Origin of the sequence: Allobosea sp. MMO-172, assembly GCF_037147855.1 — a bacterium.
In the GTDB taxonomy this organism is placed as follows: Bacteria; Pseudomonadota; Alphaproteobacteria; order Rhizobiales; family Beijerinckiaceae; genus Allobosea.
In genome coordinates this window covers 329,726-384,451 of the sequence record NZ_JBBCUM010000004.1, presented here as the reverse complement: position 1 = coordinate 384,451, position 54,726 = coordinate 329,726, and the positions used below count along the sequence as shown (strand labels likewise).

At 66.8% G+C, this 54,726-nt stretch carries 57 protein-coding genes and 1 other RNA gene (1 of these 58 running past the window's edge); 37 read left to right on the top strand and 21 right to left on the bottom strand.

All coding sequences use genetic code 11. The annotated features are described in order from the left end of the window. Both WFK61_RS09050 and WFK61_RS09045 read right to left on the bottom strand, forming a co-directional pair. Positions 1-441, bottom strand: the beginning of a protein-coding gene (locus WFK61_RS09050; protein ID WP_336811191.1) for a Gfo/Idh/MocA family protein. 648 nt of this gene lie to the left of the window's left edge; 441 of the gene's 1,089 nt are visible here — the first part of the coding sequence; it begins with the start codon at positions 439-441; its stop codon lies beyond the left edge, outside the window. Continuing rightward, positions 438-1,292, bottom strand: coding sequence for a sugar phosphate isomerase/epimerase family protein (locus WFK61_RS09045; protein WP_336811190.1), 855 nt, complete (start codon positions 1,290-1,292; stop codon positions 438-440). The genes WFK61_RS09050 and WFK61_RS09045 overlap by 4 nt, the downstream gene beginning before the upstream one ends. Positions 1,293-1,537: 245 nt before the next feature. On the opposite strand from WFK61_RS09045, the gene WFK61_RS09040 reads away from it, so the two are divergent. The 3 genes from WFK61_RS09040 to WFK61_RS09030 all read left to right on the top strand — a co-directional run bounded on the left by WFK61_RS09040 (position 1,538) and on the right by WFK61_RS09030 (position 4,669). Beyond that, positions 1,538-2,230, top strand: coding sequence for a TetR/AcrR family transcriptional regulator (locus WFK61_RS09040; protein WP_336811189.1), 693 nt, complete (start codon positions 1,538-1,540; stop codon positions 2,228-2,230). A gap of 390 nt (positions 2,231-2,620) precedes the next feature. Further along, positions 2,621-2,827 (top strand): hypothetical protein, encoded by a 207-nt coding sequence (locus WFK61_RS09035; RefSeq protein WP_336811188.1) that lies wholly within the window; start codon positions 2,621-2,623, stop codon positions 2,825-2,827. A 252-nt stretch (positions 2,828-3,079) separates the two neighbouring features. Continuing rightward, positions 3,080-4,669: an ABC transporter substrate-binding protein gene (locus tag WFK61_RS09030; protein WP_336811202.1), complete on the top strand. Its 1,590-nt coding sequence runs from the start codon at positions 3,080-3,082 to the stop codon at positions 4,667-4,669. A gap of 112 nt (positions 4,670-4,781) precedes the next feature. Here WFK61_RS09030 and WFK61_RS09025 read toward each other — a convergent pair whose 3' ends face one another. After that, positions 4,782-5,699: a LysR family transcriptional regulator gene (locus WFK61_RS09025; RefSeq protein WP_336811187.1), complete on the bottom strand. Its 918-nt coding sequence runs from the start codon at positions 5,697-5,699 to the stop codon at positions 4,782-4,784. Between the two features lie 148 nt (positions 5,700-5,847). Between WFK61_RS09025 and WFK61_RS09020 the strand changes: the two genes are divergently transcribed. From WFK61_RS09020 to WFK61_RS09005, 4 genes are all read left to right on the top strand, one after another. Beyond that, positions 5,848-7,428 (top strand): ABC transporter substrate-binding protein, encoded by a 1,581-nt coding sequence (locus WFK61_RS09020; RefSeq protein WP_336811186.1) that lies wholly within the window; start codon positions 5,848-5,850, stop codon positions 7,426-7,428. A gap of 64 nt (positions 7,429-7,492) precedes the next feature. Further along, a complete protein-coding gene (locus tag WFK61_RS09015; protein WP_336811185.1) occupies positions 7,493-8,443 on the top strand; it encodes an ABC transporter permease in 951 nt (316 codons plus the stop codon). Then, complete coding sequence (locus WFK61_RS09010) at positions 8,443-9,297, top strand: ABC transporter permease (protein WP_336811184.1); 855 nt, start codon at positions 8,443-8,445, stop codon at positions 9,295-9,297. Before WFK61_RS09015 ends, WFK61_RS09010 begins: the two co-directional genes overlap by 1 nt. 40 nt (positions 9,298-9,337) lie before the next feature. Continuing rightward, positions 9,338-10,000 carry a GDSL-type esterase/lipase family protein gene (locus WFK61_RS09005; protein ID WP_336811183.1) on the top strand — a complete coding sequence of 221 codons (663 nt, stop codon included), beginning with the start codon at positions 9,338-9,340 and terminating at the stop codon, positions 9,998-10,000. Between the two features lie 48 nt (positions 10,001-10,048). On the opposite strand, the gene pgm is transcribed toward WFK61_RS09005, so the two are convergent. From pgm to WFK61_RS08980, 5 genes are all read right to left on the bottom strand, one after another. Next, positions 10,049-11,707 carry a phosphoglucomutase (alpha-D-glucose-1,6-bisphosphate-dependent) gene (gene pgm, locus WFK61_RS09000; RefSeq protein WP_336811182.1) on the bottom strand — a complete coding sequence of 553 codons (1,659 nt, stop codon included), beginning with the start codon at positions 11,705-11,707 and terminating at the stop codon, positions 10,049-10,051. Positions 11,708-11,809: 102 nt separating this feature from the next. Continuing rightward, on the bottom strand, positions 11,810-13,081 hold the full coding sequence (locus WFK61_RS08995; RefSeq protein WP_336811181.1) for an RNA polymerase sigma factor: 1,272 nt from the start codon (positions 13,079-13,081) through the stop codon (positions 11,810-11,812). 62 nt (positions 13,082-13,143) lie between these two features. Further along, the gene (locus tag WFK61_RS08990) at positions 13,144-13,569 is read right to left on the bottom strand and encodes a YciI family protein (RefSeq protein WP_336811180.1); all 426 of its coding nucleotides are present in this window, start codon (positions 13,567-13,569) and stop codon (positions 13,144-13,146) included. Positions 13,570-13,642: 73 nt separating this feature from the next. Then, the gene (locus tag WFK61_RS08985) at positions 13,643-14,065 is read right to left on the bottom strand and encodes a YciI family protein (RefSeq protein WP_336811179.1); all 423 of its coding nucleotides are present in this window, start codon (positions 14,063-14,065) and stop codon (positions 13,643-13,645) included. A 183-nt stretch (positions 14,066-14,248) separates the two neighbouring features. Further along, a complete protein-coding gene (locus WFK61_RS08980; protein WP_336811178.1) occupies positions 14,249-15,589 on the bottom strand; it encodes a dihydroorotase in 1,341 nt (446 codons plus the stop codon). 149 nt (positions 15,590-15,738) lie between these two features. Between WFK61_RS08980 and ygfZ the strand changes: the two genes are divergently transcribed. The 3 genes from ygfZ to WFK61_RS08965 are packed head-to-tail and all read left to right on the top strand — an operon-like array spanning position 15,739 to position 17,908. Then, a complete protein-coding gene (gene ygfZ / locus WFK61_RS08975; protein ID WP_336811177.1) occupies positions 15,739-16,638 on the top strand; it encodes a CAF17-like 4Fe-4S cluster assembly/insertion protein YgfZ in 900 nt (299 codons plus the stop codon). Then, positions 16,635-17,279, top strand: coding sequence for a DNA-3-methyladenine glycosylase I (locus WFK61_RS08970; protein ID WP_336811176.1), 645 nt, complete (start codon positions 16,635-16,637; stop codon positions 17,277-17,279). The genes ygfZ and WFK61_RS08970 overlap by 4 nt, the downstream gene beginning before the upstream one ends. Further along, complete coding sequence (locus WFK61_RS08965) at positions 17,279-17,908, top strand: HD family hydrolase (RefSeq protein ID WP_336811175.1); 630 nt, start codon at positions 17,279-17,281, stop codon at positions 17,906-17,908. The genes WFK61_RS08970 and WFK61_RS08965 overlap by 1 nt, the downstream gene beginning before the upstream one ends. Here the strand turns inward: WFK61_RS08965 and WFK61_RS08960 are convergent. Then, positions 17,883-19,160, bottom strand: a complete 1,278-nt coding sequence (locus WFK61_RS08960; RefSeq protein ID WP_336811174.1) for a TadE/TadG family type IV pilus assembly protein — start codon at positions 19,158-19,160, stop codon at positions 17,883-17,885. The genes WFK61_RS08965 and WFK61_RS08960 overlap by 26 nt on opposite strands. 300 nt (positions 19,161-19,460) lie before the next feature. Here WFK61_RS08960 and aceB point away from each other — a divergent pair, with 300 nt between their 5' ends. Then, positions 19,461-21,068 carry a malate synthase A gene (gene aceB, locus WFK61_RS08955; RefSeq protein ID WP_336811173.1) on the top strand — a complete coding sequence of 536 codons (1,608 nt, stop codon included), beginning with the start codon at positions 19,461-19,463 and terminating at the stop codon, positions 21,066-21,068. Between the two features lie 64 nt (positions 21,069-21,132). Here aceB and WFK61_RS08950 read toward each other — a convergent pair whose 3' ends face one another. From WFK61_RS08950 to WFK61_RS08940, 3 genes are read right to left on the bottom strand one after another with little or no spacing between them, the layout of a single operon-like run. After that, a complete protein-coding gene (locus tag WFK61_RS08950) occupies positions 21,133-21,294 on the bottom strand; it encodes a hypothetical protein (protein WP_336811172.1) in 162 nt (53 codons plus the stop codon). A 49-nt stretch (positions 21,295-21,343) separates the two neighbouring features. Next, the gene (locus tag WFK61_RS08945) at positions 21,344-22,279 is read right to left on the bottom strand and encodes a dihydrodipicolinate synthase family protein (RefSeq protein ID WP_336811171.1); all 936 of its coding nucleotides are present in this window, start codon (positions 22,277-22,279) and stop codon (positions 21,344-21,346) included. A 9-nt stretch (positions 22,280-22,288) separates the two neighbouring features. Further along, positions 22,289-22,501 (bottom strand): hypothetical protein, encoded by a 213-nt coding sequence (locus WFK61_RS08940; protein WP_336811170.1) that lies wholly within the window; start codon positions 22,499-22,501, stop codon positions 22,289-22,291. A gap of 176 nt (positions 22,502-22,677) precedes the next feature. On the opposite strand from WFK61_RS08940, the gene WFK61_RS08935 reads away from it, so the two are divergent. The 8 genes from WFK61_RS08935 (at position 22,678) to WFK61_RS08900 (ending at position 29,496) form a co-directional block, all read left to right on the top strand. Further along, a complete protein-coding gene (locus WFK61_RS08935) occupies positions 22,678-23,721 on the top strand; it encodes a DUF3616 domain-containing protein (RefSeq protein ID WP_336811169.1) in 1,044 nt (347 codons plus the stop codon). 4 nt (positions 23,722-23,725) lie between these two features. Further along, the gene (locus WFK61_RS08930; RefSeq protein ID WP_336811168.1) at positions 23,726-24,286 is read left to right on the top strand and encodes an NUDIX hydrolase; all 561 of its coding nucleotides are present in this window, start codon (positions 23,726-23,728) and stop codon (positions 24,284-24,286) included. A 159-nt stretch (positions 24,287-24,445) separates the two neighbouring features. Next, the gene (locus tag WFK61_RS08925; protein ID WP_336811167.1) at positions 24,446-25,348 is read left to right on the top strand and encodes a hypothetical protein; all 903 of its coding nucleotides are present in this window, start codon (positions 24,446-24,448) and stop codon (positions 25,346-25,348) included. 133 nt (positions 25,349-25,481) lie between these two features. Then, on the top strand, positions 25,482-25,766 hold the full coding sequence (locus tag WFK61_RS08920) for a metal-sensing transcriptional repressor (protein ID WP_336811166.1): 285 nt from the start codon (positions 25,482-25,484) through the stop codon (positions 25,764-25,766). Between the two features lie 25 nt (positions 25,767-25,791). Then, complete coding sequence (locus WFK61_RS08915) at positions 25,792-26,904, top strand: S-(hydroxymethyl)glutathione dehydrogenase/class III alcohol dehydrogenase (protein WP_336811165.1); 1,113 nt, start codon at positions 25,792-25,794, stop codon at positions 26,902-26,904. Positions 26,905-27,114: 210 nt separating this feature from the next. Then, positions 27,115-27,951, top strand: coding sequence for an S-formylglutathione hydrolase (gene fghA / locus WFK61_RS08910; protein ID WP_336811164.1), 837 nt, complete (start codon positions 27,115-27,117; stop codon positions 27,949-27,951). Between the two features lie 78 nt (positions 27,952-28,029). Then, positions 28,030-28,452 (top strand): low affinity iron permease family protein, encoded by a 423-nt coding sequence (locus WFK61_RS08905; protein ID WP_336811163.1) that lies wholly within the window; start codon positions 28,030-28,032, stop codon positions 28,450-28,452. 192 nt (positions 28,453-28,644) lie between these two features. Next, on the top strand, positions 28,645-29,496 hold the full coding sequence (locus WFK61_RS08900) for an outer membrane protein (RefSeq protein ID WP_336811162.1): 852 nt from the start codon (positions 28,645-28,647) through the stop codon (positions 29,494-29,496). Between the two features lie 60 nt (positions 29,497-29,556). Here WFK61_RS08900 and gpmI read toward each other — a convergent pair whose 3' ends face one another. Beyond that, positions 29,557-31,071 carry a 2,3-bisphosphoglycerate-independent phosphoglycerate mutase gene (gene gpmI, locus WFK61_RS08895; RefSeq protein WP_336811161.1) on the bottom strand — a complete coding sequence of 505 codons (1,515 nt, stop codon included), beginning with the start codon at positions 31,069-31,071 and terminating at the stop codon, positions 29,557-29,559. A 104-nt stretch (positions 31,072-31,175) separates the two neighbouring features. Between gpmI and WFK61_RS08890 the strand changes: the two genes are divergently transcribed. The 4 genes from WFK61_RS08890 (at position 31,176) to WFK61_RS08875 (ending at position 36,409) form a co-directional block, all read left to right on the top strand. After that, entirely contained in the window at positions 31,176-31,925 is a 750-nt protein-coding gene (locus WFK61_RS08890; RefSeq protein WP_336811160.1) for a haloacid dehalogenase type II, read from the top strand. A gap of 22 nt (positions 31,926-31,947) precedes the next feature. After that, positions 31,948-32,634 (top strand): glutathione S-transferase family protein, encoded by a 687-nt coding sequence (locus WFK61_RS08885; RefSeq protein WP_336811159.1) that lies wholly within the window; start codon positions 31,948-31,950, stop codon positions 32,632-32,634. Between the two features lie 133 nt (positions 32,635-32,767). After that, positions 32,768-34,441, top strand: coding sequence for a formate--tetrahydrofolate ligase (locus tag WFK61_RS08880; protein ID WP_336811158.1), 1,674 nt, complete (start codon positions 32,768-32,770; stop codon positions 34,439-34,441). Between the two features lie 207 nt (positions 34,442-34,648). Then, positions 34,649-36,409 (top strand): sensor domain-containing diguanylate cyclase, encoded by a 1,761-nt coding sequence (locus WFK61_RS08875; protein WP_336811157.1) that lies wholly within the window; start codon positions 34,649-34,651, stop codon positions 36,407-36,409. 6 nt (positions 36,410-36,415) lie between these two features. Here the strand turns inward: WFK61_RS08875 and WFK61_RS08870 are convergent, their stop codons facing one another. Continuing rightward, on the bottom strand, positions 36,416-37,453 hold the full coding sequence (locus WFK61_RS08870) for an L-idonate 5-dehydrogenase (RefSeq protein WP_336811156.1): 1,038 nt from the start codon (positions 37,451-37,453) through the stop codon (positions 36,416-36,418). A gap of 130 nt (positions 37,454-37,583) precedes the next feature. Here WFK61_RS08870 and WFK61_RS08865 point away from each other — a divergent pair, with 130 nt between their 5' ends. Then, positions 37,584-38,351, top strand: coding sequence for an SDR family oxidoreductase (locus WFK61_RS08865; protein WP_336811155.1), 768 nt, complete (start codon positions 37,584-37,586; stop codon positions 38,349-38,351). Positions 38,352-38,502: 151 nt separating this feature from the next. On the opposite strand, the gene glmM is transcribed toward WFK61_RS08865, so the two are convergent. From glmM to ybgF, 4 genes are all read right to left on the bottom strand, one after another. Next, on the bottom strand, positions 38,503-39,846 hold the full coding sequence (gene glmM / locus WFK61_RS08860; RefSeq protein WP_336811154.1) for a phosphoglucosamine mutase: 1,344 nt from the start codon (positions 39,844-39,846) through the stop codon (positions 38,503-38,505). A 163-nt stretch (positions 39,847-40,009) separates the two neighbouring features. Then, positions 40,010-41,935 carry an ATP-dependent zinc metalloprotease FtsH gene (gene ftsH, locus WFK61_RS08855; RefSeq protein WP_336811153.1) on the bottom strand — a complete coding sequence of 642 codons (1,926 nt, stop codon included), beginning with the start codon at positions 41,933-41,935 and terminating at the stop codon, positions 40,010-40,012. A 111-nt stretch (positions 41,936-42,046) separates the two neighbouring features. Further along, positions 42,047-43,102, bottom strand: a complete 1,056-nt coding sequence (tilS, locus tag WFK61_RS08850) for a tRNA lysidine(34) synthetase TilS (protein WP_336811152.1) — start codon at positions 43,100-43,102, stop codon at positions 42,047-42,049. Next, the gene (gene ybgF, locus WFK61_RS08845) at positions 43,099-44,049 is read right to left on the bottom strand and encodes a tol-pal system protein YbgF (RefSeq protein ID WP_336811151.1); all 951 of its coding nucleotides are present in this window, start codon (positions 44,047-44,049) and stop codon (positions 43,099-43,101) included. Before ybgF ends, tilS begins: the two co-directional genes overlap by 4 nt. Before the next feature lie 174 nt (positions 44,050-44,223). Here ybgF and ssrS point away from each other — a divergent pair. The 4 genes from ssrS (at position 44,224) to WFK61_RS08825 (ending at position 46,703) form a co-directional block, all read left to right on the top strand. After that, a non-coding RNA gene (gene ssrS / locus WFK61_RS08840) (6S RNA) lies at positions 44,224-44,381 on the top strand. 6 nt (positions 44,382-44,387) lie between these two features. Then, a complete protein-coding gene (locus WFK61_RS08835; protein WP_336811150.1) occupies positions 44,388-44,975 on the top strand; it encodes a 5-formyltetrahydrofolate cyclo-ligase in 588 nt (195 codons plus the stop codon). A 55-nt stretch (positions 44,976-45,030) separates the two neighbouring features. Next, positions 45,031-45,855, top strand: coding sequence for a TIGR00282 family metallophosphoesterase (locus tag WFK61_RS08830; protein WP_336811149.1), 825 nt, complete (start codon positions 45,031-45,033; stop codon positions 45,853-45,855). Positions 45,856-45,956: 101 nt separating this feature from the next. After that, positions 45,957-46,703 carry a YebC/PmpR family DNA-binding transcriptional regulator gene (locus WFK61_RS08825; protein WP_336811148.1) on the top strand — a complete coding sequence of 249 codons (747 nt, stop codon included), beginning with the start codon at positions 45,957-45,959 and terminating at the stop codon, positions 46,701-46,703. A 126-nt stretch (positions 46,704-46,829) separates the two neighbouring features. On the opposite strand, the gene WFK61_RS08820 is transcribed toward WFK61_RS08825, so the two are convergent. Next, positions 46,830-47,609 carry a sulfite exporter TauE/SafE family protein gene (locus tag WFK61_RS08820; RefSeq protein ID WP_336811147.1) on the bottom strand — a complete coding sequence of 260 codons (780 nt, stop codon included), beginning with the start codon at positions 47,607-47,609 and terminating at the stop codon, positions 46,830-46,832. A gap of 163 nt (positions 47,610-47,772) precedes the next feature. Between WFK61_RS08820 and ruvC the strand changes: the two genes are divergently transcribed. The 6 genes from ruvC to WFK61_RS08790 all read left to right on the top strand — a co-directional run bounded on the left by ruvC (position 47,773) and on the right by WFK61_RS08790 (position 51,705). Continuing rightward, complete coding sequence (gene ruvC, locus WFK61_RS08815) at positions 47,773-48,285, top strand: crossover junction endodeoxyribonuclease RuvC (RefSeq protein WP_336811146.1); 513 nt, start codon at positions 47,773-47,775, stop codon at positions 48,283-48,285. Positions 48,286-48,451: 166 nt separating this feature from the next. After that, positions 48,452-49,069, top strand: a complete 618-nt coding sequence (gene ruvA / locus WFK61_RS08810) for a Holliday junction branch migration protein RuvA (protein ID WP_336811145.1) — start codon at positions 48,452-48,454, stop codon at positions 49,067-49,069. Further along, on the top strand, positions 49,066-49,557 hold the full coding sequence (locus WFK61_RS08805) for a GNAT family N-acetyltransferase (protein ID WP_336811144.1): 492 nt from the start codon (positions 49,066-49,068) through the stop codon (positions 49,555-49,557). The genes ruvA and WFK61_RS08805 overlap by 4 nt, the downstream gene beginning before the upstream one ends. Continuing rightward, positions 49,554-50,048, top strand: coding sequence for a hypothetical protein (locus tag WFK61_RS08800; RefSeq protein ID WP_336811143.1), 495 nt, complete (start codon positions 49,554-49,556; stop codon positions 50,046-50,048). Before WFK61_RS08805 ends, WFK61_RS08800 begins: the two co-directional genes overlap by 4 nt. 23 nt (positions 50,049-50,071) lie before the next feature. Further along, positions 50,072-51,097, top strand: a complete 1,026-nt coding sequence (ruvB, locus tag WFK61_RS08795; protein ID WP_336811201.1) for a Holliday junction branch migration DNA helicase RuvB — start codon at positions 50,072-50,074, stop codon at positions 51,095-51,097. Between the two features lie 80 nt (positions 51,098-51,177). Next, entirely contained in the window at positions 51,178-51,705 is a 528-nt protein-coding gene (locus WFK61_RS08790; RefSeq protein ID WP_336811142.1) for a YqhG/Tai3 family protein, read from the top strand. A 24-nt stretch (positions 51,706-51,729) separates the two neighbouring features. On the opposite strand, the gene WFK61_RS08785 is transcribed toward WFK61_RS08790, so the two are convergent. After that, a complete protein-coding gene (locus WFK61_RS08785; RefSeq protein ID WP_336811141.1) occupies positions 51,730-52,242 on the bottom strand; it encodes a hypothetical protein in 513 nt (170 codons plus the stop codon). Positions 52,243-52,369: 127 nt separating this feature from the next. On the opposite strand from WFK61_RS08785, the gene ybgC reads away from it, so the two are divergent. The 3 genes from ybgC to WFK61_RS08770 all read left to right on the top strand — a co-directional run bounded on the left by ybgC (position 52,370) and on the right by WFK61_RS08770 (position 54,026). Beyond that, entirely contained in the window at positions 52,370-52,774 is a 405-nt protein-coding gene (gene ybgC / locus WFK61_RS08780) for a tol-pal system-associated acyl-CoA thioesterase (RefSeq protein WP_336811140.1), read from the top strand. A gap of 40 nt (positions 52,775-52,814) precedes the next feature. Next, positions 52,815-53,471 (top strand): TetR/AcrR family transcriptional regulator, encoded by a 657-nt coding sequence (locus WFK61_RS08775; protein WP_336811139.1) that lies wholly within the window; start codon positions 52,815-52,817, stop codon positions 53,469-53,471. A gap of 93 nt (positions 53,472-53,564) precedes the next feature. Beyond that, on the top strand, positions 53,565-54,026 hold the full coding sequence (locus WFK61_RS08770; RefSeq protein ID WP_336811138.1) for a DUF2852 domain-containing protein: 462 nt from the start codon (positions 53,565-53,567) through the stop codon (positions 54,024-54,026). 115 nt (positions 54,027-54,141) lie between these two features. On the opposite strand, the gene WFK61_RS08765 is transcribed toward WFK61_RS08770, so the two are convergent. Beyond that, on the bottom strand, positions 54,142-54,651 hold the full coding sequence (locus WFK61_RS08765; RefSeq protein WP_336811137.1) for a GDSL-type esterase/lipase family protein: 510 nt from the start codon (positions 54,649-54,651) through the stop codon (positions 54,142-54,144). Positions 54,652-54,726 lie beyond the last annotated feature (75 nt).

The following is a 54,726-nucleotide window of genomic DNA, read 5'->3' as shown; positions in this document are numbered from 1 at the left end:
CGAGACGCCGACGAGATTGCCGATCCGGCGCTCGCCCAGCAGCGCGCGCAGCGCCTGAACCTGCCTGTGATGGCGCCGATGGTGCCCGACGAGGGACCGGATACCAGCCTTGCGCAGCTCGGCGATCAGCGCGGACGCCGATTCCAGCGTGTCGGTCACCGGCTTCTCGATCAGGATATGGATGCCACGCCGCGCGCATTCGATGCCGTTTTCGGCATGAAGCTGGTTGGGCGAGGCGATGATCACGGCCTCCGGCCGCGCCTCGTCCAGCATCCGGCGGTAGTCGGCGAAGACGCGCGCGCCCGGATGCTGGGCCGCGACCTGCTCGGCATTGACGTCCGCGATCCCGACAAGGTCGAAATCGGGATGATCGGCGATTTGCGCCAGATGCTTGCGTCCGATCAGCCCCGCGCCGATGACGCCGATTGCGATGTTACTCATGCCTGTGCGGCTCCCTCATCTTGCAGCCCGCTCGCGGCCTTCCCTGCTGCGCCATCCGGAAGGCCGCGAAGCAGGCGCTGCGTCGCTTCGTGGGCGATTGCGATGCGCGAAGAGGCATCGCGCCCACGCATGGGCAGTTCGGCACTGAGCGCGGCATCGGCCGGGAGCGCCTGCAGCAAGGCGCCGAGAGGCAAGCTGCCTTCGCCCGGTGGAAGCCGCCCCTCGCGCGCCTCGTCGATAGCGGCTGCATCGCTGGCGGGCATGGTCGCGGCGGCATCGCAGAGCTGGGCAGCGCGCAGCCAATCCGCGGGAACCGTCTCAAGGTCGGCAGGGCTGCCCCCCGACCGGCTGAGATGCAACGCGTCGACGAGCACGGCCGCATTCGCCGCCCCCGCCTGACGCAGGATCGCCAGAGCCTGCGTCAGGGTTCCGACGGCACGCCAGCGCATGAACTCCAGATCGACGCGCAGGCCGAAGCCACCCGCGAGATCGCAGAAGGCGGCAAAATTGGCTGCCAGCCGCGCGCTCTCGGGATCATCGCCGGATACCGTCACGGCCGCCGCTCCGAGCTCAGCACCGGCTTCGAACATCGGCGCAAAGGACGGGACGTCGATCTCCGGCGTGATCTGCACGAACTCGATCTCGTTCAGGCGCAGACCTTCGGATCTCAAGAGTGCGGCAAGCTCGCGCTGCGCCTGCGTCCCGGCCTTGAGCGGATAGGCGATGCCGCCCGTCAGCGCCGGATGGACGCGCAAGCCGATCGATCGGAAGCCGGCCCTCGCCGCCTCCCTGGCCAGATCCAGCGGAGGCAGCTCCAGCGCCGTCAGATGGGCAAGGCCGAGATCGGTCATCGACGCAGGCCGGGCTGCAGTCGCTTGAGGGACAATCCCCTACCGGGCTGCCCTGCAAGCAACGCGAGGGCGAGCGCCGAAGCTGTTCGAGGACGCATCGAGGCGGTCATGTTTCCTCCCCATTATTAACCTGTGGGATAATTACGAAATAACTACCCAGTGGGTTAATTGATGTCAAGTGGCGTTGAATCGGCTAAGGGAGGTGAGGCGCTCCGGCCTGGGCGCGGAGAATGCTGGGAGAGGGCATGAAGCCAGTCGAGACGAAGGCGCCGGCGCGAAGCGATGACGCGCCCGTTCGCCGGCGTGACCGCGAAAAGACGAAGGGCGAGATCCTGCAGATCGCCTTCGAGGAGTTCGCGGAGAACGGGCTGCTCGGCGCGAATGCCGACGCGATCGCCGCGCGGGCCAACATCACCAAGCGGCTGATCTTCTACTATTTCAACTCAAAGGAAGAGCTCTACAGAGCCGTCCTGGAGATGGCCTACGGCAAGATGCGCGCCGCGGAAGAAGACCTTCATCTCGATGCGCTGGAGCCCGAGGCCGCAATCCGCAGGCTGGCCGAATTCACCTTCGACTTTCACCAAGCCAATCCGGAATTCGTCCGGCTGGTCGCCATCGAGAACATCCATCGCGGCCGCCATATCCAGCGCAGCGAGAAGCTGTCCCAGATGACACGGCCGGTCATCGGCCAGATCGAGCGCATGCTTGCGAAGGGCCGCGATCTCGGGGTGATCCGCTCCGGCATCGACGCGCTCGCGCTCCACGCGACGCTGAACGCCCTGTCGATCTTTTCGGTGGCCAACCGGCATACCTTCGAGGCGCAGTTCCACTGGGATATGTCGTCATCGGAAGCCAAAGCCCGCCGGCGTGCGGAAATCGCCGAGCTGCTCTGGCGCTATGTACGTGACGACGGCGAGGGCCTGGATGGTATGGTTTGACCGGAACCCGAGCGCGTTCCCGCCGCACATTCCGACGTGCTCATGAGCCGGAATCGATGCCCACGACAGACCGAGACAGTTTGAGGCGAGGCAGCAGCGGCGTCCGGCTTTGGGCAGCTTCTCGCGTCCGCACATGGCGCACTTCGCTCAGAAGACCTCGCTGATCGCGCTCAAAGCCATGGCGCTGACCCGCCTGCGCGGACAGTTGCCCCGATCATGCCCCGCCGAAGCGATCCGACCGACATCATGCCGCGCGGCAGGATCGGCGAGCGCAATATAGCGTCCCTCCATTCTCATTTCGGCAATGGTTCGTTCCATAGTTTGAAATAGACGGCAATGCTCAGCTGCCCCAGAGTTAGGTGAAGATCGCCGACGGACCGGGAGCGAAACGTGGCCCAGCGGGTGAAGTTCTTCCTGGCTGCCGACAACGGCCAATGCGCGCATTTCGGTCTCGACCTGCATTTGACTGAAAGGGCTTCGCCCACCTGCACGGCCGCGATCCTGGCTCGGCCCGACTACGCTGCCGTCCATGGCGAGATGAACCAGCGGATCGGGGTGACGTCGCGCGATCCGGCCTCATCGCCACTCACCGTTTGAACCATGCTCAACCGCTTGCCCGGCACGATCGCCATCGATGCGAATGGGCCGATCAGGAGGTCGGCGGCCCCGGTCGGCCGCAAGCCATTTTCCCATCCAGAGGCCGCCGCCTGAAGGCTCTTTCCGGAACTCCGCCGCGACCGGATTTGACCATGCCGGGGAGAGCAAGCGCGGCAAAGCGTTGTCGCTCCAATTGAAAGCAAACAACTCCGGATCAGCCGGAGCGGATAAACGGGAGGAACGATCGTGTTGTTGGAGAAGTTGGCCTTTGCCACCGCGCTGACGCTGGCGGCCTTTACGGTATCGGCACAGGCGCAGGAGCCGCGCCGGGGCGGAACGATCCGCTTCACGGCGCCTTATGGTGCGTCCTTCGTCAGCAATGACAGCCATGTCTCGCTGGGGGTTCAGGACGAGATCTTCAGCTATGCGCTGCACAGCATGCTCTACAAATGGGATGCCAAGAACAGCAAGCCGGAACTCGACCTCGCCAAGAGCGTCGCGGTCTCCGCTGACGGCAAGACCTATACCTACAAGCTGCGTGACGACGCCTTCTTCCATAACAGCCGCAAGATGACCGCCGACGATGTGATCTGGTCCTATACGCGGATCATGGATGGCGCGAAGAACTATCCCGGCGCGCGCTATATCGCCCGCATCGCCGGCGCGACCGATGTGCAGAAGGGGCAGGCCAAGGAGATTTCCGGCCTCAAGAAGATCGACGATTTCACCATCGAGGTGACGCTGACGGACAGGGCCGATCCCGGCTACTTCCTGTTCCAGGGCCAGACCGCGATCATGCCGGCCAAGGAGGCGCAGGCGCCGGACTTCTTCAACAAGCCGATCGGCCTCGGGCCCTTCAAGTTCGTCGAGCACGTTCCCGGCTCGCGCATGGTCTTCGAGCGCTGGGAGAAATACCATCAGCCCGGCAAGCCCTATGCCGACAGGCTGGTGATCTCGCCGATGGGCGAGGCGGCTGCGCGCGATGTCGCCTTCCGCAACAAGGAGATCGACGCCTCGATCCTCGGCTCGGCCCAGTATGTCGCCTACAAGGCCGACCCGAACCTCTCGAAGGGCCTTCTGGAGGTTGCGGAGGTCTTCACCCGCAACATGGCCATGAACCCGTCCTTCAAGCCCTTCTCCGATAAGCGGGTGCGCCAGGCGATCAACCACGCCATCGACAGCGAGCTGATCATCAAGCGTCTCGTCCGCGACAAGGCCTATCGCGCGGTGGGCTGGCTGCCGCTCTCCTCGCCGGCCTTCGACAAGGACGCCAAGCCCTACGCCTACGATCCGGAGAAGGCCAAGAAGCTGCTGACTGAGGCCGGCTATCCTGGTGGCTTCGAGTTCGAATGGACGGCAACGCCGAACGAGAGCTGGGGCATCCCGATCGCCGAAGCGACGATTCCCATGCTCGCCAAGGTCGGCATCAAGGTGAAGGTCAAGCCGGTCGAGACCTCCGCGGTCGGCGGCGTCGTCACCAGCGGCGGTTTCCAGGCCGCGATGTGGTCGAACCCGTCCGGCCCGGATTCCCTGACGGCGTTGAAGTGCTTCCACTCCTCGACGCTGCGCACGTCGTGCAACTACAACACCTTCAAGAACGCGGCCTATGACAAGCTGATCGACGACGCCTCGGCGGAGACCGATCCGGCCAAACAGCTCGAGCTGCTGAAGAAGGCGAACAACTTCCTGCAGGAAGAAGCTCCGGTCTGGTTCTTCAACTACAACAAGGCGGTCATGGCCTATCAGCCCTGGCTGCACGGCCTCCAGCCGAATTCGACCGAGCTTGGGCTGCAGCGCTACGAGAACCTCTGGGTCGACGCCTCCTCGCCCGCGGCGAAGTAAGCCGTCCTGAGCCTATGCCGCCGCGCGACAGTGCGGCGGCATAGGCTTGTCCGCATCGAGCGCCGGAACCGACGCCCAGCGCGGCGAACGGCCGCGACGCCGGCAGGACTGCTCAAGCCGGGAGTTCGCCGTCGAACTCCCCGGCCTGGATCGCGCGCCGGACCTCGGACCGGATCGTGTCGGCGAGGCTGAGAACGATCGGGCTGCTGCGTTTGATCTTCGACACCGCCAGGTGGAAATACAGCGTCATGTCCGGGTCCGTCACGCGCCTCACGGCGAGCCGCGCCGGGTCTCCGCCGGACAGGAGGCTTCGCGGCACGATCGCGGCCGCCCGCCCCTCTTCGATCATCGGGCGCACGGCGAGGAAATCGTCGACCTCGGCATAGATCTTCAAGGGCACGTCATGATCGCGCGCGCAGGCCGCGACGATGCGCCCGAGCGCGTTCTGCCGGCTGTGGACGAACAGGGGCACGGCGGCAGCCTCCCTGAAGGCAATGGTCGGGGCCATTGCGCTTTCGGCCCGCGCGACATGGAACAGGCGCGTCAGCGTCAGGGTCTCGACCAGCGCTCCGGATGCCGGGCGTTCCGAATTGAAGATGCCGATATCGATCTCGTCGCGCGCGACCCATTCCGCGATCTGCAGGCTCGACCCGCCCCGCGCATGCAATTCGACCTCGGGAAAGCGCTGGGTAAAGGCCGAGATGATCGGCGTCGCCAGCGGGATGCTGATCGTGCCGGTCCAGCCGAGGCGGATCGAGCCGCCATGGCCGGCACGCCGGCCGAGCAGGGCCTGCTTGGCAAGGTCGAGCCCGGCGACATGCGGGGCGATCGCGGCTTGGAATGCCGCGCCGTCACGCGTCAGCGAGACGCCGCGTCCGTCGCGATGGAAGAGGCGGGTCGAAAGCTCCTCCTCGAGCAGCCGCAGGTCCCGGCTCAGGGCCGGCTGCGCCACGCCCAGATGCATGGCGGCCTTCATCAGGCTGCCCGTCTCGGCGATGATCAGGAAATTCTTGAGCTGGCGGAGCTTCACGCGGGCCTCACATGCCCCGGATATAACATTATGCTATATCTGAAACACAACTCCGGCCCTATGTCCAAATGAAAGGCTTCGCTAGCTTCGGCAGCAATGACATGTCCGGCGCGTACCGGGCGGCACGGGAAACGTCCGGAGGAAAGCGATGTTGAGAACCGTCATCACGGCCGGGCTGGCCGGGGCGCTCTGTCTTGCGGCGGCGATGGCTCCGGCCCGCGCCGAAACCGTGCTCAGGATCAAGAATACCGGCGACATCAAGCAGCTCGATGCGCTCTTCACCTCGGCCTACCCGGTCCGGGACATGGCCTACCTGATCTACGACACGCTGTTCTCGCTGGATGCCAACTATCGGGCCCAGCCTCAGATGGTCGAGAGCCACCAACTCTCCGCGGACGGCCGGACCTACAGCTTCAAGCTGCGCGACGGCCTGACCTTCCATGACGGCAAGCCCGTCACCAGCGCGGACTGCATCGCCTCCATCGAGCGTTGGATGAAGAAGGACAGCCTCGGCGCCGAGATCGAGAAGCGCCTCGACGGCATGAAGGCGATCGATGCGACATCCTTCGAACTGCGGCTGAAGGAGCCCTTCGCCCGCGTCATCGACGGCTTCGCCCGCATGACCGCCTATCCGCTGTTCATCATGCCGGAACGGCTGGCCAAAACGCCCGCGACGACCGAGCTCAAGGAGTTCGTCGGCTCCGGCCCGTTCAAGCTGCTGCCGGACGAATGGGTGCCGGGCGTGAAGTTCGTGGTCGCGAAACATGCCGGCTACAAGCCGCGCGGCGAGCAGCCGAGCGCTCTCGCCGGCGCCAAGATCGCCGGGGTCGATCGCATCGAGCGCGTCCAGTTCAGCGACGACCTCAGCGCGGTGAACGCGCTGCTCGCCGGCGAGATCGACTACGCCGTCGAGATCCCCTCCGAGATGCTGCCGGTGCTGGAGAAGGACAAATCGATCCAGCTGGCCAAGGCGCCCATCCTCGGCAAGAACTTTCAGGTGGTGATCAACCACACCCAGCCGCCGATGGACAACGTCAAGATCCGGCAGGCGCTGCAATATGCGATCAGCCAGTCTGACTCGATGCAGGCCCTCTTCGGCCCTCGCAAGGATCTCTACCAGCTCTGCCCGGCGCTGTTCATGTGCGGCAGCCCCTACGAGACCGATATCGGCAGCGAGCGCTTCATGAAGCAGGATTTCGAGAAGGCGAAAGCCCTGCTGAAGGAGGCCGGCTACGACGGCACGCCGATCGTCTATCTCCACCCCATGGATTCCAAAGCCCAGCGCGACATCGGCACGGTGATGGTGAATTCGATGCGCAAGGCCGGCTTCACCGTCGACGACGTGCAGATGGACACGGCGACGATGTTCACCCGCCGCACCAACAAGAACCCGCCGAAGCAGGGCGGCTGGAACGTCTTCATCACCGGCTTCGCTGGCGATGCGCTGATCGATCCGCTGACCAATCCCTATGTCACCGGCGCCTGCGAGAAGGCCTTCATCGGCTGGCCCTGCGACAAGCCCCTGCAGGAGCTCTGGCAGAAATTCCTCCTGGCCTCAGACGAAGCCGCGCGCAAGGCGATCGCGGTGGAGATGCAGGCGCGCTCGAACGAGATCGTGACCTATATCCCGCTCGGGCAGTTCAACGACATCTCGGCCTGGCGCAAGCCGGTGTCGGGTTTCGTTCCCGGGCCGATCCTGACCTATTGGAACGTCCGCAAGTCCGACTGAACCATCCTGCTACCGGCTGGCGGGCCGGGGCGAGAGCCCCGGCCCGTGCCTTCAAGGTCCGTCTATGGCGCGCTTCCTGATTTCGCGGCTCCTGGCGACATTGCCCGTCATGCTGACGGTGCTGGTCACCGTGTTCATGCTCCTGCATATCGGTCCGGGCGACCCTGCGGCGGCCATGGCGGGCGACAATGCCAGCGCCGAACAGATCGCGCAGATCCGCCAGCGGCTGCATCTCGACCAGCCTCTGGTCGTCCAGTTCCTGATCTATCTGCGCCAGCTCGCCCAGTTCGACCTCGGCGTATCCGTCTATTCCGGCCGGCCGGTCGCGATGATGATCCTGCAGCGGGCCGAGCCGACCCTGATGCTGGCGCTGACCACCACGCTGATGTCGGTGCTCGTCGCGGTTCCCGCCGGCGTCTTCGCCGCCCGTCGGCTTGGCCTGACGACCGACTATGTCGTGATGGTGCTGTCGGTCGCCGGCTTCTCGATTCCCGTCTTTGTGATCGGCTACGCGCTGATGCAGCTTTTCGCCATCGAGCTCGGCTGGCTGCCGGTGCAGGGCTACCGGCCGCTCGCCAGCGGCCTCTGGAACAGCCTGCGCAGCCTCGTGCTACCGACCGCGGCGCTCACCCTGCTGTTCGCGGCCCTGGTCGCCCGCATTACACGGGCAACGCTGCTCAACGTGCTCTCCGAAGACTATATCCGCACCGCGCGGGCGAAGGGTCTGCCGGAGAACCGCGTGATCGCGACGCATGCGCTGAAGAATATCGGCGTGCCCGTGGTGACGGTGATCGGCACATCCTTCGCGGCCCTGCTCGGGGGCGTCGTAGTGACCGAATCCGTCTTCAACCTCCCAGGCATCGGGCGGCTGACGGTCGATGCCATCCTGTCGCGCGACTATCCGGTCGTGCAGGGCGTGATGCTGGTCTTCGCCTTTGTCCTCGTCGTCGTGAACGTCCTCGTCGATCTCAGCTACGCGCTGTTCGATCCTCGCATCCGGCAGGGCTCCCGCTGATGAGCGCCCTGCCCCTGCCAGCTCGCGCCGGCCGCTCCTTCAAGGCCTCGACGGTCGCGATCACCCTGAGCCTCACCATCGTCGCGGCCATTGCCGCCTGCGCCCTGCTGGCCCCGCCGCTTCTGGGCTACAGCAACGACCTGAATATGGGCGAGGCGTTGCAGCCGCCGGGCGCGGCCCATTGGTTCGGCACGGACAATCTCGGTCGCGACATCTTCGTCCGCACGCTGTCGGGCGCCCGGACCTCGATCATGGTCGGGCTCGGCGTCTCGATGCTGACCCTGGTCGCGGGCGGGCTCATCGGGCTCGTGGCGGGCTATCTGCGGATGGCCGACACGGTGCTGATGCGCATCATGGACGGCCTCATGGCGATCCCCGGCGTGTTGCTGGCGATCGCGCTCGCCTCGCTCCTCGGCGGCGGGCTTGCGACCGTGATGATCGCGATCAGCATTCCCGAAATCCCGCGCACGGCGCGGCTCATGCGCGGCGTGGTGCTCAGCCTGCGCGAGATGCCCTATGTCGATGCGGCCATCGCCAGCGGAGCGGGCACGCCGCGCATCCTGCTGCGGCATGTCCTGCCGAACGCGACGGAGGCCCTGATCGTGCAGGCGACCTTCGTCTGCGCCTCCGCGATCCTCGCCGAGGCCATTCTCAGCTTCATCGGCGTCGGCATCTCGCCTGACCTTCCGAGCTGGGGCAATGTCATGGCCGGCGGCCGGCAGTTCTTCCGCGCCGCGCCATGGGTCATCGCCTTTCCCGGCCTCTTCCTGTCGCTGCTGGTGATCGCGATCAACCTGCTCGGCGACGCGCTGCGCGAGCGCATCGACCCGCGCCTCTCCGGACGGAGAGCCTGATGAAACCCCGCTTGCCGCTCCCGCTCATGAGGCCCGTTCCGTGAACCGGCATCCTTCGACCGATACCCCTGCGGAACAGCTCCTGCCGGCGGAATGGAGCACCACGCGCTACGACGACGACGTGCTCGCGGTCCGCGGGCAGATCATGCGCCGGCGCTTCGCCGGCAAGCCCGTCGTCTTCTTCGGCTCGTCGTCCTTCCGCTACTGGCACCGCATGGCCGAGGATCTGGGCTCCCTCGAGATCGCCAATCTCGGCTTTGGCGGAGCGACCGCCGAGAGCGGCCTGCGTTATTGCGACAGCCTGCTCGGCCTCGTCGAGCCCGGATGCATCCTGCTCTATTTCGGCGAGAACGACATCGCCAATGACGGGCTCGATGCGCGCACGGCCTTCGAAGCGCTGGAGCGGCTGGTCGACCGGCTGAGAGACAGGTTCGGCCCGGTCCCGATCCACCGCCTCTCGATCAAGCACAGCCCCGCGCGCTGGATCTATGCCGGGGAGTTCGATGCCTTCAACGCCATACTCCAGCGAAGCTGCGCGAAGGACGACCCAGGCGGATATGTCGATGTCGGCAGCTGTCTGATCGGAAGGAACGGCCGCCCGATGGGGCGCTACTACGAGGCCGACGGCGTGCACCTGAATGCGTCCGGCTACACGCTCTGGGCCAGTGTCATCGCCGGCATCCTGAAGAATGCCGGCGCGTGATCCGGGCCTGAGATCGACCGGCGCAGAATGCGGCAGCGCCGCTGCGCTTCAGGCAGCGCCTGCCGCCGCGAAGGCCTTTCCGACGATCTGTCGCGCATCCTCCTGGATCGCGGCGAGATGCGCCTCGTCCCGGAAGCTCTCCGCGTAGATCTTGTAGACCTCCTCGGTTCCCGACGGGCGCGCCGCGAACCAGCCATCCGCCGCCGTCACCTTGACGCCGCCGATCGGCGCACCGTTGCCCGGGGCATGGCTCAGGATCGCCGTGATCGGCTGGCCCGCGAGCTCCTTCGTCGCGATCTGCTCGGCCGACAGGTTCTTGAGCACCGCCTTCTGGCTGGCGCTCGCCGGCGCGTCGACGCGGGCGTAGCGGGGCTCGCCGAGCTCCGCCGTCAGCTTGCCGTAGAGCACGCCGGGGTCGCTGCCGGTCTTCGCCGTGATCTCGGCGGCGAGCAGGCCGAGGATGATGCCGTCCTTGTCCGTGGTCCAGGCCGAGCCGTCCATGCGCAGGAAGGAGGCGCCGGCGCTCTCCTCGCCCGCGAAGCCGAAGCTGCCCGAGATCAGCCCGTCGACGAACCATTTGAAGCCGACCGGCACCTCGACGAGCTTCCGCCCGAGCTTGGCCGCGGCGCGGTCGATGATCGCGCTCGACACGGCCGTCTTGCCGATCGCCGCATCCGCGCGCCAGCCCGGCCGGTTGGCGAAGAGATAGGCGCTCGCTGCCGCGAGATAATGGTTCGGGTTCATCAGCCCGCTGCTGCGCGTCACGATACCATGCCGGTCGGCATCGGTATCGTTGGCGAAGGCGACGTCGAAACGGTCGCGCATGCCGATCAGGCTCGCCATCGCATAGGGCGACGAGCAATCCATCCGGATCTTGCCGTCCCAGTCGGCGGTCATGAAGCCGAAGGCCGGATCGACCTCCTTGCTGACGATCGTCGCGTTCAGGCCGTAACGGTCGATGATCGGCTGGTAATAGTCGAGCCCGGCGCCGCCGAGCGGGTCGATGCCGATCACGACGCCGGCCTGCCGGATCGCCTCCATGTCCACGACGCTGGCGAGATCCGAGACATAGCCGGTGATGTAGTCATGCCGGTGGACATGCTCGCTCTTCAGCGCAGTCTCGTAGGGGATGCGCAGAACCCCTGCGAGCTTCTCGGCGAGGAAGGCGTTGGCGCGCTTCTCGATCCAGCCGGTCGCATCGGTATCGGCGGGGCCACCATGCGGGGGGTTGTATTTCAGGCCGCCATCGGCCGGCGGGTTATGCGAGGGCGAGATCACGACGCCGTCGGCGAGCCCGGCCGTCCGGCCGCGATTATGCGTGATGATCGCATGCGAGATCACCGGGGTCGGCGTGAAGCCGAGCTTCTCGTCGATGATCGTGGCGACGCCGTTGGCCGCGAAGACCTCCAGCACCGTCTCGAAGGCGTTGCGCGAGAGCGCATGCGTATCGATGCCGAGGAAGAGCGGGCCGTCGATCCCCTGCTCGCGGCGATAGAGGCAGAGCGCCTGCGCGATGGCGAGGATATGCGCCTCGTTGAACGAGCGCAGCAGAGCCGAGCCGCGATGGCCGGAGGTGCCGAAAGCGACCTGCTGCGAACGCTGCGAAGGATCGGGCTGCTCGTAATAGGCTTTGGTGAGGGCCGCCACGTCGACGAGTTGGCCGGGCTCAAGCCGCTTGCCGGCCAGGGGACTCACGGAATCGCTCATGTAGGCTCTCGTTCTAGGCACGTCAGGACGCGACATCCCTTATAGACGCCGGCATGAACAGAGTTGCAACGGAATGCGACAGGTTCGCGGCACAGGCGCGCATTACGCGCCGGCAGCGCGTTCCTTGGCAGCCCTGTCCTGCATCAGCTGCCGCTCCCGGGCGTTCTGCGTCAGGGCCACCGCGCTGTCGAAGGCGTCTGCCGCCTCCCGATGGCGGCCGAGCTTGGCGAGCAGGTCGCCGCGCACGCCCGGCAGCAGGTGATAGCGTTTGAGCGCCGGTTCGCCGGAGAGCGCCTCGACCAAAGCGAGCCCCGCCGCCGGCCCGTCCGCCATGCTCACCGCCACAGCGCGGTTGAGTTCGACGACCGGCGATGGCGTCACCTGTCCCAGCACCGTGTAGAGCGCGACGATCCGCTTCCAGTCCGTCTCCTCGGCCGTGCGGGCGCGGGCGTGACAGGCCGCCAGCGCCGCCTGCAGCAGATAGGGGCCGGGTGCCGCACCGGCGAGCCGCTGCGCTCGTTCGAGCGCCGCAAGGCCGCGCCCGATCAGGAGCCGGTCCCAACGGGCGCGGTTCTGGTCGAGCAGCAGGATCGGTTCGCCGTCGGCACCGATGCGCGCCCGCAGTCGCGAGGCCTGCAATTCCATCAGCGCGACGAGGCCATGGACCTCGGGCTCGTCAGGCGCCCGCGCCGCCAGGATGCGCCCCAGCCGCAGCGCCTCCTCGCAGAGGCCCGGCCTGACCCAGTCCTCGCCGGCCGTGGCCGAATAGCCCTCGTTGAAGATCAGGTAGACGACCTCCAGCACCGAGGCGAGGCGCTCGCCAAGCTCTGCACCGGCCGGCACCTCATAGGGCACCTTGGCCTCGCTCAGCGTCTTCTTGGCGCGCACGATGCGCTGCGCCATGGTCGGCTCCGGCACCAGAAAGGCGCGTGCGATCTCGTCCGTCGTCAAGCCGCCGAGCAGCCGCAGCGTCAGCGCGATCCGCGCCTCCTTGGGCAGCACGGGGTGGCAGGCCGTGAAGATCAGGCGCAGCAGGTCGTCGCCGACCTCGTCATCGAGCGCCTCGTCGATATCCGGCATCGCCGGTCCTTCATTGTCGATGTCGCGGCCGATCTCGTCCTGCTTGCGCCGGGCCATGATCTCGTGGCGGGCCGTGTCGAGCGCGCGGTGCTTGGCGACCTGCATCAGCCAGGCCGCCGGATTGCGCGGAACGCCCTCTTCGGGCCATTGCTTCAGCGCCGCGACCAGCGCGTCCTGCGCCAGTTCCTCGGCGCGGCCGACATCGCGGGTCAGCCGCGCGAGCCCGGCGATCAGCCGGGGCGCCTCCATGCGCCAGACTGTCTCGATGGTGCGGTGTGCATCGCTGCCCGACATGGAAAGCGATACACACCATCAGCCCATCGGCTGGCAAGGGCCGCTGGCGAGCAGTCGATCGCTCAGCCCTGGCCCTCGGACTCGGCCTTGAGCCGGTCCCACTGCGCCGCGGTCTCCGGCGTGACGATCTCGCCGAAATCGGCCAGCTCGAACAGCGGCCGGATCTCGATCTCGGACGGGCCGGGCATCGGGTTGGGGCAGCGCTTGACCCAGGCGATCGCCTCGTCGAGTGAAGCGCATTCCCAGAGCCAGTAGCCAGCGACCAGCTCCTTGGTCTCGGCGAAGGGCCCGTCGACGACGGCGCGCTTGGCGCCGTCGAACTGGACGCGCGCGCCCTTCGAGCTGGGCTGCAGGCCGTCGCCGCCCTTCATGATGCCGGCTTTCACCAGCTCCTCATTATAGGCCATCATCGCCTCGAGCAGCTCCTGGGTCGGCGGTGCGCCGGCTTCGCTGTCCTGGGTCGCCTTGACCATCACCATGAAACGCATCGGTTTTCTCCTTTGTGAGACGGGGGCGTAGCCTGCACCGTCCGTTGAATTGGATTTGGGATATCGAACCGGCTCAGCCGGCGTGTTTCTCGAATTCGGCGCGCAGGTGTTCTTTCCGTTCGCGCCGCTCCGGCGTTACCATCTCGCCGAACTCTTCCATCTCGAAGACGGGCCTGAGTTCGATCTCGGTGTTGCCGTCGAAGGGCGCACGCTTCAGCCACTCGACAGCCTCGTCGAAGGATTTCACCTGCCAGAGCCAGAAGCCGGCCAGCAGCTCCTTGGTTTCCGCGAAAGGGCCGTCGGTGATCGCCCGCTCGCCGCCCGAGAAGCGCATGCGGATGCCCTTGGAGGTCGGGTGCAAGCCTTCCGCAGCCAGCAGGATACCGGCCTTGATCAGCTCCTCGTTATAGACACCCATCTTCGCGAAGACGTCAGGATCCGGCATCACGCCGGCTTCGCTGTCCTTGCTCGCCTTGACCAGAACCATCACTCGCATCGGCATTCTCCTTGGGTTTGGGAGAACCGGGCGGCTCCGGCGAAAGCCGCCGAAACCCGTTCTCTGACTGCACGTCGAACGGGCGCGACCGGAATCGACAACGCCGGGAATCTTTTTTCGATTTTTTTTGCGAAGCCGCCCGCGCCCTCATCCAGAGCCGAACGCGGGTGGCCTCGATCCAGTTCAGGCGCTGCGCGGCAGCGCCTCCAGGAAGCGCGCCGGCTCGCCCTGCGACGGGGTCGTCAATTCGCCCTCCCACATCACCTTGAGCCCGCGCACGAAGGTGCCGACCGGCCAGCCGGTGACGGTGACGCCGTCATAGGGCGTCCAGCCGCATTTCGAGGCGCTCCACTCCTTAGTGATCGTCTCGCGACGCTTGAGATCGACGATGGTGAAGTCCGCATCGTAGCCGACCGCGATCCGGCCCTTGCCCTCCAGTCCGAAGATGCGCTGCGGCCCGGCGCTGCTGAGATCGACGAAGCGCTCCAGTGTCAGACGGCCGGCGTTCACATGGTCGAGCATGATCGGCACCAGCGTCTGCACGCCCGGCATGCCGGAATGGCTCGCCGGATAGGCATGATGCTTCTCTTCATGGGTATGCGGCGCATGGTCGGAGCCGAGCACGTCGACGATGCCCTGCTCGACGCCCCACCAGATGCGCTGGCGATGGCTGTCGTCGCGGATCGGCGGGTTCATCTGGGCATAGGTGCCGAGTCGCTCGTAGCAATCCGGCGCGACCAGGGTCAGATGGTTCGGCAGCACCTCGACGGTCGCGACGTCCTTATGGTCCTTCAGGAACACCATCTCCTCAGCCGTAGAGATATGCAGGATATGGACGCGCGCGCCGGTTTCGCGGGCGATCCGCACCAGCCGCTTCGTGCAGGTCAGCGCCACCTCCGGCGAACGCCAGACCGGGTGGCTCGACGGATCGCCTTCCACGCGCAGCGGCATGCGCTCGCGCAGCATCATCTCGTCTTCGGAATGGAAGGCGGCGCGCCGGCGCGTGCGCTTCAGGATTTCGGCCACGCCCCTGTCATCCTCGACGAGCAGATCGCCCGTCGAGGACCCCATGAACACCTTGATGCCCGCGGCGCCCGGCAGGCGCTCCAGCTCCGGCACGTCATGGGCGTTCTCATGGGTACCGCCGACCCAGAAGGCGAAGTCGCAATGCATGCGATGGCGCCCACGCCTGATCTTGTCGGCCAAAGCCTCGGGCGTCGTCGTCTGCGGAATGGTGTTCGGCATCTCGAAGACGCAGGTCACGCCACCGAGGGCCGCCGAACGCGAGCCGCTCTCCAGATCCTCCTTGTGGTCGAGGCCGGGTTCGCGGAAATGCACCTGCGAGTCGATTACGCCGGGCAGGATATGCAGGCCGGTGCAATCGACGACCTCTCCGGCCGAAGCCTGCGAAAGATCGCCCAGCGCCATGATCTTGCCGCCGGTGACGCCGACATCGCGCGCGACGCGGCCATCCTGGTTCACCACCGTGCCGCCCTTGAGGATCACGTCGTAGGTCTGGGGCATGGCTGTCTCCGGCGGTTGAGTGAAAGACCGATGCAGCCTACCTATCGGCCAACGCGTCGTCCCGGAAGCCCAAACAGGTTTCGGGTGGCGCCAGCGTCTCCTTTTCGGCTGTCGAGACCTCGACCCGAAACCAGAACTGGAACGGCCTCATGTCCGCCACACGATTGATCGATCGCGGCGTCATCCGCGTCAGCGGCGACGACGCGCGCGACTTCCTGCAGAACCTCGTGACCAACGATCTCGATCCGGTCGTGCCCGGGCAGGCCGGCTACGGCGCGCTGCTGACGCCGCAAGGCAAGATGATCTGCGATTTCTTCGTCCTCGCGCTGGCGCCGGATGATGGCGGCGGCTTCCTGCTCGACACGCCCCTGCTCCAGACCGCAGACCTGATGAAACGCCTGAAGCTCTACAAGCTGCGCGCCAAGGTGGCGCTTGAAGACCTCACCGAGCGCAGTGCGGTCATCGTCTCCGCGGATGGCGCCCCGCTGCCCACTGACGCCGGCTTCGTCTATGACGACCCGCGCCTGCCGGCGCTCGGCCAGCGCGCCATCACCGATGCCGAGGGCGTCGATGTGCTCGTCACCGCCGAGCCGGACGCCTATCACGCCCGCCGCATCGCGCTCAGCGTGCCCGCAGGCGGCCGCGACTTCGCCTATGGCGACACCTTCCCGCATGAGGCGCTGCTCGACCAGCTCGGCGGCGTCTCCTTCAAGAAGGGCTGCTATATCGGCCAGGAGGTCGTCTCCCGCATGCAGCATCGCGGCACGGCCCGCACCCGCGTCGTGCCGGTCGTCTTCGACGAGGGCATCGCGACCGAGACCGGCGCCGAGGCGACAGTCGGCGGCAAGCCGCTCGGCACCATCGGCTCCTCCGCGAACGGCCGTGCGCTCGCCATGCTCCGGCTCGACCGGCTGGCCGATGCGCTCGCCGCGGGCACGGCCCCGCTCGGCGGCGGACTGGCCTTCCACCTCGCGGAGAAGCCCGGCTTCATCCGCTTCCCCTTTCCCGGCGAGGCCGGCTTCGGCGCCGCCGCAGGAGCTGCCCTATGAGCGACACCGTCATCCTCAGCGAGGAGCGCATCGCGATCCAGGGCGCGGACGGCAAATTCCGCTGCCGCTGGCCGGGCACCGAGCCGCTTTACCTCGCCTATCACGACACCGAATGGGGCGTGCCGGAATATGATTCCCGCGCGCTCTGGGAGAAGCTGATCCTCGACGGGTTCCAGGCCGGACTGTCCTGGATCACCATCCTCAGGAAGCGCGACGCCTTCCGCGCCGGCTTCGCCGGTTTCGAGCCGGAGGCGGTTGCCCGCTTCACCGAGGCCGATGTCCAGCGCCTGCTGGCCGACCCCGGCATCATCCGCCATCGCGGCAAGATCGAGGGCACGATCAGGAGCGCGCAGGCCTATCTCAGGATCAGCGAGCGCGAGCCCTTCGCCGATTTCCTCTGGAAACATCTCGACGGCCGCGTGCTGCAGAACAGCTACCGCGCTCAAGGGGAAGTGCCGACACAGACGAAGCTCTCCGAAGCGATCTCGAAGGAGCTGAAAAAGGCCGGCTTCACCTTCTGCGGCCCGACCATCGTCTACGCCTTCATGGAGGCCTGCGGATTGGTCAACGACCACCTGACCGGCTGCTTCCGCTGGAGCGAATGCGCCGCGCTCGCCCGCGACACGCGCCCCGCCGCCTGATGGCTCGCAAGCCCGAACCGCCCCGCGCCTGGCAGCGCATGCTCTCAGGGCGCCGGCTCGACCTGCTCGATCCCTCGCCGCTCGATATCGAGATCGAGGACATCGCCCATGGCCTCGCCCGCGTCGCCCGCTGGAACGGGCAGACGCGTGGCGCCCATTCCTTCTCGGTCGCGCAGCACTCGCTGCTGGTCGAGGCGATTGCCGCCCATCTCAATCCGGACTGGAGCGAGAACTGGCGCCTGATGGCATTGCTGCACGACGCGCCGGAATATGTCATCGGCGACATGATCTCGCCGTTCAAGGTGGTGATGGGCGACGCCTACAAGAGCGTGGAGCTGCGCCTGCTCGCGGCGATCCACCTGCGTTTCGGCCTGCCGGCAGCGACGCCGGCGACTTTGAAGAAGAAGATCAAGGAGGCCGATACCATCGCCGCCTTCTTCGAGGCGACGCGCCTCGCCGGCTTCGAACGCGAGGAGGCCCTGAAATTCTTCGGTCGGCCGCAAGCGCTGCCGACCGAAGTCCTTGCCTGGCTCTATCCCCTCGATACCGAGGCGGCGCAGGCGCGCTTCCTGGCACGCTTCGCCATGCTCGGCGGGACCGAGCTTACTGGGTCAGGCGCACCGCGCTGATCTCGCTGGCGATGGCCTTGAAGATCGGGCTGAGTTCCGAGGCGTTCTTGACGTCGTAATACATGTCCGGCCGGGTCGCGCAGTTCTTCAGCAGGGTCGCATCGCCGTCGATCACGCGGATCGTATAGAGGCTGATCCCGGCATTCTTCACCCCGGTGCAGGCGAGGCTCGTCCGGGCGTCGATCTCGCTGCCGTTCGTCGTGAAGCGGTTCTCGGTATTGTCACCGTCGGTCAGCAGGATCATGTATTTCTTCAGCTGTGGCTCGGTCGGAGGCTTGGCCTGGGTGAAGGGCGCCTCGGTCGATAGCGTGGCCCAGCCCCAGACTGCACCGATCGTGACGTTGGTATTGCCGACCGGCGTCATCGTGTCGATATGGGCATTCAGCGCTGACCAGTTGGATGTCAGCGGCTTGATTTCCGCAAGAGAGCTCTGGCTGCACCAGGTCGCAGGATATTGCTGGGCGTTGGCGGCGTAGGAGCCGGCATCGGTGACGTCGTAGTTCTGGTCGCGGTCGGCGATGCAGCCATGGCTCTGCGCCCAGACGCTCTTGGTCAGCGTCTCCGTGGTGCAGTTATTGCCATACCGATCGCAATTGATCTTCCGCGTCATGCCATAGCGAATCCACGCTTCGTCCTTGAGGCCACGATCAACGCGAACCTGGGTGTTGAACGGCACGATCGAAATCTTGATCTGATCGGCGTCGAGCGCCGCCTCCTGCATGATCTTGATCAGGTCCTTGGAGGCCTGCTTCAGCGCCTCCATCTTCTTGGAGTTCGCCATCGATCCGGTATTATCGAGCACGAGCGCGAGCTCGATCTTGTTGGTTCCCCAAGTCGACTGGCTGACGGATGAGACCGGAAGCTCGGTGGGCCCGAGCACGCGGGAGATGGTGGTCGGCACCTTCGCTTCGGCCGCGATCTTGATCGTCCGCGCCGTGCGGTCGATCGTCACCGTCGCTCCGGTGAACTCACTTTTGACGTCGGACGGCAGATTGTCCTTGATCCAGGCGTCGATGCGGGCACGGATCTCCCCATCCGTCAGCTTCTGGGCGTCACGCGCCGCCATCAGCGCGGCGGAGTCGATCGCCGCATTGAGCGCCTGCCGGGCGTTGCTGGCACGGGAATAGTCGATGGCAACGCCGACGACGCCCATCATGGGCACCAGCGCGAGCCCGAACATCATCAACACGTTGCCGTGCTGATCCCGGCGGAAGCGCCTGATCATCGCAGGCAGGGAGCCGAACTTCATCATGTGCCTCATCCAGGGCCGAATTGCCGCATTCGACCTGGGAAGCGTTGGCCGCCGGAACTTACGAATTGCTGAAACCGATTTGCGGAAGTCGAGCCTATCCGCACATTTTGAATGGAAAGTCGCTGACCTTACGTTACTGCGCGTTCATCACAGCAGATATGCAACTTTTGAGTGCAAAAACAACTTCCCGCCCGGAAGTTGAATAATTTCCAATATTGAACAAGTGATCATCATTTTTTCCGGATTTTGCAAAGAGCGATTTCGCGGAATGATGGCGTCAACCTGATCGGAGGACCATCCATGTCGGACACCCCCACTCTCGCCCTGCCCGCCGGCGTCGTCGTCAAGGGCGCCCTGCAGCCCGGCTTCGAGCAGATACTCACCACCGAGGCCCTTGCCTTCGTCGCCGACCTGCACCGCCGCTTCAACGAGACGCGCAAGCGTCTGCTGACGCTGCGGGCCGAGCGCCAGAAGCGCTTCGATGCCGGCGAGACGCCGGACTTCCTGGCCGAAACCAAGCATATCCGCGAAGGCGACTGGACCGTCGCGCCGATCCCGGCCGACCTCCTCGACCGTCGCGTCGAGATCACCGGTCCGGTCGACCGCAAGATGATCGTCAACGCGCTGAATTCCGGCGCCAAGGTCTTCATGGCCGATTTCGAGGACGCCTCCTCGCCGGTCTGGGCCAATATGATCGAGGGCCAGATCAATCTCCGCGCCCGTTGGGCCGGCAAGATCGACTTCACCGATGCGACGAACGGCAAGGACTACAAGCTCAAGGACAAGCCCGCCGTCCTGATCATCCGTCCGCGCGGCTGGCATCTGCCCGAGCGGCACATCATCATCGACGGAGAGGAGGCCTCGGGCTCGCTGGTCGATTTCGGCCTCTATGTCTTCCACAACGCCAAGGCGGCGCTGGCGGCCGGCTCCGGCCCGTATTTCTATCTGCCGAAGCTGGAGAGCCATCTCGAGGCCCGGCTCTGGAACGACGTCTTCGTCGCCGCCCAGTCGGCGCTCGGCCTGAAGACCGGCACGATCAAGGCGACCGTCCTGATCGAGACCCTGCCCGCCGCCTTCGAGATGGACGAGATCCTCTACGAACTGCGCGAGCACATGGCCGGCCTGAATTGCGGCCGCTGGGACTACATCTTCTCCTTCATCAAGAAGCTCGCCCGCAACAAGGCCTATGTCCTGCCGGACCGTTCGCAGGTCGTGATGTCCAAAGCCTTCCTGCGCGCCTATTCGCTGCTGCTGATCAAAACCTGCCACAAGCGTGGCGCCTTCGCGATGGGCGGCATGGCGGCGCAGATCCCGGTCAAGAACAACCCGGAAGCCAATGCCGCCGCCTTCGCCAAGGTCAAGGCCGACAAGGAGCGCGAGGCCGGCGACGGTCATGACGGCACCTGGGTCGCCCACCCCGACCTCGTCCCGGTCGCGATGGAGGTCTTCAACCGGCTGATGCCGCAGGCCAACCAGCTCGACAAGAAGCGCGATGACGTCTCGATCGGCGCCAAGGACCTGCTGGAGGTCCATCAGGGCACCCGTACCGAGGAAGGCTTCCGCGAAAACATCCGCGTCGGCGTCCAGTATATCGAGGCCTGGCTGCGCGGCCGCGGCGCGGTGCCGATCTACAACATGATGGAGGACGCCGCGACCGCCGAGATCAGCCGCGCCCAGATCTGGCAGTTCTGCCAGTACGGGGTCGACCTCGAAGGCGGGATCAAAGCCGATGCGGCGCTGTTCAAGCGCTGCCTGCCGGAAGAGATGGAGCGCGTGAAGGGCGAGCTCGGCGCTGAGAACTATGGCAACGGCCGCTTCCCCGAGGCGATCGCGCTGTTCGAGACGCTGTCGCTGGCGCCGAACTTCGAGGATTTCCTCACCGTGCCGGCCTACGCCAAGCTGAACTGAACTCGGCTTGGATCAATGACACCGGAAGGGCGTCGCGGCACCGCGGCGCCCTTTCCTTTTGCGGTCACGGCAGATGCCACCAGACCCGCGCGCCGATGAGGATGGCGAGCAGGACGACCGAGCCGAACAGGTGCAGCAGATCGGCCTTCCAGCCGCCGGCCGATGTCCGGGGGACAGACCGGTAGATCGCTTCCCTGCGGCGGCGATAGGTTCCGATTGCGGTCATGGAAACCTCCATATGGTTCGCGGCGGGCGGTGCCGCGCCCGCTCTGGATTCAGAGCCTGCGGGCCGCCGCCACGCCGTTGGCCGCGGCCTTCATGCCGACGAGTGGATGCGGTAGGTCCTCGATGGCGTCGCAAAGCAGGGGCACGCATTCCGGGCGCGGCGGCGCGAGCGGCGCGCGGCAGGCGGCGCCGACCTCCGGATGCAGCATCGACAGCGCGAGCTTGATCAGAACCGGATCGGGCTCGCGCGCCAGCAGGTCGAGCAACGGAACGAGCCGCCGCTGCAGGATCTGCGCCTGCCCGTAGAATTCGGAGCGCGCCGCGCTGTCCAGCCGCGCCAGCCAATGCGGCGCGAGATTGCCGACGCTGGTGATCGCGCCGCAGCCGCCGGCGAGCAGGTAGGACGGGATGGTCTCGGCCGCGCCGGTCAGGCGCATGAAGCGGCGGTCGCGCATGCGGGCGATCCGGTCGCAGCGGACGAGATCGCCGCGCCGCTCCAGGATGCCGACGATGTTCGGCGCCCCTTCCAGCAGCTGCAAGGTCTCCACCGCGATCTCGACACCGCAGCGATCCGGGTCATTGTCGAGGATGATCTCGAGCCCGGTCGCCGCAGCCGCCGCCAAGGCATGGGCCGCAAGCCCCGCCTGCGTCGGCCGGTTGTAATAGGGCATGCGCAGCAGCAGGGCCGAGGCGCCAGCCTTCTCGGCAGCGGCGATCTCGGCCACCGTCCCGGCGGTCGAATAGCTGCCGACGGCGGCGATCACCGGATAATGCCGGCCGGCGATCTGGCGGGCGCCGGCGCAGAGCGCCTCCCGCTCCGATCCGCTCAGCGTCGGGCTTTCGCCTGTCGCGGTGCCGATCACGATGCCGTCGGCGCCCTGCGCGATCTGCCAGAGGATGAGGCGTTCCAGCGCGCCATAGTCGATCGCGTCCTCGTCGAAGGGCGTGACCAGCGCGGTGAACATGCCGTGAAGCCAGTGGTTCATGGCATGGCCTCAGAGCAGCGAGAGCGTCTTGGCGGTCACGCGGACGGCCCGCGCCCGGTGCCCGGTCTCGAAGACGGCATAGCGGAGCGCGGCGCCGCGATCGCAGAAGATGCCGCCGCCACGCCCGTGCGTCTCGACGGCGAGCCAATGCCCTTCGGCGTCACGCCCGACCAGGAACTGGAGCGGGCCGCCGAAGGATCTACGAGGGATACTGAACATCATCCTGTTTCCCGAACGGCCTCAAAGGGCCGCCCGGACAAGCTAGGGACGGCGCCATAGGGGTTCGAGACGAGGCAAGGGGCGGGATCATCAAGATCCCATAGGGATCGCGCCGCCAGCGCTTTGACATCCGCCGGCCCCGCGCGCTCAATCCGCGCCCCTCCTTCCGGATTCGCCTGATGCGGTACCGCCTCTTCGCCACGCTCGTCGTAACCAGCCTGCTCGGCGCCTCACTCACGCAGGCCGCGACGCTCGCGCCGGAGCAGCGCTTCCGGACGCTCGGGGACTTCTCCGCAAAAAAGGCGGGCAAGCCGGCGCGCGATGTCAGCGGCCTCGCCTGCATGCCCGTCGCAAACGGCGCGCAGCGCTGCCTGCTGATCAACGACGAGGGTTCTTTCGCGCAATTCGCCCGCATCGCCGAGAACCGCATCACCCCGGACGCGACCTTGCCGATCATTGGAGCAAATGCCTCGCCCGATACGCTCGGCCAGCCGCCGCAAGGCATCTGCAAGGCGCCCGGCCGCTTCGCCGAGCTTGACGGCGAGGCCGTCGCCTATGCCGATGGCGCCTTCTATGTCGCGGGCTCGCATGGCTGCTCGCGCAAGAAGGGCGAGTTCCGCCTCTCGGCTTTCCATCTCGCCCGGATCAAGGTGGATGCGGAAGGCTCCCCTGCCGGCAAGGTCGAATTGACCTATCGCCTGAGCGACATGCTGCGTGCCGCCGGCCCTGCCGCCCCCTTCTTCGGCCGGGGCCTGATGGACGATAACGGTCTGAACATCGAAGGCATCGCAATCCTCGGCGATACCCTCTGGGCCGGCCTGCGCGCGCCCTCGCTCGGCAATCGCGGCTTCCTCGTCGGCGCCTCGCTCAAAGCGCTGTTCGCGCCGGGCCAAGCGCCCGCGACGGAGGCGCCGCGCGTCTTCGAATTGCCGGCCGGCAGCAACCGCGGCATCCGCGATCTCGCGCCCCTGCCCGACGGCCGCCTGCTTGCCCTGCTCGGCCCGGCACAGGAGCAGGCCCTGCCCTATTCCCTGATGCTGATCGACCCCGCCAAGCCCGATGTCTCGACAGCTCTGGGCGACCTGCCCGGCCGCGGCGACGACAAGGCCGAATCCCTGACCGTGCTCCCGCCGGATGCCAAGGGCCTCGCGGTCCTCATCGGCTATGACGGCCCGAAGAACGGGCATTTCGAATCCTACCGCCTCCCGCTTGAACTGCGCTGACCCCATGGATTTCCGCAACGAACTCACCCGCATCGTCGAGCGCTATCGCGCCGAGGTCGCAGGCCCCTACGAGCACCTCGCCTTGCTACGCTGGCAGATGACCGAGGGCCATGCGCTCGACCGGCGCGACACCTTCCCCGGGCATCTCACCACCAGCGCCTTCGTGCTCTCGCCCGATCACGCGCAGGTCTTGCTGATCGACCATGTCGTGATCGGCCGCTGGCTCCAGCCCGGCGGGCATTGGGAGGAGGCCGCGTACTTCCATCTTTCGGCCGCGCGCGAGGCGATCGAGGAAACCGGCGTACAGGGCCTCATCCTCCACCCTTGGCACCGGGGCGGCGACCTGCCCTTCACCATCGACAGCCACGACGTGCCCGGCAAGCCATCGCGCGGTGAGCCGGCCCATATCCATCACGACCTGCAATATCTCTTCCTCGCCGATCCGGCCCTGCCGCTCGTCGCACAGGTCGAGGAGGTCCACGCCGCCGCCTGGAAACCGATCGAAGCGCTCGCCGGGATCGCGCCGCGCGCACTGGACCGGTTGTCCAGCCTGCCGAAACCCTGACTGTTGCGGCGCAACAACAGCGGGGCGGATTGCGGAAACCACTATGGCTCTTTTATCGCGGCAGGATCAGGCTCCCGACATGGTTCAGTTGAGGATGAAATAGTTATTGCAATTGATTTGCATTAGCGTATCAATCCGAGACCTCCCCGGAGCACACCTATGTCTTCGAAAGCCATCGCTCTCGCCCTGATCGCCGCGGCCCTCTCGGCCCCCGCCATCGCCGCCGACCTTTCCTCCCGCAAGGGCGCGCCCGTTGCGCCGCCTCCCGTCGTTTCCGCCTGTACGGAGAGCGAGGGCATCCCGACCGACGCTTTCGGCTTCACCACGGGCTCCGATGTCGCCGATGTCGGCTCGTTCGGGACCAGCCTGACCTATGGCGGCGGCTTCGGCACGCGCAGCGGCAACTCGAACGGCCATGGCCTGACCCTGCAGGGCTCCTACGGTCTCTTCCCCTGCTTCGAGATCGGCCCCTATGTGCTCGGCAACATCACCAGCGCCTCGGCCGGCGGGGTCAGCGCCGACTCGCGCGCCTTCGGTGCCGGCGTCGAGATGAAGTACAAGCTGCTCGGGCGCGACATGCACGGCCTCGGCCTGACCCTGGTCATCGACCCCAGCCTGAACCGCACCGATCCGGACGGCGCCGGCCGCTTCACCACCTACAATACCGGCATCCGCCTCTTCGCCGACAAGACGCTGATCCCGAACACGCTCTATGCCGGATTGAACATCTCGCACGACCTGACCTGGACCGGGCCGTCGCCCTACCAGCGCTCCTCCACCTTTACCGTCGGCGGCGCGCTCGCCTGGCAGGTGCAGGAAGGCCTCTATCTGAGCGGCGAGGCCCGCCACATGCGCGCCCATAACGAGCTCGGTTTCGGCAACGAGGCGGGCTACGCCACCTTCGTTGGCCCCGGCGTGTTCTGGCAGGCGACAAAGCAGCTCGCGCTGTCCGCGGCCTATAACGTCCAGGTCTCCGGCAAGGCCAAGGGCGAGCCCGGCAATCTCGACCTCACCAATTTCAGCCAGCACCTCGTCAAGGTGAAGCTCGGCTACAGCTTCTGAAGCAACCCTGACGACGCATCGGTGGAAGAGCGGCAGCGGCGACGCTGCCGCTCTTTTCGTTTCCGCTCGCCACCCGCATTGACATACTCCCCCTCAGTACCATAGCGTCGCGGCAACCGGAGCCTCGGCGCCCATGCCTCACACGCCCGAAGAGAAGAAACGCGCCGTCACGCGGCTGCGCCGCATCAGGGGCCAGACCGACGCCCTGATCGCCGCCGTCGAACGTGGCGAGGAATGCGGCGCCCTGCTCCAGCAGCTCGCAGCCCTGCGCGGCGCCGCGACCGGGCTGATGGCCGAGGTGCTGGAAAGCCACTTGCGCGAGACCATGGCCCGCCCGGCCGAGGCTGCACCCGTGGAAGCCGGGAACGACGACGAGATCGCCGCGATCATGCGGGTCATCCGCCCCTATCTGAAATGAACATCCGCAAGGAAGGAAACACCCGATGAAGACCCGCGCCGCCGTCGCCTGGGAAGCCGGCAAGCCCCTCACCATCGAGACGATCGAGATCGGCGGCCCCAAGGCCGGCGAGGTCCTCGTCGAGGTCATGGCGACCGGCATCTGCCACACCGACGCCTACACGCTCTCGGGGCTGGATTCGGAAGGCAAGTTCCCCGCGATCCTCGGCCATGAGGGCGCAGGGATCGTGCGCGAGATCGGCGCCGGCGTGACCAGCCTGAAGCCCGGCGACCACGTCATCCCGCTCTACACGCCGGAATGCCGGAGCTGTAAATCCTGCCTGTCGCGCCGGACCAATCTCTGCACCTCGATCCGCGCGACGCAGGGCCAGGGCGTGATGCCGGACGGTACCTCGCGCTTCTCCTGCGACGGCGGTGAAGTGTTCCACTACATGGGCTGCTCGACCTTCGCGAACTTCACCGTCCTGCCCGAGATCGCGCTCGCCAAGGTCCGCGAGGACGCGCCCTTCGACAAGATCTGCTATATCGGCTGCGGCGTGACCACCGGCATCGGCGCGGTGATCTACACGGCCAAGGTCTGGCCGGGCGCCAATGTCGTCGTCTTCGGGCTCGGCGGCATCGGCCTCAACGTCATCCAGGGCGCCCGCATGGTCGGCGCCGACAAGATCATCGGCGTCGACATCAACCCGGCCAAGCGCGCCATGGCCGAGAAGTTCGGCATGACCGACTTCATCAACCCGGCCGAGATCGGCAACGACAAGGTGGTGCAGGCGATCGTCGACCTGACCGGCGGCGGCGCCGATTTCTCCTTCGACGCCACCGGCAACACCAATGTGATGCGTCAGGCGCTGGAATGCTGCCATCGCGGCTGGGGTGAATCGATCATCATCGGCGTCGCCGAGGCCGGCAAGGAGATCGCGACCCGTCCGTTCCAGCTGGTCACCGGCCGCGTCTGGAAGGGCACCGCCTTCGGCGGCGCGCGCGGGCGCACCGACGTGCCGAAGATCGTCGACTGGTACATGGAGGGCAAGATCAACATCGACGACCTGATCACCCACAAGCTTTCGCTCGACGAGATCAATACCGGCTTCGACCTGATGCACGAGGGCAAGTCGATCAGGAGCGTGGTGGTCTACTGAGGCGCCGCTTTCCCGCCTCATCGATCGGGCACTGAAGCTCCACCTTTGTCATTCCGGGGCAGCGCGGCGCGCTGAACCCGGAACCCACGACGGGGCAAGACGCTTGAATAAGCCGACCGGGCAAAGGCTCACCCGGTCGTGGGTTCCGGGTTCGGCCTCTGGCCGCCCCGGAATGACAAGCGTTGAGCCAAGACATTGAAGGACCCGCCCATGGAACTGCTCTCCTCCTCCAAGGCCTTCGGCGGCTCGCAGCGCGTCTACCGGCATGACAGCGCCGCCTGCGCCTGCCCGATGACCTTCGCGATCTATCTGCCGCATCAGATCGAGGATGGGCCGGTTCCGCTGCTCTGGTACCTTTCGGGCCTGACCTGCACGCACCAGAACGTCATGGACAAGGGCGAGTACCGCGCTGCCGCAGCCGCCAATGGCATCGCCATCATCTGCCCGGATACCAGCCCGCGCGGCGAGGGCGTGCCGGACGAGCCGGAGAACTGGCAGTTCGGCGGCGGCGCCGGCTTCTATCTCGACGCGACGCAGGAGCCCTATGCGAAGAACTACCGCATGGAGACCTATATCCGCGACGAATTGCCCGAGCTGGTCAGCCGGCATTTCCCGGTCGACATGAACCGGCAGGGCATCTTCGGCCACTCCATGGGCGGCCATGGCGCGATCACGCTCGCGCTGAAGAACCCCGACCGCTACCGCTCCGTGTCCGCTTTCGCGCCGATCGCCCAGCCCTCGACGGCCGGCTGGTCGCGGCCGGCCTTCGAGAAGTATCTGGGGCCGGACGAGGCCAAATGGCGCGCCTATGACTCGACCCTGCTGATCGCCGACGGCCACCGCGTCCGCGACCTGCTGATCGACCAGGGCACGGCCGACGGCTTCCTCGAAGAAGGCCTGCGCCCGCAGCTCCTCGATATCGCCTGCGCGGCCGCCGGCATCCCGCTCCAGCTCACGATGCGCGACGGCTACGACCACTCCTACAACTTCATCTCGACCTTCATGGCCCAGCACATCGCCTGGCATGCCGAGCGCCTGACGGCGTAGCGCCACTCCAGCGGGAACGGCCGCCTCCCCCGCCGCGTTGTGAGCAGCACAGCCTCAACCGGCTTCGGGGACCGTGCCATGGCCAAGCGCCGCATGCCGCAGAGCGACCGCTCGTTCTTCACCCGCCTGTCGCAATCGGTCGCGCATTGGGCGGGACGGCCACAGACCTTCATTGGCGCTGCCGCGCTGATCGTGCTCTGGGCGCTCTCCGGCCCCTTCTTCGGCTATAACGACACCTGGCAGCTCGTGGTGAACACCTCGACGACCATCGTCACCTTTCTGATGGTCTTCATCATCCAGAACAGCCAGAACCGCGACACGGCGGCGATGCAGATCAAGCTCGACGAATTGATCTGCCGATTGGAAGGCGCCCGCGAGGAACTGCTCGATCTCGAAGAACTCGACGAGGACAAGCTCGAGGCCATCCGCCGTGAGTTCGAGGCGATGGCGGCGAGAGCTCGCAGGGGCACCGGCGCGGCAACGGACAAGCCGCTCGCGTAGGCAGGCGTTCCTCTGGCCCTTCCCCGCCACCGGAAATAGGCGTGGAAGCATTCCGCTCAAGTCTTCGTTCACGCCCCGGTAAGGTTAGCTTTTAGGGTTAAGTGTCATTTAAGAAATCGCTGCCATGGTCTTCCCGTTGGTAACACGCGCGGGCTGCGTTCATTGCGCCGCGCAAACGCGAAGGACACTGCCATGGGCAGCCTGAAAACTCTCGCGCTGGCGGGCGGCCTGGCCCTCGGCGTTTCCGCCGCGGCGCAGGCCGCGGATCTCGCCTACGCTCCGCCTCCCCCGCCGCCGGAGCCGCTCGGCCTCAAGGGCACGCTTTCGAGCGGCATCTACCTGCGCGGCGATATCGGCGTCGGCATCCAGGAGGTCGGCTCGTACCACCAGGAGCAGGTCGCGCAGGCTTACGGCACGTTCGGCAGCAAGAAATCGGACAACGCCTTCTTCGGCGGCGTCGGCATCGGCTATCGCTTCAACAACTGGTTCCGGTTGGACGGCACCTTCGAATACCGCGGCGCGGGTACGATCCAGGTGACGGATACCGTCTTCAACGCGGGGATCAACGGCTACCAGAACAACACCTACAAGGGCGACCTGACCTCGATGGTCGCTCTGTTCAACGGCTATATCGATCTCGGCACCTGGAACTGCCTGACGCCTTACCTCGGCGCCGGCATCGGCTACGCCACAAACCGGATCACCGGCTTCACGGACGAAGGCATCGTCGGTCCGTCCACGAGCCTCGGCATCGCCAGCACCAGCACCAAATCCGGTGTCGCCTGGGCTCTGATGGCCGGCGTCGGCTATGAAGTGAACAAGAACCTGACGATCGAGGCGGGTTATCGCTACCTCAATCTCGGCGACGCCCAGTCCGGCCGTATCAGCAACGCACGTCTGGACGAAACCTATTCTCCGCTCAAGGCGAAGAACATCGACAGCCACGATTTCCGCATCGGCATACGCTGGAACTTCGGCGACCCGGATTGCTGCGGCAAGCCGGAGCCGGTCGCCTACGCGCCGCCGGTGGTGCGCAAGTATTGATCCGAAGCATCGGGTGAGAACACGAAACGGCGCGGGCCCTCCCCGCGCCGTTTTGCTGTGTCAGCGCAGCAGCGACTGCCCGGTCATCTCGGCCGGCTGCGCCAGCTCCATCAGCGCGAGCAGCGTCGGCGAGATATCGGCGAGGCGCCCGTCGGCAAGCCCCCTGCCCTGTCCACCGACCAGCATCAATGGCACCGGGTTGGTGGTGTGGGCGGTATGCGGCTTGCCCGTCACCGGATCGACCATCAGCTCGGCATTGCCATGGTCGGCTGTGACCAGCAGCGCCCCGCCCTGCCGCGCAATGGCGTCGGCGATGGCGCCCAGGCCGGCATCGACCGTCTCGACCGCCTTGATCGCAGCGGCGAGCACGCCGGTATGACCGACCATGTCGGGATTGGCGAAATTGAGCACGACGAGATCGTAACGCCCTGAATCGATCGCCTCGACCGCCTTGGCGGTAAGTTCCGGCGCCGACATCTCCGGCTGCAGGTCATAGGTCGCGACCTTGGGCGAAGGCGCCATCACCCGGTCCTCGCCCGGATAGGGCGTCTCCTCGCCGCCGTTGAAGAAATAGGTGACGTGCGGATATTTCTCGGTCTCGGCCATGCGGATTTGGCGGCGCCCGGCCTTGGCGACGGTCTCGCCGAGCCCGTTCGCCAGCGTCTGGGCCGCGAACAGCATCGGCATCACCTTGTCGAGCTCGGCGCTGTAGGAGGTCATGCTGACCGCCTTGACCAATACCGGCCGGCGCGGCCGAACGAAGCCTGCGAAATCCGGCTCCAGCACCGCAGCGAGAATCTCGCGGATGCGGTCCGAGCGGAAATTGAAGCTGAGCAAACCGTCGCCATCCTTCATCCCGGCATAATCGCCGATCGCGGCCGGCAGGATGAACTCGTCGGTGACGTTTTGCGCATAGGCTGCAGCGATCGCGGCCTGCGCATCCGGGAAGCGCTCGCCCTCCCCCAGCACCATTGCGCGCCAGGCCTTCTCGACCCGCTCCCAACGATTGTCGCGGTCCATCGCGTAATAGCGCCCGGAAACGCTGGCGATGGAGGCGCCAGCCGGCAGCGCGGCGGCAAAGGATTTCACATATTCGGCCGCTGATTGCGGCGGCGTATCGCGGCCGTCGGTGAAGACATGGACATGCACCTGCACGCCCTGCGCCGTCAGGATGCGCGCGAGCGCGACCGCATGGTCCTGATGGGCATGGACACCGCCGGGCGAGACGAGGCCGATGAGATGGCAGGCGCCGCCGCTCGCCTTCAGCCCCGCGACGAGACCGGTCGCTTCCAGCGCCGTGGCGATCGAGCCGTCGGCGATCGCCTGGTTGATCCGCGGCAGGTCCTGCATCACCACGCGGCCGGCGCCGAGATTGAGATGGCCGACCTCGGAATTGCCCATCTGGCCCGGCGGCAAGCCGACATCGAGCCCGGAGGTGTGCAGGAAGGCATGCGGGTTCGTCGCCCAGAGCCGGTCGAAATTCGGGGTGTTCGCCAGCCTGACGGCGTTGTTCTCTGCTTCCTCGCGCCAGCCCCAGCCATCGAGGATCATCAGCATCACGGGGCGAGGCGGCATCGGCTTGACCTGTCGGCATCTGTGAAAGGTGCTTGTGCGGATACCACGCGCCACGCCGCCGATGCGAGTGTTAAGAAAGCTGCGAACCACCAGGGAGGAGACGCATGTCGATCAAGGCGCTGGTTTTCGATGCCTATGGCACGCTGTTCGATGTCCAGTCGGTCGCGGCCGTCACCGACGCCGCCTTTCCCGGCCATGGCGCGACGATCACCCAGATCTGGCGCCTGAAGCAGCTCGAATACACCTGGCTGCGCGCCCTGATGGACCGCTACGAGGATTTCTGGACCGTCACCCGCGACTCGCTGGAGTTCACGCTGCGGACGCTCGGCCTCGCCTCCTCGCCCGAGCTCGTCGCCAGGATCGCGGCCGCCTATGACGCGCTGCTGCTCTACCCGGAAGCCCGCGCCGCGCTCGAAGGGCTCGCCTCCCACCGCCTCGCCATCTTCTCCAATGGCAGCCCGGACATGCTGAAGCGGCTCGTCGCCCATGCGGGGATTACCGACCTCCTGGAAACCGTGATCAGCGTCGATGAGATCGGCGTCTACAAGCCCGATCCGCGCGGCTACGCCCATGTCGAGAAGCGGCTCGGCCTCGCCCGCGACGAAATCCTCTTCGTCTCCTCGAACGGCTTCGACATCGCCGGCGCCAAGGCCCATGGCTTCCATGTCGCCCGCATCGAGCGCGTACCCGCCGGCAGGCTGCGCGGCGAGCTTGCCGCTGCCGCGACGATCGATCCGGCCTTGATGTTCAAGGCCCTTCGCATGCAGCCGGAGCAGCTCGGTTTCCAGGCGGATGCGACCATTGCCGCGCTGACCGATCTCGTCTCCTATGTCGCCGGACTGCGGCAGGCCTGACGCGCCACGCGAGGAGACCCCGATGATCAAGCTCTACTACCACCCCTCGCCGAACCCGGCGAAGATCGCGCTCTTCCTCGAAGAGGCCGGCCTGCCCTACGAGATGGTGCCGGTCGACACCCGCAAAGGCGACCAGTTCAAGCCGGAGTTCCTCGCGATCAACCCCAACGCCAAGACGCCGGCCCTGACCGATGGCGACGTCACCGTCTTCGATTCCAACGCCATCCTGCTCTATCTCGCCGAGAAGACCGGCCAATTCCTGCCGCAGGACACGCCGAAGGCCCGGGGCGAGATGCTGTCCTGGCTGATGTTCGTCGCGACCGGCATCGGCCCCTATTGCGGCCAGGCCGTGCATTTCAGCCGCTTCGCCCCGGAGAAGCTGCCCTATGCCATCAACCGCTATGCCCGTGAGGCCGAGCGGCACTGGGGTATCGTCAACGACCTGCTGGCCAACCGACGCTACATGCTGGGCGACCGCTACACGCTGGTCGACATGTCGATCTGGGGCTGGGCGACGCGGCTCTCCTTCGCCATCGGCGAGACCTGGCCGGAGATGTTCCCGCATGTGAAGCGCCATCTCGACGAGATCTCGGCCCGTCCGGCGGCGCAGCGCGCCGTCGCGCTGAAAGACCAGTTCGCCTTCAAGGCGGATTTCGACGCGGAAGCGCGGAAGTTCCTGTTCCCGCAGAACGCCCATCTCGCGAGCTGATCGCGGCCCCGCACCGCCTGTGCATCATGCCCGCCCCGCCGGCGAAAGCGCTGGCGGCGGCGGGGTTTTCGGGCCAGTGTCCGCGCGGTTCCGCGCTCGGGAGACGCGGGCAGAATAGCCTCCGAGAGGACGAATGCCGACCGATATCGAGATCGCGCGCGTAGCCACGCTGCAGCCCATCGCCACGATCGCCGCAAAGGCGGGCATCCCCTCCGAGGCCCTCAACCCGTATGGCAAGTACATCGCCAAGATCGACACCCATGCGATCCCCGGCTTCCAGGCGAAGCCGGACGGCAAGCTGATCCTCGTCACCGCGATCAGCCCGACGCCCGCCGGCGAAGGCAAGACCACGACGACCGTCGGCCTCGGCGACGGGCTCTCCCGCATCGGCAAGCGCGCGATGATCGCATTGCGCGAACCTTCGCTCGGTCCGAGCTTCGGCATGAAGGGTGGTGCGGCCGGCGGCGGCTATGCCCAGGTCGTGCCGATGGAGCAGATCAACCTGCACTTCACCGGCGATTTCCACGCGATCACCAGCGCCCATAACCTGCTGGCGGCCATGGTCGACAACCATGTCTACTGGGGCAATGGCCTCGGCCTCGACACGCGCCACATCACCTGGCGGCGCGTCATGGACATGAACGACCGGGCGCTGCGCTCCATCGTCTCCTCGCTGGGCGGTGCCAGCAATGGCTTCCCGCGCGAGGATGGCTTCGACATCACCGTCGCCTCCGAGATCATGGCGATCTTCTGCCTTGCCCGCGACGCCGCCGATCTGGAGGCCCGCCTCGGCCGCATCGTCATCGGCCGCACCCGCGACAAGCGTCTCGTCACCGCCGCCGACATCAAGGCGACCGGGGCGATGAGCGTGCTGCTCAAGGACGCGCTGATGCCGAACCTCGTGCAGACGCTGGAGGGCACGCCCGCCTTCGTCCATGGCGGCCCCTTCGCCAATATCGCCCATGGCTGCAATTCGGTGATCGCGACGAAGGCCGCGCTGAAGCTCGCCGACTATGTCGTGACCGAGGCCGGCTTCGGGGCCGATCTCGGCGCCGAGAAGTTCTTCGACATCAAGTGCCGCAAGGCCGGGCTGAAGCCCGCCGCCGCCGTGGTCGTCGCCACCGTCCGGGCCCTCAAGATGCATGGCGGCGTCGCCAAGGATGCGCTCGGCCGCGAGGACCTGAAGGCGCTGGAAGCGGGGCTCTCCAACCTGACCCGCCACGTCAACAATGTCCGGAAATTCGGCGTGCCGCCGGTCGTCGCGATCAACCATTTCACGACGGATACCGCTGCCGAACACGAATTGATCCGCAATTATTGCCGCAACCATCTCGGCGTCGAGGCGGTGATCTGCCGGCACTGGGCGGAAGGCGGCGCCGGCGCCGAGGAACTCGCCCGCAAGGTCGCGGCACTCGCCGACGAGGGCGAGGCCGATTTCGCCCCGCTCTATCCCGATGCGATGAAGCTGCGGCAGAAGCTGGAGACGGTGGCGCGCGATATCTACGGCGCCGAGGGCGTCAGCGTCGATGCCAAGCTCCAGGCCCGCTTCGCCGAGCTGGAGGAAGCGGGCTTCGGCGACCTGCCGGTCTGCGTCGCCAAGACCCAGTACTCCTTCTCGGCCGACCCGAGCCTGCGCGGCGCGCCCTCCGGCCACATCGTGCCTTTGCGTGAGCTCAGGCTCTCGGCCGGCGCCGGCTTCGTCGTCGCGATCTGCGGGGACATCATGACCATGCCCGGCCTGCCGCGCGAGCCCGCCGCCGAGCGCATCCATATCGACGCGCAGGGGCGCATCGAAGGGCTGTTCTGAAGATCATCATCCCGTGCGCGCTGCAGCGTGAAACGCTGCGGCGCAGACACGGGACCGCGCGACGAGAAGGCGCCTCTTTCTGAAAGCGGTCCCGTGTCTGCGCAGCGGCACGTCGCGCCGCAACGCGCACGGGATGACCGCGGTTTCTTAAAGCTTACGCAACGGATCGCTCTCTACCTTGCGCTATCCCGCAAGGAAGCCGACCCGATGAGCCAGGCCGAAACCGGTCTGCCCCGCACGCATAGCTTGAAGGCCCGGGTCATGGGCTGGACGCTCGCCATCCTGGTGGCGATCGCGATTCCGGCCGGCGCGGCCTTCCTGTGGATCGTCGACGCGACCGTGGTGAAGCTCGGCACGTTGGTCGCCGAGAAGCAGATCCTGTTCGATCGCTATCGCGGGCTGGAAGCGCTGATGCGCGAGGTCTCGCTGGCCGAAACCGTCGCCCGCGCGCCCGCCATCGTCGACTGGGCCGAGAACGAGGACGATCCGGGCAAGGCGGAACGCGGCCTCGCCGAGCTGGAGCATTACCGCCAGTCCTTCCGGGACCGCAGCTATTTCACGGTCCTCGCCGGCTCGGGCAATTACTATTTCAACGACAAGGACAACAGCTACGAGCACGCGCGCAAGCGCTACACGCTGTCGGCCGCCAACCCGCGCGACGGCTGGTACTACAAGACCGCCGCGCTCGGCACGGGCTGCCACCTGAATGTCGACAACGATGACAATCTCCGCGTCACCAAGGTCTGGATCAACTGCATCATCCGCAAGGATGGCCGCGTGCTCGGCATCATCGGCACCGGGCTGGACCTGACGCAGTTCATCCGCGAGGTCGTCGACATCCCGCAGACCGGCGTCCAGAGCATGTTCGTCGACCGCAGCGGCGCCGTGCAGGCCCATCGCGACGCCAGCCTCGTCGACTTCCACAGCCTGACCAAGGACATCTCGTCGAAGAAGACGATCTATCAGATCATCGACAACGATCCGGACCGCAGCCTGCTTGGCCAGATGATCGCCCGCGTCGGGGCCGGCGACGACCTCGTGCAGTCGCGTTTCATGACCGTCGACGGCAAGCGCGTGCTCGTCGGCGTCGGCTATCTCGACCGCCTCGGCTGGTTCAACGTCACGGTGATGGATATCGACCGCATCATCGACCGCAGCCTGTTCCTGCCGCTCGGCCTGCTCTTCGGCGTGGTCCTGCTGGCGGCCGCCGCCCTGATGACCCTGCTGTTCAAACGCGCCGTGCTCGACCGGCTGGCCCGCGTCGAGCATGCGGCAAGCCATGTCCGCGCCCGCGAGTTCCGCGCGGTCGCGATCGATGCCGGGCGCGACGAGATCGGACGGCTGTCGCAGGCCTTCGGCACGATGGCGCGCAGCGTCGAGGAGAACACCGCCCGGCTCGAGGAGGCCGTGCGCGAGCGCACCGAGCAGCTCGAGCGGCTCGCCCATGCCGATCCGCTGACCGGCGTGTTCAACCGCCGCGGCTTCGAGCGCGCCTTCGCGAAGAGCCGCAGCCGCGCCGGCCGCACTGGGCATCAGGCCGGCCTGCTGCTCGTCGATCTCGACAATCTCAAGCCGCTCAACGACCGCCATGGCCACCAGAGCGGCGACGAGGTCATCGCCGAACTCGCCAAACGCATGACGGCGCTCCTGCGCGACCGCGACATCTGCGCCCGCTGGGGCGGCGACGAATTCATCCTGCTGCTCGACAATGTCGATCGCGACAGCCTGTCGAGCATGGCCAGCGCGATCGTCAGCGCCGCCGCGGAGCGCCCCGTTGCCCTGAGCAGCGGCGCGACCGTCCTGGTGACCACCAGCATCGGCGCGGCGCTGCTCGAACCTTCCGACACGCTGAGCGAGGCCACGCGCCGTGCCGACGAGGCGCTCTATGTCGCCAAGCGAAACGGCCGCAACGGCTTCGCCGTCAGCTCGCCGGAAGAGCTCCCGCTGCGCCGGCGCAGCAACGGCTGAAACCGCTCAGGCGAAGTCGAGCTGGACCTTGATCGCCTTCGACTTGTCGGCGGCGAGGTCGAAGGCTTCCACTGCGCGGTCGACCGGGATCGACGCCGTCAGCAGCGGCGAGAGATCGATATTGCCCGAGCCGATCATCGCCACCGCCCAGTCGAATTCCTCATGGAAGCGGAAGGAGCCGCGCAGGTCGAATTCCTTGGCGACGACGACATTCATCGGCAGCGTGAACTGGCCGCCCACGCCGATCTGGACGATGACGCCGCCCGGCCTGACCACGTCGAAGGCGCCGGTCAGCGCATGCTGGTTGCCGGAAGCCTCGAACATCAAGTCGAAGGCGCCCTTCTCCGCGCCGTACTCGGCCTTGAGCCGCTCCGGCTCGGCCGCGACATTGACCGTCGCGGTCGCGCCCATCTTGCGCGCCACCGGCAGCGGCCCGTCGACCACGTCGGTCGCGACGATCTCGGAAGCGCCCGCAGCCTTGGCCGCGAGGATGGTGAGCGCGCCGATCGGGCCCGCGCCCGTCACCAGCACGCGCTTGCCGAGCAATGGCCCGGCGCGCTTGGCGGCATGGAGGCAGACCGAGAGCGGCTCGGCGAAGGCGGCCTCGGCCGCGGTGACGCGCGGCGCCACCTTCACCGCCTGCCGCTCCTCGACAACGAGCACGTCGCGGAAGCCGCCCTGCACATGCGGGAAGCGCATCGCCGAGCCGTAGAACAGCATGTCCGTGCAGTGTTGCTGCAGCCCCATCTGGCAGTAGCGGCAATGACCGCAGGCACGGCTTGGATTGACCGCGACCCGGTCGCCCGGCTTCACCCGCGAGACCTCGCCGCCGATCGCCTCGACCCGGCCGGCGATCTCATGGCCGAGGATCATCGGCTCGCGCACGCGGATCGTGCCGAAGCCGCCATGCAGGTAGTAATGCAGGTCCGAACCGCAGATGCCGCCGGCCTCGATCCGCACGCGCACGTCGCGCGGCCCGAGCTCGGGCGCGGTCGTCGGCTCGACCCGCAGATCCTTCTCGGCATGGATGACGACGGCACGCATGGGACGCTCCCGAATTCGCCGCGCGACGGCGCGCGGCACCATTGTCTAATCGATTGAAACCTGCTTACCCAAAGCGGCGCCCCCGGCGCAAACCGAAATCGCCGCATCCGGCATTTTGCGAGGATAAGCCATGTCGCTGTCGCTGTTCAGTCTCGCCGGCAAGATCGCGCTCGTCACCGGCTCGGGCCAGGGCATCGGCCTCGCGCTTGCCGAAGGCCTGTCGGATGCCGGCGCCCATGTCGTGCTGAACGGCCGCGACAGGGCGAAGCTGGAGCGGGCGCAGCAGGCCCTCGCTGCCGCCGGCCGCAAGGCCTCCATCGCCCCCTTCGACGTCACCGATCACGCGGCGGTCGAAGCCGGCGTCGCCATGATCGAGGCCGAGATCGGCCCGATCGATATCCTCATCAACAATGCCGGCATGCAGAAGCGCGCGCCGATCACCGAATTCCCTGTCGAGGGCTGGCACGAGGTGATCAACACCAACCTGCACTCGGTGTTCTACGTCACCCAGGCCGTGGCCAAGCGCATGGTGCCGCGCAAGCGCGGCAAGATCATCAGCATCGGCTCGGTGATGAGCGAGCTCGGCCGCGCCACCATCATCCCCTACACGGCGTCCAAGGGCGCGGTGAAGATGATGACGCGGGGTCTCGCCGCCGAACTCGGCAAGCACAACATCCAAGCCAACGCCATCGGCCCCGGCTATTTCGCCACCGAGATCAACGCCGCGCTGATTGCCGACGAAGCCTTCTCGAACTGGGTCTGCACCCGCACGCCGGCCGGGCGCTGGGGCGAGACGAAGGAGCTCGCGGGCGCCGCGATCTTCCTGTCCTCGGCCGCGTCCGACTACGTCAACGGCCACCTGCTGATGGTCGATGGCGGGCTCACCACGGTGGTGTGAATCCGTTCGGCCCCAATTGTCATCCCGGGCGCAGCGAAGCGAAGACCCGGGATCCATTCCGGAACGGTTCAGGCATGGATCCCGGATCGGCGCAGCTTCGCTGCTTGTCCGGGATGACACGCGTGTACGCTAGAACAGCAGGCCGTGCCTATCAGGCCGCAGCCTTCGTGACTGCCTCGACGACATCGTCGACCGCGCGCTCGACCAGATCGCGATCATCGCCCTCGGCCATGACGCGGATCACCGGCTCGGTGCCGGAGGGGCGGATCACCAGGCGGCCGCTCTCGCCAAGAAGCTGCTTCGCCGCCTCGATCGCGCTGACCACCGGCTGCTCCTCCAGCGGCTTGCCCTTCTTGTAGCGGACGTTCTTGAGGATTTGCGGCAGCGGCTCGAAGCAGTGGCAGACCTCGGAGACCGGCTTGTCCATCCGCTTGACCACCGCAAGCAGTTGCAGCGCCGCGACGAGCCCGTCGCCGGTCGTGCCGAAATCCGAGAGGATGATGTGGCCGGACTGCTCGCCGCCCAGGTTGAAGCCATGGTTGCGCATGTGCTCCAGCACATAGCGATCGCCGACGGCGGTGCGCGCCAGCGTGAGGCCGAGCCCCGCGAGATAGCGCTCCAGACCGAGATTGGACATGATCGTCGCGACGATGCCCGGCGCCGAGAGCCGGCCATCCTCCAGCCAGGAACGCGCGATCACCGCCATCAACTGGTCGCCATCGACGATCTGACCCTGCTCGTCGACCACCAGCACGCGGTCGGCATCGCCGTCGAGCGCGATGCCGACATCGGCGCGCAATTCCCGGACCTTCGCCACCAGCGTCGACGGATGGGTCGAGCCGACATCGCGGTTGATGTTGAAGCCATCGGGCTCGTCGCCGATGACGATGACCTCGGCGCCCAATTCCCAGAGCGCCTGCGGCGCCACCTTGTAGCCAGCGCCATTGGCGCAATCGAGCACGATGCGCAGGCCTTCGAGGCTCATGTTGCGCGGCATGGTGCGCTTGGCGAACTCGACATAGCGCGCATCGGCGCTGTCGATGCGCTTGGCGCGGCCGAGCTTCGGCGAGCCCGACAGACGGGGGGTCAGATCACTATCGATCAGCCCCTCGATCTCGCGCTCGACCTCGTCATTGAGCTTGTAGCCGTCCGGCCCGAACAGCTTGATGCCGTTATCCTCGTAGGCGTTGTGCGAGGCGGAGATCATCACGCCGAGATCGGCGCGCATCGAGCGCGTCAGCATTGCGACCGCCGGCGTCGGCATCGGGCCAAGCAGCATCACGTCCATGCCAACCGAGGTAAAGCCCGCGACCATCGCGTATTCGATCATGTAGCCGGAAAGGCGGGTATCCTTGCCGATCACCACCCGGTGGCGATGCTCGCCGCGGCGGAAGGCGAGGCCCGTGGCCTGGCCGACCTTCAGGGCGAGGTCCGGCGTGATGACGCCGTTCGCCCGCCCGCGAATGCCGTCCGTTCCGAAATATTTGCGCGTCATCGTGATTCGGTTCCCAGCGGCGCCTCGCGCCCGGTTTTGCGCGTTCTATAGCCAAAAAACCTTTCCGCCTTCTCACAAATTGTGACGGAGCGTGACATCGCCTCCGCGCAAAGAAGAAGGGCGGCCTCGCGGCCGCCCTTCTCGCATTCCGTGGAAGCCCGCCTCAGCCCTGCGGCTGCGGTTCCAGGCCGGCGTCCGGCTCGCCGCGCTTACGGCCCTTGCCGGCGCTCGGGACGGCCGAGCCGCGCGGGGCATGCGGCGTGTCGTCGAGATCGCGCGACGGGCGCTTGCCCGCGATCAGGTCGCGGATTTCCTCGCCCGTCAGCGTCTCGAACTCGAGCAGCGCCTCGGCCACCGCGACGAACTCCTCGTGATGATCGGTGAGGATCTTCTTGGCGTCGGCATAGCCCTCGTCGACGAGGCGCTTCACCTCGGCGTCGATCTTCTGCGCGGTCGATTCCGACAGCGACTGGCTGCGGCCCATCGACATGCCCAGGAAGACCTCTTCCTGATTGTCGCCATAGGCGACCATGCCGAGCTCGTCCGAATAGCCCATCTGCGTGACCATGGCCTTGGCCATCTTGGTCGCCTGCTGGATATCGCCGGTGGCGCCCGAGGTGACGTTCTCGCGGCCGAAGGTGATCTCCTCCGCCACGCGCCCGCCCATGGCGACCGCGAGCTGCGAGGTGAACTCCTTGAACTTCATCGAGTAGCGATCGCCCTCCGGCAGGAACTTGACCATGCCGAGCGCGCGACCGCGCGGAATGATCGTCGCCTTGTGGACAGGAATGCCGGCCGGGACATAGAGGCCGACGATGGCGTGGCCAGCCTCGTGATAGGCGGTCAGCTTCTTCTCTTCCTCGGACATGGCCATGGACTTGCGCTCGGCGCCCATCATGACCTTGTCCTTGGCGTCCTCGAACTCGCCATGGGTGACCATGCGCTTGCCGCGGCGGGCTGCGAGCAGCGCCGCCTCGTTGACGAGGTTCATCAGGTCCGCGCCCGAGAAGCCGGGCGTGCCGCGGGCGAGCACCTTGAGGTCGACATCCGGCGCCATCGGCACCTTGCGGACATGGACGCGCAGGATCTTCTCGCGGCCGGCGACATCCGGGTTCGGGACGACGATCTGGCGGTCGAAGCGGCCCGGACGCAGCAGCGCGGGGTCGAGCACGTCGGGACGGTTCGTCGCGGCGATGATGATCACGCCCTCGTTCGGCTCGAAGCCGTCCATCTCGACGAGGAGCTGGTTCAGCGTCTGCTCGCGCTCGTCATTGCCGCCGCCGAGACCGGCGCCGCGATGACGGCCGACCGCGTCGATCTCGTCGATGAAGATGATGCAGGGCGCGTTCTTCTTGGCCTGCTCAAACATGTCGCGGACACGGCTGGCGCCGACGCCGACGAACATCTCGACGAAGTCCGAACCCGAGATCGTGAAGAACGGCACATTGGCCTCGCCCGCGACGGCACGCGCGGTCAGCGTCTTGCCGGTGCCGGGAGGGCCGACGAGCAGCACGCCGCGCGGGATGCGCCCGCCCAGCCGCTGGAACTTCTGGGGATCGCGCAGGAATTCGACGATCTCCTGCAGGTCCTCCTTGGCTTCGTCGATGCCCGCGACATCCTCGAAGGTGACGCGGCCATGCGCCTCGGTCAGCAGCTTGGCCTTGGACTTGCCGAAACCCATCGCCCGGCCGGCGCCGTTCTGCATCTGGCGGGACATGAAGATCCACAGGCCGATGAAGATGACGAAGGGCAACGAGTTGACCAGCAGCGCCATGAACCAGGGCGTGCCTTCCGACGGCGCCTTGGCCGAGACCTGCACGCCCTTCTGGGCCATGGTCTTCAAGAGGTTCGGATCGCCATAGGGCGCATAGGTCACGAAGCTGCGACCATCCGAGAAGGAGCCGGAAATCTCCTGGCCGGCGACGACGACGTTCGACACGCGTCCGGCCTCGGCCTCGTTGATCAGCTGGCTGTAGGGGATTTCATTGGTGCTGGCACGCTGGCTCGGGCTCTGGAACAGAGTGACCAGCGCCAGCACCAGCAGGAAGATCACCACCCAGAGGGCGAAATTGCGAAAATTCGGATTCATTCCCAGTCCGATCGGGCCTCCCGGAGCAGCCGGGCGAGGCCTAGAGTTTCCCGACGATCAATTTAGGTGTCGCATACGTCGTTGCCAAGGGAAAGCAATGGCGTGGCGGCACTATGACGCCGAAGGGTGAACACCGCGTCTGCGCGGGGGCTCGGCTTGCAGCGCCAACACACCGTCGCGGCCGAGCGAAAGAACGCAGCCCGACAAGGTGCGGCGTAGTGCCGAGCCGGCGCGAACCGCCTCGATCAGAGCCGCCCCACAGGCCTCCAGCCGCTCCAGTCGGCCATATCCCTCGCTGCCCGGCACGGCCGCATCGAGGGCCAGCCCGAGAACCCGGAGCACGATCTCTTCCGGCTCACGGATAAGCGCTGAAAAACGCAAACGCAGACCTTGCTCCGCGGGCTCATCCGGCAGCACGACCTCGGCGAGTGCCTTGCCGGCGCGGTATGCGGCCGCCTCGTCCAGGCGCTCAAGCCGCTCAGCCAGACGTCCCAGCCGCTCCGCCGTCAGTCCCTGCTCCGCCAGAACCGGCATCGCTTCCCGCCAGCGCACCCGCTCGAAGCGCTGGTCACGATTGCTGGGATCGCGAACGAAAGGCAGCCCGCGCGCTTCTGCCGTCGCGACGAGGCGCGCCTTGGAAATGCCGAGCAATGGCCTCGCCAGCCGAACCCCATTGACCTCGCTCCGCCCCCGCATTCCGACGAGCCCGGACGGGCCGGAGCCATGGGCGAGCCGCATCAGCATCGTCTCGGCCTGATCGTCGAGCGTATGGGCCGTGACCAGCACCGCGCCGCCGAGCCGCCTCGCCTCGTTCGCCAGCAGGGCATAGCGGGCGCGCCGGGCCTCGGCCTGCAAGCCGCTCGCCGGCTTGGCCCCTTCCCAGCGCAAGGTTGCATGACCGACACCGAGCTTCGCGCAAAGCGCAGCGACCGCGGCGGCCTCCTCGGCCGATTCCGGGCGCAATCCGTGATCGACAGTCGCCGCATGAAGTGCCGGCCGTCCGGGCATCCGAGTCCATGCCGCCAATAGCGCCAGCAGGACTATCGAATCCGGCCCGCCGGAGACGGCGACAAGCAGGGCCGTCTCACACGACAGCCCTTCAAAAGCAGCGCCGGCCTCGACGGACGAGACCGGCGCGATGTTCTCTGCGATCGGGGCCGCGCTCAAGCGCAGCCGGAGCGGCGGCGTTCGCGGGCGATGCCCTGGCGCACGGAGTTGGAAGCGGAGGGATAGTCGATGCCGACCTTGGCGTAGGTGGCGCAGGCCTGTTCCTTGGCGCCGAGCCCGTTCAGGGACATGCCGAGCTTGAGCAGGCTGTCCGGTGCCTTGGCCGCCTTCGGCGACCCTTGCGAGATCTTCAGGAACTGCTCGGCCGCCTCGCGATAGCGCTGACGCTGGAGATAGCTCTCGCCGAGCCAGTAGGTCGCATCGACCGCCTGCCGGTCGCGCGGATAGCTCTGGAGGAACTGGCGGAAGCCCATCTCGGCCTGTTCGTATTCCTTGCGCTGGAGCGAGGCGAAGGCGAGATCATAGGCGTCCTTGGCGCTCTGCGGGCCGCTGGCGGCAGCGACGCTCGCGCCGCGTGGCCTGTCCTGCGGCAGCCCGCCCTGCGGCACCGGGCGCCCGACGCCCTGGAGGTCGAGCGGCTGGCCGGTGGCCGGGCCGCCGGCATAGTCATCCTCGATGATGCCGGCGATCCCGGCGCCACCGCCGAGCTGCTGCGGCCCGCCGGCTGCGCCCTGCTGCATCGTCGGGTCGAAGGCATCGCTGCGGCGCTGGCGCTGCGGCTGCGGCGCTCCGCCGGCAGGCGGCGCGCCCGTCGCGCCGGGGGCAGCCGTATTGGGGCGCCCGCCGCCGCTCTTCTCGTTCATGCGGAAATCGACGTCTTCCTGGAACTTGCGGAGCTGCTCGGAGAGCCTGCGGTTCTCGAACTGGAGCTGCTCGATCTGGCCGGACATCTGGCGCAGCTGGTTTTCCAGCCGCGTGGTGCGGACCAGCAGATCGGCCGCATCCTGCGCCGTGGCCGGCACGACACCGCCGGCCAACGCAGCGGAGAGCGCCAGAGCGGCCAGTCCCGGACGGGAGAGATGGCGGGCTAGGAGAGAACGAAGCATCGTTGAGACCGGTTTCCGTACATGTCGCGCGCGTCTCTATACCATCAGCGCACCACGGCCAAAATATGAACGTTTTCATGGCGGGCCTGATCAGAGGGCGCGCCATGTGCAAACCTGAGGCAAACGCAGAAAGAACCACTGGCGCTTTGCCGGCGACCTCCCTACATTGGCAGAGCGGGGCTGCCTGGTGCGTGAGAGACAGCATTCCCCGGGCCCATACGACTCCCTAGGGAGCTGTCCCTGACCGGTTCCATTGGAGCCGGACACACGGCGCCCACCTACTTTAGTAGGTGTCCCGGGATTCAAAACTCCACGGCCGAGGTGGCTCCGCAGCCCTTATGACGACGACGTCCGCCACGCAGGTCACACCCTCCCCGCGCAAGGCGGCCCTCCGCGCGGAAGCGCTGGCCCGCCGCGACGGACTCGATCTCGACAACCGGCTGGAATGGGACGCGGAGATAGCCGCGCACGCCCTTGCCCTCCCCGTCTGGAAGGGCAGCACCGGCCCGGTCTCGGCCTATTGGCCGATGCGCTCGGAGGCCGATCCCCGCCCGATCCTCGAAGCCCTGCACGAGCGCGGCCTGCCGCTCTGCCTGCCGGCGATCGTCGACAAGCGCATGATCTTCCGGCGCTGGGCGCCCTATGAGCCGATCGTACCCGGCGGTTTCGGCACGCTCGTTCCCGCCCCGGATCAACCGGAGCTTGACCCCACGATCCTGCTGGTGCCGCTCGCCGCCTTCGACCGGCGCGGCTACCGCATCGGCTACGGCAAGGGCTATTACGATCGGGCACTGACCGAGCTCGGCCCGACCGTCAGCATCGGCATCGGCTATGCCGCGCAGGAGATCGAGGCGGTGCCTGACGAACCGCATGACCGGCGCCTCGACTGGATCGTGACCGAACGCGAAACCCTTCGTTGCGGTTGATTCCCGCGCGCCTTCGCGCGAGGGAGAAAGCCTTCACGGTTTTCGAGTCTGTTTCATGCGTCTTCTCTTCCTCGGTGACATCGTCGGCCGCCCGGGCCGGATTGCGGTTCAAGAGCGGCTGCCCGCCCTGCGCGAGGCCTGGAAGCTCGACTGCGTCATTATCAACGGCGAGAACTCCGCCGGCGGCTTCGGCATCACCGAGGCGATCTGCGACGAGATCCTCGCCGCCGGCGCCGATGTGGTGACGCTCGGCAACCATTCCTGGGACCAGCGCGAGGCGCTCGTCTTCATCGCCCGGCAGGACCGATTGATCCGCCCGGCCAATTATCCGCCCGGCACGCCCGGCCGCGGTGCAACCGTGATCGAGGCCCGCAACGGCGCCCGCGTTCTCGTCGTCAACGTCATGGGCCGGCTGTTCATGGACGCGCTCGACGATCCCTTCGCGGCGGTCGAGCGCGAACTCTCCGCCTGCCCGCTCGGCGAGGTCGCCGACGCCGTCATCGTCGATGTCCATGCCGAGGCGACCAGCGAGAAGCAGGCCATGGGCTATTTCCTCGACGGCCGCGCCAGCCTCGTCGTCGGCACGCATACCCATGCGCCGACCTCGGACACCCGCATCCTGCCCGGCGGCACGGCCTACCAGTCCGATGCCGGCATGTGCGGCGACTATGATTCCGTGCTCGGCATGCAGAAGGACGAGCCGGTGCGCCGCTTCCTGCAGAAGGTGCCAGGCGCGCGGCTGGAACCGGCGACCGGCGAAGGCACGCTCTCCGGCGTCGCGGTCGATATCGACGATGCGACCGGCCTGGCCAAGGCGGTCTGGGCCGTGCGTGTCGGCCCGCATCTCAGCCAGGCCGTGCCCGAAGCCTGGATTTCCTGACGCTTTCCGGCGCGCGCAGCGCTTGCACGCGGGCAGAGCCGGCGCCTATAAGGCCGGCTTCCAGCGCTTTCCGCCGCAACCTCTGAAGGTAACGAGCTCCCATGGCCGGCCATTCACAGTTCAAGAACATCATGCATCGCAAGGGCAAGCAGGATGCCGTGCGCTCCAAGCTGTTCTCGAAGCTGGCCCGCGAAATCACCGTCGCCGCCAAGATGGGCATGCCCGACATCAACATGAACCCGCGCCTGCGCATGGCCGTGCTCGCCGCGCGCGCCGAGAACATGCCGAAGGACAACATCCAGCGCGCCATCAACAAGGCGGCCGGCGGCGAAGGCGACAACTATGACGAGGTCCGCTACGAGGGCTACGGCCCGGGCGGCGCCGCCGTCATCGTCGAGGCGCTGACCGACAACCGCAACCGCACCGCCTCCGCCGTTCGCTCCTACTTCACCAAGGCTGGCGGCGCGCTCGGCGAAAGCAACTCCGTCTCCTTCATGTTCAACCGCGTCGGCGAGATTTCCTATCCGCCGGAAGCAGGCGACGCCGACAAGCTGATGGAAGCCGCGATCGAGGCCGGCGCCGACGACGTGATCTCGGACGAGAACGGCCACACCATCCTCTGCGCCTTCGACGCGCTGAACGAGGTCTCCAAGGCGCTCGAAGCCTCGCTCGGCGCCCCCGCATCGGCCAAGCCCGTCTGGCGCCCGACGACGACCGCCCCGCTCGACGAGGACAAGGCCGGCTCGATGATGCGTTTGATGGAGGCCCTCGACAACGACGACGACGTCCAGAACGTCTTCGCCAATTTCGAGATCGCCGACGACATCATGGCGAAGCTCAGCGCCTGAGCCGAAGCCAGCGCGCTCCACGTCATGGTCGGGCTTGTCCCGACCATCCACGTCTTCCTTCGTGCAAAGCCGTGTTCAAAACGTGGATGCTCGCCACAAGGGCGAGCATGACGATACAGCCTCCGCCTACCGCCCGATCACGACATCCCACAGCGGCAGGCTGATCAGCGCGCTCAAGAAAATCACCAGATAGGCCCCGCGCCGGAACGTCTCCTCCGAGGCCAGCCGGAAGCCATGCGTCCCGGCCCAAAGCCCGATGCCGTAGACCGCGAAGAGCGGTACCGCCATCAGCAGGGCTCCGCCGGTCAGAATCCCCTTCCACCACAGCACCGTGCCGCTGATCAGCGTCGAGACGCCGAAGAAGGCCTGCAGATTGGCCCGCGTCTTGTGCCGGTCGTTGCGCTGCGCTCCCAGCCAGAACACCGCGAGCGGCATGCCGCCGATCGAGGCCATGCCATTGAACAGTCCCGACAGCGCGCCGACCCCGAGCGAGAGCGGGATCGTCGGCCGTCCGTGATAGCGCCAGCCCGATGCCATCAGCGCGACCGCGATCAGCACGAGCGAGGCCAGAACCCAGCGCATCGTCTCGCGGTCGAGCCAGATCAGCAGCCAGATGCCGGCCGGTAGCGCCAGCGTCGCCGTCAGGAGCAGCGGCAGGATTTCGCGCCATTCGGCCGTCCTGGCGCTGCGCGCCGCGATCGGCAGCGCAAAGGGCAGGTCGATGAACCAGATCAGGCCGAGCGCCGCGACCGGCCCGAGCACGACCGAGGCCAGCGGCATGAAGACCATGGCGAAGCCGAAGCCGGTGAAGCCGCGCACCAGCCCGCCGAGCAAGGTCGCGGCCAGCAGGACGGCGATGCCGTCGGCGCCGACGCCCGGCATGAAGGAAGACAGGATCGAGAACATGGAGCCGGCTGGAGAAGAAAGATGCGGCGAACCATGCCCGCGCGCCGGTAGCAAGAACAACTTTCCTTTTTGATGGCATCGATCAGGGGAATTCATCCCGCCCCGTCCCGTCGCCCGTCTCGGCGCGGGACAAATCCGAAACATCCGCTAGTTTGCAGGCATCATGGCTCCTCCGATTCGCATCCTCGGCATCGATCCCGGCCTCCGCAAAACCGGCTGGGGCATCGTGATTTCGGAAGGCAGCAAGCTCTCCTTCGTCGCCTGCGGCTGCATCGAGAGCGACGGCACGCTGTCGCTCGGCCAGCGCCTGCGGCAGTTGCACGAGGGCCTGAACAAGGTCCTCGCCGCGCACCGTCCGCACGAGGCCGCCGTCGAGGAGACCTTCATCAACCGCGACCCGCAATCGGCGCTGAAGCTCGGCCAGGCCCGCGGCATCGCATTGGTCGTGCCGGCGCTCGCCGGGCTCGATGTCGCGGAATACGCCGCCAATCTCGTCAAGAAGACCGTGGTCGGCGTCGGCCATGCCGACAAGAAGCAGGTCCAGGCGATGATCCGCGTGCTCCTGCCGAAGGCCGAGACAAGCTCGGCCGATGCCGCGGACGCACTCGCCGTCGCGATCTGCCACGCCCAGCATCGCGGCATGAAAGCGCTGGTCGCGCAGATGAAGGCATCATGAGCCCCATGCTGCCGATCGACATTTTTCGCGACACTCCCTCGCCTGAGTCATCCCGGACGGAGCGGAGCGAAGATCCGGGATCCATTCCGGAACCTCACCGAGACATGCTCCGGAATGGATCCCGGGTCTCCCTGCGGTCGCCCGGGATGACGCCTGGAGGAAATCAATGATCGGCAAGCTCAAGGGCCTGATCGACTCCTATGGCGAGGATCACGTCATCATCGACGTGCAGGGCGTCGGCTATGTCGTGCAGTGCTCGGCGCGCACGCTCCAGCGCCTGCCCCAGCCCGGCGAGGCTGCCGCGCTCTCGATTGAGACCCATGTCCGCGAGGATGCGATCCGCCTCTACGGCTTCCTGTCCGATGTCGAGCGCGACTGGTTCCGCCTTATGCAGGTCGTGCAGGGCGTCGGCGCCAAGGTCGCGCTCGCCATCCTTTCGACGCTGGACCCCGGTGCGCTCGCCACCGCCATCGCCACCAATGACAAGGCCGCCATCGCCCGCTCGCCCGGCGTCGGCCCCAAGCTGGCGCAGCGCCTCTGCGCCGAGCTCAAGGACAAGGCGCCGGCCTTCGGCCATATCGACCCCGGCGTCGTGCAGTTGTCCGGCGCGCTGGAAGACAGGAAACTGCCGCAGCCGATCGCCGACGCCGTGTCGGCGCTCGCCAATCTCGGCTATCCTCAGGCGCAGGCGGTGGCGGCCGTGGCGGCTGCCGCCAAGGCCGCCGGCGATGGGGCCGGCACGGCCCAGCTCATCAAGCTGGGCCTGAAGGAACTGGCGAAGTGAGCGAAGCGCCCGACGAGCTTCAATTGCGCGTCGTCACAGACAAGACCGAGCTCTGCCGCATCATGCTGGCGAGCTGGGGCTCGCATAGCATGATGATCGACCTGCACGTCTACGACGTTGCCGAGATCGACGCGCTCGGCCTGTTCGAACCGTCGGGCAAGACGGCGGCGCTGGCGAGCTGGACCGTGCGAGGCGACAGCGCCTATCTCTGCGCGCTCCATTCGCTGAAGCCGGGCGAAGGCGTCGCGATCCAGATGCTCGACGCCGTGATCTTCGCGGCGCGCAAGGCCGGCGCCAAACGGCTCAAGGCCATGCTGACCAATGACAATATGCCCGGCATGACCTTCTACCAGCGCCGCGGCTTCCGTCTCTCCGGCCTTTATCTCGAAGCGATCGACCACTATCGCTCGGTCGAGCCGAACATCATCAGGACAGGGTACAAGGACATCCCGATCCACGACGCCATCGAGCTGGAGATCGCGCTGTGAGCGGGCGGCTGGGCACGCAATACCTGCTCTTGTTCGCCGCGCTCGGTTTCGGGCTTGCGGGGCCTTTGGTCGGGCTTGTCTGCATCCTCATGGCTTTCGGCCTCTTCGACACGTTCTTTCAACAAGGGCCGACCGGAACGGTACTGCGGGCATCGCCGGACTTTGGGCGCTTCTACGCCATGTCGCATCAGCTCCTGTCTCCGATTGCGATCCAGATGGCTTATGTTCTCGGCACAGCCCCGGCCGTGAGCACGGGTGTCCTCGCCGGAATGCTCCATAGGCGTGCCCCGTCCTGCACAGGCTTTCTGCTGATCTGCTCGCTTGGCGGGGCAGCACTGAGCGGCATCGGCTCCCTCGCCATAACCGGCGATACGCAGATCGCGCTCATCGCCGCTTTTGCCGGAGCAAGCGCCGCACTCGTCCTGTGCGGCGCCTTCTGGAAACTGGCGCAGCCGCGCGCCCTGCCCGTTCTTGAACAGGAGTTGTCGTGAGCGAACCCAAACGCTCCGGCCTGATGACGGCCGAACGCCGCGACGACGACAGCGAGACCTCGCTGCGTCCGCTGTCGCTGTCCGATTTCACCGGCCAGGCAGCGGCACGCGCCAATCTCCAGGTCTTCATCAACGCCGCCAAGAGCCGTGGCGACGCGCTCGACCATGTCCTCTTCGTCGGCCCGCCCGGTCTCGGCAAGACGACGCTGGCGCAGATCGTCTCGCGCGAGCTCGGCGTCAATTTCCGCTCGACCTCGGGCCCGGTCATCGCCAAGGCCGGCGACCTCGCCGCCCAGCTCACCAATCTCGAAGAGCGCGACGTGCTCTTCATCGACGAAATCCACCGCCTCAACCCGGCCGTGGAGGAAATCCTCTATCCCGCGATGGAGGATTACCAGCTCGACCTGATCATCGGCGAAGGCCCGGCCGCCCGCTCGGTCAAGATCGACCTGCCCAAATTCACCCTCGTCGGCGCCACCACGCGCGCCGGCCTTTTGACCACGCCGCTGCGTGACCGCTTCGGCATCCCGATCCGGCTGCAGTTCTACACGGTCGAGGAATTGCAGGGCATCGTGGCGCGCGGAGCCCGCGTGCTCGGCGTGCCGATGTCCGACGACGGCGCCAACGAGATCGCCAAGCGCTCCCGCGGCACGCCGCGCATCGCCGGGCGCCTGCTCCGGCGCGTGCGCGACTTCGCCATCGTCGACGGCGACCCGATCGTCACCCGCAAGGTCGCCGACAAGGCGCTCTCCCTGCTCGATGTCGACGCCATCGGCCTCGACCAGATGGACCGGCGCTATCTCACCACGGTCGCGGTCAATTTCGGCGGCGGCCCGGTCGGGATCGAGACCATCGCCGCCTCGCTCTCCGAGCCGCGCGACGCGATCGAGGAGATCATCGAGCCCTTCCTGCTCCAGCAGGGCTTCATCCAGCGGACGCCGCGCGGGCGCCTGCTGACGCCCCATGCCTTCCGCCATCTCGGCATGCCTGAGCCTTCGCGCGAGACGGCCCAGTTCGGCCTGTTCGGCAATGACGAGGACGGCGAATAAAGCGGCGCCTCGTCCGGCATATGCAGGACGCGCGACCGCCCGCCGCGCTTCATCGGTCAGGCATCGCCCCGGAGATCGCCATGTCAGCCACCCGTCTCGTCGCATCGGTAGCAACCGTCTTTGGATTGCTGGCGGCCGGCCTTGCCCTCGCCGATGACAGCGTCCCTTCGGGCCCGGTGAAGGAGGCTTATGCGATCACGGTCAAGACGCTCGCCGGGCGCGGTGCGCCGCCCTGGCGCCCGCCGCATCGCGACAAGCTGATGACCAGGGACTTCGCCGCCCTCTTCGCCCGCGACGACCTCTTTCAGGACGAGGCCGGCGAGATGGGCCATATCGGCGCCGCCCCCTTCATCAACGGCCAGGACGGCGAGGTGAAGAAGCTGAGCCTGGACACGATCCCCGTCGCGGCCGGCAAGGCGACGGTGCTCACGAATTTCCGCAGTTTCGGCAAGCCGGTCGTCGTCGAGTTCAGGATGCTGCGCGAAAATGGCGGCTGGCGCATCGACGACATCGTCAACAGCTTCGAAGGCAAGGCCTATTCGGTCCGCGAGCAGCTCTCGCAGCCTTATGATTGCGGCTCCTTCATGGGCAAGCCCTGCAAGCGCTGAACGCTCGCAGGGCTCGACACTGCGCTACGACTGCCGCGCGATCTTCGAGCGCATCATCGCGGGCCGGGCGCCTGCATCGTTCAGCGCGCCGGATTTCGCAGCCTTCGGATTCTCGACCGGCCGCATGCCCTTGCTGGCCGTGCGGCTGGCGGGCCGCTCGGCCGCGAGCTGGCGCTGCTTGAGGGCGAGCGCCTTGCGCGCGAGGCTGCGCTGGCTCGGGATCTTGGCCTTCTCCTCCCGCCGCGTGCGCTCGGCGCCGACCCGCTTCAGCGCCGCCGTGAGCGCATCGGCCTTCGCCTTGGTGCCGGTATTGTCGGTGGCTGGCTTGGTCCCCTTGGGCTCCGCCTTGCCGCGCATCTCGCGCTTCTGGCGCCGTGCGCCGTCACGCGCCTTGTCGCGGCGTTCGCGCAGCTTGCCGGCGAGGTCGCGCAACGCGTCGTCCGGGAGAGCCCCGATCGCACCGCGCTGGGTGCTGGCGACGAGATCGGCCTCGGTCTTGTCGAGCAGCCTCGCTGTCGCCTTGCTGGATTGCGCCATGACAGGTCCTCCCTTGCTGAGATCACGCAACGGGCAACGCCCTTCCGGCAAAGCAGTTCCAGCCTTTCCGAAGCCGCCTCTCCTGGTCTATGGCAGCTTCAGCCATTCGAAACCGCTCCGGAGCGCCATGAGCAGGGTCCATCGCATCGAGGTCCGCGTCTATTACGAGGACACCGATTTCTCGGGCGTCGTCTACCACGCCTCCTATCTGCGCTTCATGGAACGTGGCCGCACGGAGCTGATCCGTGCGCTCGGCGTCGAGCAGCGCGAACTCTTCGACGGCGAGACGGCGCTCGGCTTCGCCGTGCGCAAGATGACCATCGACTTCCTGCGGCCGGCCGTGATGGACGACCTGCTGACGGTCGAGACCCGCTCGGTCGAGGCGCGCGGCGCCACCATGGACCTGGAGCAGCGCGTGCTGCGCGGCGAGGAGGTGCTGATCGCTGCCGCAGTCAAGGTCGCCTGCGTCGGCGGCGGTCGCGCCCGCCGCATCCCGGACGGCTTGCGCAAGCGCCTGATGCTCGACGACTGACAGTCGACGCAGCCCCCGCCCGCATGTTAGCGCTCCTTACATGAGCTGGAAGCGCGACCGCCCCGAGACACCCCGCGGCTATCACCACGGCAACCTCAAGGAGGAGCTGGTGAAGGCCGCGCTCGGGCTGATCGGCGAGAAGGGGCCGAACGGCTTCACCTTCGCCGAGGCCGCCCGCATGGCCGGCGTCAGCCCCGCCGCGCCCTATCGCCATTTCCGCGACCGCGACGAATTGCTGGCCGATGTCGCCGCCCGCGGCTTCCAGGCCTTCGAGGCGGCCCTGTCGCGCGCCTGGGACCAGGGCCGGCCCGATCCCGAAACCGCCTTCCATCGGCTGGGGCGCGCCTATCTCGCCTTCGCCCATGACGAGCCCGCCTATTATTCGGCGATGTTCGAGGCCGGCGTGCCGCTCGACGCCAGCCCGGAACTGCGCGCCGCCGCCGACCGCGCCTTCGCCGGCCTGCGCCAGGCCTCCGAGGCGCTGATCGCGCAGCTCCCGCAGGGCAAGCGCCCCCCTGCCCTGATGATGGCGCTGCATGTCTGGGCGATGTCGCATGGCGTCGCCGCCTTGTTCGGCCGCGCCGATGGCGGGCGCCGCCCCCTGCCGATGTCGGCTGCCGAGCTGCTGGAGGCCGGCATGCTGATCTATCTCCAGGGCCTGGGCATCGGCCGCAACGGCCCCTCCACGCCCGGCTGATTCTTTTCCGCAGGCCGGCTTCTTGACAAGCGGCGGGGTCGAGCGCATCTATGTAAATGTGATTTACATTCACGCTGGTTCAGTGAGGGAGCAATGCCGATCGTCGAGAAGCTGGACGAATATGGAAAGGGTGCCTGGATCGCCTTCGCGGTTCTCGGCTTCATCCTGTTCTGGCCGTTGGGTCTTGCGACCCTGGTCTTTCTTTTCTGGAGTGGACGCATGGGTTGTGGATATGCCGGAGACCGGTACGAGCACCGGATGAACCGCCTGCAGGGCAAGATGGAGCGCCTGCGCGAGCGCATGGCCGGCCGTGACGGCCGTTTCGGCGGCGGCTTCGGTGGTTGGGGCGGCCGCGGCGGCCCGACCAGCGGCAACCGCGCCTTCGACGAGTACCGCGATGAGACGCTGCGCCGCCTCGAGGACGAGCAGCGCGAGTTCCACGACTTCCTGGGCCGCCTGCGCATGGCCCGCGACAAGGCCGAGTTCGATCAGTTCATGAACGAGCGCCGCAACAACCCGCCGGCCAACACCCCGACCCAGCCCGACGCGGCCTGATAAAGGCCCACCCCATCATCGGGACATCATCCAGCCCGCCTCGATCCTTCGAGGCGGGTTTTTCTTTATGATTGCAGGCGCCCCCCAGGGCGCGCGCAATCTGCAGCCTTGCTCGCTACGAGCATGCGCCCGCAGAAACGACTTTCGGCAGGAGGTAACTTGCAAAAGCAGTATGTCCCTCGGCGCTGAAATGCAGCCCGTCGGATAGCTGATACGCAGGCGCGATCTGCCCTGGCCGCTCCAATGTCACCAGAGCGATCTTGCGATCCGCCAGCAATTGTTCGATCCGCGCCAAGGCGCTGGCGCGCTCGGGGCCTCTGTCGTTGCCGCCGGGTTGCAACACGACGACCTTTGTCTGCTTTGTCAGGAGCTTCGGCAGGCGGGCCGCCATGCCGCTCGGCGTATCGCCCGCCACGCCGGCATTGACGACACGCGCCTTGCAACCTCGCTGACGAAGCATCGCTTCCAGCTGAGCCGGATAGGCCTGAGCACGATCGACCCCGCCATGTCCGGCGCCCTTGCCCCGCCCCAGGGTATTGCTCGCGCCAAGAGCAATGACATCAGAGCTGAAGGCTGGCGCTACCGACAAACCAAAAGCCAGGCAAACGATCGGAATGTGTCGCAAGGTTACCTCCCGAATTAGCGGCGCCGATGATTTCATCGTCTCGATATGACGGCAACATTTCTTAGCCCGCCAGAT

What these genes read in the sequence shown, in the direction of transcription:
- WFK61_RS08970 (WP_336811176.1), top strand. Translation starts at nt 16,635, where the DNA reads ATGAGCGACACCGTCATCCTCAGCGAGGAGCGCATCGCGATCCAGGGC.
- WFK61_RS08835 (WP_336811150.1), top strand. Translation starts at nt 44,388, where the DNA reads ATGACGACGACGTCCGCCACGCAGGTCACACCCTCCCCGCGCAAGGCG.
- WFK61_RS08960 (WP_336811174.1), bottom strand. Translation starts at nt 19,160, where the DNA reads ATGATGAAGTTCGGCTCCCTGCCTGCGATGATCAGGCGCTTCCGCCGG.
- WFK61_RS09015 (WP_336811185.1), top strand. Translation starts at nt 7,493, where the DNA reads ATGGCGCGCTTCCTGATTTCGCGGCTCCTGGCGACATTGCCCGTCATG.
- WFK61_RS08775 (WP_336811139.1), top strand. Translation starts at nt 52,815, where the DNA reads ATGAGCTGGAAGCGCGACCGCCCCGAGACACCCCGCGGCTATCACCAC.
- WFK61_RS08880 (WP_336811158.1), top strand. Translation starts at nt 32,768, where the DNA reads ATGCCGACCGATATCGAGATCGCGCGCGTAGCCACGCTGCAGCCCATC.
- pgm (WP_336811182.1), bottom strand. Translation starts at nt 11,707, where the DNA reads ATGAGCGATTCCGTGAGTCCCCTGGCCGGCAAGCGGCTTGAGCCCGGC.
- aceB (WP_336811173.1), top strand. Translation starts at nt 19,461, where the DNA reads ATGTCGGACACCCCCACTCTCGCCCTGCCCGCCGGCGTCGTCGTCAAG.
- WFK61_RS08990 (WP_336811180.1), bottom strand. Translation starts at nt 13,569, where the DNA reads ATGCGTTTCATGGTGATGGTCAAGGCGACCCAGGACAGCGAAGCCGGC.
- WFK61_RS08900 (WP_336811162.1), top strand. Translation starts at nt 28,645, where the DNA reads ATGGGCAGCCTGAAAACTCTCGCGCTGGCGGGCGGCCTGGCCCTCGGC.
- ruvC (WP_336811146.1), top strand. Translation starts at nt 47,773, where the DNA reads ATGGCTCCTCCGATTCGCATCCTCGGCATCGATCCCGGCCTCCGCAAA.
- ftsH (WP_336811153.1), bottom strand. Translation starts at nt 41,935, where the DNA reads ATGAATCCGAATTTTCGCAATTTCGCCCTCTGGGTGGTGATCTTCCTG.
- WFK61_RS08890 (WP_336811160.1), top strand. Translation starts at nt 31,176, where the DNA reads ATGTCGATCAAGGCGCTGGTTTTCGATGCCTATGGCACGCTGTTCGAT.
- WFK61_RS08820 (WP_336811147.1), bottom strand. Translation starts at nt 47,609, where the DNA reads ATGTTCTCGATCCTGTCTTCCTTCATGCCGGGCGTCGGCGCCGACGGC.
- WFK61_RS08875 (WP_336811157.1), top strand. Translation starts at nt 34,649, where the DNA reads ATGAGCCAGGCCGAAACCGGTCTGCCCCGCACGCATAGCTTGAAGGCC.
- WFK61_RS09020 (WP_336811186.1), top strand. Translation starts at nt 5,848, where the DNA reads ATGTTGAGAACCGTCATCACGGCCGGGCTGGCCGGGGCGCTCTGTCTT.
- ruvB (WP_336811201.1), top strand. Translation starts at nt 50,072, where the DNA reads ATGACGGCCGAACGCCGCGACGACGACAGCGAGACCTCGCTGCGTCCG.
- WFK61_RS08885 (WP_336811159.1), top strand. Translation starts at nt 31,948, where the DNA reads ATGATCAAGCTCTACTACCACCCCTCGCCGAACCCGGCGAAGATCGCG.
- WFK61_RS08865 (WP_336811155.1), top strand. Translation starts at nt 37,584, where the DNA reads ATGTCGCTGTCGCTGTTCAGTCTCGCCGGCAAGATCGCGCTCGTCACC.
- WFK61_RS08930 (WP_336811168.1), top strand. Translation starts at nt 23,726, where the DNA reads ATGGATTTCCGCAACGAACTCACCCGCATCGTCGAGCGCTATCGCGCC.
- WFK61_RS08985 (WP_336811179.1), bottom strand. Translation starts at nt 14,065, where the DNA reads ATGCGAGTGATGGTTCTGGTCAAGGCGAGCAAGGACAGCGAAGCCGGC.
- WFK61_RS08790 (WP_336811142.1), top strand. Translation starts at nt 51,178, where the DNA reads ATGTCAGCCACCCGTCTCGTCGCATCGGTAGCAACCGTCTTTGGATTG.
- WFK61_RS08935 (WP_336811169.1), top strand. Translation starts at nt 22,678, where the DNA reads ATGCGGTACCGCCTCTTCGCCACGCTCGTCGTAACCAGCCTGCTCGGC.
- WFK61_RS08965 (WP_336811175.1), top strand. Translation starts at nt 17,279, where the DNA reads ATGGCTCGCAAGCCCGAACCGCCCCGCGCCTGGCAGCGCATGCTCTCA.
- WFK61_RS08950 (WP_336811172.1), bottom strand. Translation starts at nt 21,294, where the DNA reads ATGACCGCAATCGGAACCTATCGCCGCCGCAGGGAAGCGATCTACCGG.
- WFK61_RS08905 (WP_336811163.1), top strand. Translation starts at nt 28,030, where the DNA reads ATGGCCAAGCGCCGCATGCCGCAGAGCGACCGCTCGTTCTTCACCCGC.
- gpmI (WP_336811161.1), bottom strand. Translation starts at nt 31,071, where the DNA reads ATGCCGCCTCGCCCCGTGATGCTGATGATCCTCGATGGCTGGGGCTGG.
- WFK61_RS08925 (WP_336811167.1), top strand. Translation starts at nt 24,446, where the DNA reads ATGTCTTCGAAAGCCATCGCTCTCGCCCTGATCGCCGCGGCCCTCTCG.
- WFK61_RS08980 (WP_336811178.1), bottom strand. Translation starts at nt 15,589, where the DNA reads ATGCCCCAGACCTACGACGTGATCCTCAAGGGCGGCACGGTGGTGAAC.
- WFK61_RS08830 (WP_336811149.1), top strand. Translation starts at nt 45,031, where the DNA reads ATGCGTCTTCTCTTCCTCGGTGACATCGTCGGCCGCCCGGGCCGGATT.
- WFK61_RS08920 (WP_336811166.1), top strand. Translation starts at nt 25,482, where the DNA reads ATGCCTCACACGCCCGAAGAGAAGAAACGCGCCGTCACGCGGCTGCGC.
- WFK61_RS08785 (WP_336811141.1), bottom strand. Translation starts at nt 52,242, where the DNA reads ATGGCGCAATCCAGCAAGGCGACAGCGAGGCTGCTCGACAAGACCGAG.
- ybgC (WP_336811140.1), top strand. Translation starts at nt 52,370, where the DNA reads ATGAGCAGGGTCCATCGCATCGAGGTCCGCGTCTATTACGAGGACACC.
- fghA (WP_336811164.1), top strand. Translation starts at nt 27,115, where the DNA reads ATGGAACTGCTCTCCTCCTCCAAGGCCTTCGGCGGCTCGCAGCGCGTC.
- WFK61_RS08995 (WP_336811181.1), bottom strand. Translation starts at nt 13,081, where the DNA reads ATGTCGGGCAGCGATGCACACCGCACCATCGAGACAGTCTGGCGCATG.
- ybgF (WP_336811151.1), bottom strand. Translation starts at nt 44,049, where the DNA reads ATGCTTCGTTCTCTCCTAGCCCGCCATCTCTCCCGTCCGGGACTGGCC.
- glmM (WP_336811154.1), bottom strand. Translation starts at nt 39,846, where the DNA reads ATGACGCGCAAATATTTCGGAACGGACGGCATTCGCGGGCGGGCGAAC.
- WFK61_RS09040 (WP_336811189.1), top strand. Translation starts at nt 1,538, where the DNA reads ATGAAGCCAGTCGAGACGAAGGCGCCGGCGCGAAGCGATGACGCGCCC.
- ruvA (WP_336811145.1), top strand. Translation starts at nt 48,452, where the DNA reads ATGATCGGCAAGCTCAAGGGCCTGATCGACTCCTATGGCGAGGATCAC.
- WFK61_RS08940 (WP_336811170.1), bottom strand. Translation starts at nt 22,501, where the DNA reads ATGATGTTCAGTATCCCTCGTAGATCCTTCGGCGGCCCGCTCCAGTTC.
- WFK61_RS09010 (WP_336811184.1), top strand. Translation starts at nt 8,443, where the DNA reads ATGAGCGCCCTGCCCCTGCCAGCTCGCGCCGGCCGCTCCTTCAAGGCC.
- ygfZ (WP_336811177.1), top strand. Translation starts at nt 15,739, where the DNA reads ATGTCCGCCACACGATTGATCGATCGCGGCGTCATCCGCGTCAGCGGC.
- WFK61_RS08870 (WP_336811156.1), bottom strand. Translation starts at nt 37,453, where the DNA reads ATGCGTGCCGTCGTCATCCATGCCGAGAAGGATCTGCGGGTCGAGCCG.
- WFK61_RS08915 (WP_336811165.1), top strand. Translation starts at nt 25,792, where the DNA reads ATGAAGACCCGCGCCGCCGTCGCCTGGGAAGCCGGCAAGCCCCTCACC.
- WFK61_RS08825 (WP_336811148.1), top strand. Translation starts at nt 45,957, where the DNA reads ATGGCCGGCCATTCACAGTTCAAGAACATCATGCATCGCAAGGGCAAG.
- WFK61_RS08945 (WP_336811171.1), bottom strand. Translation starts at nt 22,279, where the DNA reads ATGAACCACTGGCTTCACGGCATGTTCACCGCGCTGGTCACGCCCTTC.
- WFK61_RS09045 (WP_336811190.1), bottom strand. Translation starts at nt 1,292, where the DNA reads ATGACCGATCTCGGCCTTGCCCATCTGACGGCGCTGGAGCTGCCTCCG.
- WFK61_RS08770 (WP_336811138.1), top strand. Translation starts at nt 53,565, where the DNA reads ATGCCGATCGTCGAGAAGCTGGACGAATATGGAAAGGGTGCCTGGATC.